Origin of the sequence: Mesorhizobium sp. M6A.T.Cr.TU.014.01.1.1 (assembly GCF_004022765.1) — a bacterium.
GTDB lineage: Bacteria > Pseudomonadota > Alphaproteobacteria > Rhizobiales > Rhizobiaceae > Mesorhizobium > Mesorhizobium mediterraneum.
Map to the genome: position 1 here is coordinate 112,979 of NZ_RZPG01000012.1, position 55,617 is coordinate 168,595.

The following is a 55,617-nucleotide window of genomic DNA, read 5'->3' on the forward strand; positions in this document are numbered from 1 at the left end:
GGCTCGCCGCCGTTAGATGGTGAAAGCCTGACGCTTGCTACCCGACGTGTAGGGCAGCTCAGGGTGGTTTTCTGCCTTCCGTGTCGCCGATCGGAACGCGCAGGCAGCGCCATGAGCGGACATTTCGGGGCGCTCGGTCAAACTCTGGCTTCCAATGCTACAACGGACATTTGGCCGTGTGGTTAGCTGGGCAGTTGCCGCATCTTGGCTGTCTGCCCCTTCGCTAGTCTGCACCGTCCGTTCTTGCCCTTTCGATGAATTTGCCCGCGACGGCTTTACCGAGCGCGACGCCTGCCGTGTTGTCCATTTCGTAGTGGATGCCAGCCCAGATGCGGGAATCGCCCGCCTCCTTGCCGACCGCACGAATAAATTCCGCATGGCCGGGGAACAGGTACGCAAGGACCTCGCATCGGGCAGTCGAGAGCGTGGAGTGGTTCGACGGATAACTGGGATGGCCCGGCACCGCAAACAGGGGAGTGATGCTCCGGTCAAGCATGTTGGGCCGCAGGTACCAATACGCGTACTTCCCGTCGTTGCTTGCAATGAAGGCGTCGTAGTGGACCGTTGCAAGCAACGCGTAAGCCCGTGCGGCGCGCGGGGGGTTCGAATCCGTCTTGTCCTCGGACATCCATTTGCTGGCATAGTCATACCAGTCGGTGAACAGGCCGGATGGACTTTGCCAGTAGAACGCTTTGTAGTTGGTTGGAAATTTCCGCTCGAACTGTAGAACTGAATCAACCTCGGCCTTCACCGTCTCCGACGCACAGTCGGGTGGAGCCGGTGGCCTGAATTCATTGGCTGCCTTCAGCAATATCGGCTTCCAGTTCGGCATGGTTGCATTACCCGGTTTGTCTCCGACCCACATGCACGGCCCGGTCGGCACCGTACCGGTCCAAACGGCGTCGGAGCCATCGGCCTTTGCCCGTGCAATCACCTGCTCTGCCACGCGTCGCCCCAATTCCAGGCCGGCGGAAGAGTCGCTTGGGAATTGGACACCGGCAAGGACACGAGACTGCGCCGCTTCTTCCGCCATTGACTGGAACGACGACGCCTCGTCGGGAAAGAAATGGGAAAGAACCGCCGCGGCGGCTCCGGCAGCTGCCGCATGTTCAGAGGGATAGGATGGACTGCGAGGCGTCGGCAGCGCAGTCGGCAGCGTCGTGTCCGCCTCGCTCGGGCGTGGGCGATTGTGGAAATACTTCGACTCCCACGCCGCGATCGTGGCGTCGTGGATCGCCATGGTCATATAGGTGTAGACGCGGTGTGCATTGGGAATCTGCTGGTTTTCGAGAAGGCGGTTATTGACCAGTTCGATCCATCGATAGCCGGGCGATCCGGCATCCCAGAACGTGATCCCGGCGGCAGTCTGCGCATCGTTCTTTGCGACAAGATCGCGGAGCTGCTTCAGTTCAGTTGCGGAATCGTCCGGTGGCGGCGGTACGCGGAGATCCTTTCCTGACGTGATCACCCACGTCTTCCAAGTTCCAGCCTCCGGCTCTATCGAATCCGATTGGCCGAAAGCGCAGTTTCCTGACAAAAGGATTACCGCGCACGCCTTGCCTAGGGCTCTGAGCATGTTGGGTCTCCGGTTCCTGACCCCAGCCCAAGTACCTATCAGTTTTGCCGGCTCTCGTCGCGTTGTTATTTTAGCGGTATCTAATTATACACAAAGGCGCCCCCAACCAAAGCGAATACAGGCGCGTTTTTGAACGTCGCGACCGAAGGTTGATCGTCATCTTTTCCGCCCGCTGCGGACCTTTACGCCCGCGACGGAAAGGTCAGGCTCGGGTCACGGAGCGACACTTGGATGATAGCGCCGCTCCGCATGGCTTTACAGTTCGATCTGTTCAGAGATCGCCAAAGCGTCATCTACTTCTGTGCCGAGGTAGCGCACGGTGCTCTCCAGCTTGGTATGACCGAGCAGCAGCTGAACCGCACGAATGTTGCCGGTCTTCTTGTAGATCAGTGAAGCCTTCGTGCGTCTCATTGAATGCGTTCCGTGTCGCTTTGGTTCGAGCCCAATGCTGGATACCCACTTCTCGACGACCCGCCCGTACTGCCTTGTCGACATATGCGGCTTAACTCGCACGCGACTGGGAAACAGGAACTCGCTTTCGGTGAGGTGGCGACGGGCTATCCATGCACCGACTGCGGCTCTGGTCTGCTCCGTGATCTCGAATTGCACAGGTCGCCCGGTCTTCCTCTGAACAATCACCGCCCGATCGCGGACGCTGCCGGAAAGGGCTATGTCTCCGACAGTGACGGCCACCAGCTCGCAACCTCGAAGCTTGCTGTCGATGGCGAGATTGAAGAGCGCTAGATCCCGTTCAGCGCCCGACACCTGAAGTCGTGTCCGGATACTCCAGACCTCACGCGGCTTCAGAGGAGGCTTTTGGCCAACGATGTGGCCCCGGTAGCAACTGGGCATGGTCCTTCTCCCTTGCCGCCCTCCGCACCGCAGCGCCCGACGCGAGCCGCGAATTGTAGCGGCTAAAGGGCGTTGTCTTCGAGGATTCGATCGCACAAGGTTGCCGGATGTCAGCCCGGTCGACGCAGGGCTCGATGGGTAGAGTCGCGCCACTTTCCGACCTCAGCACCTCTAAGCGCGAACGTCTGGTGTGATGCCTGATGCGCGCGCTCGTAGGGCATCTCGCTGTTACATCGCGGTGACAAAAGCACCGCCACGGTGGCGTCAACCGGTTACCAAGGGCAGCAAATATCTCCGGCCTTCTGGGAGTGGCGTGTCAGCGTCCCCAGAGGCTGCGTGGGCGTGTCGCCGGTTGGCTGTTAGCGCGGTGACTGGATCGCTCCACGCCTCGCAAGCGGGATAGCGAAATCTCGTGAAGGCAAGGTCAAGCTGCGTTCCCCGTTCTGAATCGGCGATGGGCAGCGGCTGGGAGAGATGGATACCATGCACGTTGGACGTCTGGAAGTTGGCGGGGCATGGGCGCAAGGCAGCCCGCGTGCACGCGCCTGGCCGGGCGGTGCAATGACCGCGCAGCGCCGCCTCGCAGCGATCCTGGCTTGCGACGTGGTCGGCTATTCGCGCCTGATGGAGCGCGACGAGCGCGGCACACTCGAGCGGCTCAAGACATACCGCAAGGACCTCCTCGAACCGCTGGTCTCCGAGCATCAGGGCCGGATCGTCAAGCTCACTGGCGACGGCATTCTGTGTGAGTTCGCGAGTGTCGTCAACGCGGTGACCTCGGCGATAGCGATCCAGCAGGCTTTGGCAGAACACGAGGCGGAGACGCCCGAGGAAGAGCGGATACGCTTCCGCATCGGCGTCAATCTCGGCGACGTGGTCTGCGAGGAGGACGGCGACCTCTACGGCGACGGTGTCAACATCGCCGCCCGCCTCGAAAGCATCGCCGATCCCGGCGCCGTGGTCGTCTCGGGCACCGCCTACGACCACCTTCAAGGCAAGCTCGACGGCGGCTTCACGCTGCTCGGCGACCTGCGCCTCAAGAACATCGAGCGGCCTGTGCGCGCCTATCGCGTCGAGACCGACGCCAGCGCCTCGGTGGCTGCACCGCCTCCCCTGCCCACGAAACCCTCGATCGCAGTTCTGCCTTTCACCAACATGAGCGGCGACCCCGACCAGGAATACTTCGCCGACGGGCTGGTGGAGGACATCATCACGGGATTGAGCCGGGTGAACTCGTTCTTCGTGATCGCCCGCAACTCGTCCTTCACCTACAAGGGCCGAGCGGTGGACCTGCGCCAGGTCGGGCGTGAGCTGGGCGTCCGCTACGTGCTCGAAGGTAGCATCCGCAGAGCAGGATCGCGGGTGCGCATCAGCGGGCAGCTGGTGGACGCGATCAGCGGACACCATGTCTGGGCCGACCGCTTCGAGGGCGACGTGAGCGACATCTTCGACCTGCAGGACAAGGTGACCGAGAGCGTCGTCGGCGCAGTCGAGCCGAGCATCCGGCTGGAGGAGATAAAGCAGGCGCGCATGAAGCCGACCGACTACATCAGCGCCTACGACCTCTACCTTCGCGCGCTGCCGCGCTTCTACAGCATGACGCGCGAAGGCTTTGCCGACGTGCGCCGGCTCACCAACGAGGCGCTCAGCATCGACCCAGGCTTCACCCTGGCGAAGGCACTCGGTGCCTATATCCGCAGCCTGTCCGTGAGTCAGTGCTGGCACGAGCCCGACGATTTCCGCGTCGCCGTGCGCATGGCCCGCGAGGTGCTGGCCGACGCGCGAGACGACCCGACAAGCTTGCGTTTCGCCGCGCAGGTGATCGCCTACAGCGCCAAGGATTACGAGACGGCGCTGGACACGATCGAACGGTCCCTGCTCCTCAACCCCAATTCGGCGCAGGGCTATACGGGCAGCGGCTGGGTGAACGCCCATTCCGGCCGCCCCCTCGTCGCGATCGAGCACTTCCACAGGGCAATGCGGCTGAGCCCGGTCGACCCCGAGAAGGGCATCGCGCTCTCCGGCATCGGGATGAGCTACCTGATGCTCGAACGCTACGAGGAAGCGCTGGCTTGGGGAGAACGAGCGCTGCGCGAGATGCCGAATTACGGCTCCTCGCACCGGGTGGTGATCATGGCGCTGGTCAAACTCAATCGGCTGGACGAGGCGCAGGCGGCGGCGCGGCGGCTGATGGAGGCGTTCCCGACCTACACGCTCGGCCTGCAGAGGCAGATCAACCCGTGGCGAGACAAGGTGTTCGCCGAGCGCTACGTCGAGGCGCTGGGTATTGCCGGCGTGCCGGAGTGATCGTCACGTTTGCAAAGATGCCCTCTCCTGCGCGACACGTCCGGCCAGGCGACGTCCCTTGATCCCGCGTCGCTTCTGGAAGGATAGTTCTCTGGCCGGCTTGTCCTAGGACTGAGCGCGTAGAGCAGCCGTGAACAGCCGGCGAGCTCTCTGTTGGGTTCGCGTCGAACTTCCGGTTTCCAGCCTGACGAGACCTAACGACGGTCCAGACAAATGTCGCCTTCAGGTCACGACGTTCCCTTGACCTGCCATCAGGGATGGCCCGCAAGGGGTCGGTTCTTGCCGTCCACCGGTACCAAGTGTCAGACTTTCACCATTAGATGGTGACGAGCATCTTGCCGGCATTGGCCAGCGGCGTCGTCACGCCCGACAGCATCGTGCGGATATGGGGAACGCTCTGATAGCGACCGTTGACCGAAATGCGCGGCAGCGCTTGCAGGAAGCCGGCATGTTCGGCGCGCAGCACGCCGTGGCGGGTCGTCACCGCCGAGGCATAGCCGGCGTCGCGGGCAAAGCCGACTTCGCGGCCGCCGACGGCGCTGGCATAGCCATAGGGATAAGCGAAATGGCGCGGCGCCTCGCCGAGTTCGGCCTGTAATATGCGCCTGACATCGTCAACCTCATGGCGCGCGTCGGCTTCGGAAAGCCGCTTCAGATTGCGATGATTGACCGTATGCGCGCCGATCATCACCAGCGGATGCCCCGCCATGGCACGGATCTCGTCCCAGTTCATCAACATGCCCTGGCGTGCGTCCAACTCGATACCGTTCGACCGCGCCAATTCGCGCAGCACCGCGCGCTGGTCCTCCTCGCGGACCTCCAGCGTCAGATAGTCGTGCAGGCGGGCAAAGGCCTGGAGTTTCTTGCCTGGGGTCGAGCAGTCGATCGTCACCGGACCGTTCGGCGTTGTCAGGAGCAACCGGTCCCGCGCGCTGACGATGTCCTCGACCACTTCCCACCATAGATCGGCGGCGCCGTTTATCAGCCCCGGAGCGACGTAGATGGCGACCGGCGCACCGTGCTTTTCCAGCACCGGCAGCGCCTCGGTCATGTTGTCGCGATAGGCGTCGTCGGCGGTGATCGCCGCGAACTGGCCGCCCTTGCCGCCGGCCTTGATGCGCTCGACCGCCTCGTCCAGCGTGACGAATGTATAGCCGTTCGCCTTCATGTCGGCGATCACGGCATCGAGGAACTCAGGCGCAATGTTGAGATGCCGGTTGACGCTGCCAGGCTTTTCCGGCGTGGCGGTGACCCGGTGCAGCATCAGGATGGCGCCGATGCCGCCGACAAACGGCTTGGCCAGCGGGGCAAGACCGGTATAGCGGACGACGTTGAGCGCCAGTTTCCGGATTGCCTCGCCCCCGTCGATCATTCGTTCACCTTTTGCGCCTAGGCTCATCCCAGCAGGGAATGCGCCTACGCGAGCCCCCAATCGCGGTGAATACGCCTTAAAGGATTGAGGTATGGTTGACGCCACCGCGTCATTTGATGGCAATCGGCTCGAAGCAGTGGAGGCGGCGCCGCGCGCGTTGCCGGTGGATCATGCCGGCCTGTCGGTCTCGGTCGCCGACAGCGTAGCATTTGCAGCTTATGCCGAGTTCTGCCGTTCGGCGCTGTTCGCGCCGGCGCAGAGCCCGGCCTGGATCTTGAACTGGGCCAAACATGCCGAGGCGGACAGCGTTTTGGCGACGCTGAGCGCTGAAGGCCGGCCGGTTTTTTCGTTGGCGCTGGAAGTCACCAGCAGCGGTCCATTCCGCGTCGCCCGTTTCATGGGCGGCCGCCATGCCAACGGCAATTTCGCCGCCGCCGACCCGTCTTGGCTGACCAAGACAGACGGCGCGGCAATCCGCTCTATGCTGGCGGCGGTCGCCAAGGTGCGGCCGGACATCGACCTCGTCGCACTGGAGCGGCTGCTGCCAGATCTCGAAGGCATTGCCAATCCGCTTGCCTCGCTGCCCAGTTTTCCGAGCCCGAACCTGTCGCTGGCCGTCGACTTGGCGGGAGGTTTCGATGCACTGCTCTCCCGCGCGAGCGGCAAGCGCAAGCGCAAGAAGCACCGCTCGCAGACGCGCAAGTTCGAGGCCGTCGGCAGCCACCGCCGCATCGAGGCCCGGACAGCGGACGAGGTGAACAGACTGCTCGATGCGTTTTTCGAGATGAAGGAGTTCCGCTTCCGCAAGATGGGCATCGCTAACGTCTTCGGTGAGCCGGAGGTTCGTGCTTTCTTCCGTGCGCTGTTCGTCGAAGCGCTTTGCGACGACAAGCCGTCCTTCGTGCTGCATGGGCTCGAGGTCGCCGGCAAGCTTCGCGCAGTTACCGGATCGAGCCGCACGGGAAAACGCCTGATCTGCGAATTCGGAGCGATCGCCGACGACGACCTCGCCCACACCAGCCCCGGAGACTTCCTGTTCTTCGACAACATCCAGGAGGCCTGCGAGAGGAAGCTCGATGTCTATGATTTTTCGGTCGGCGACGAACCCTACAAACGGCTGTGGTGCGATATCGAGACCCAGCATTTCGAGGTCCTGGTTCCGCTGACGTTGAAGGGCCGCGCGCTGGCGCTTATCCTGCAGCAAGGCGCGCGCCTGAAAGCCTTCATCAAGAACAGCCCGACGATCTGGAAGCTGACCAAGGTGCTTCGCCGCAAGACGGCCGGGCACGCAGCACCTGCCGCTGGCGAAGACGACAGCTGATCGCTGCCGGGATTTCGGGGACCTTCGAATTCCCGAACCGCCTTAGGCGGCGGAGCGGCGTCCGGGCACCGGCGTCCCTGGCGTCTCATGGCCGACCGGCGTCACCAGCGTCAGGTCGGGGTAGCCGCTCTCGATCAGCTCGACCGCGGCATGCGTAACCTCGTCGTCCGGCTCCAGCATCGACAGGAAGACCTCGGTGCCCTCGCCGACAAGGCGGCCGATGCCTTGCGCGTCGGTGGGTCCGCATTCGACCACGACCAGATCGTAGGCGGTGGTCAGCGACTGCATGATGATCGGCAGCCGGTCGGCGGCGCGCATTGCGCGGACCGGATCGGCGGTGCCGACGGGAATGACGTGGCAGTCCGAATAGAGATCGGGATGGATCACGTCGCTGAACTGCGCTTCCGAGGCGAGTAGATTGGTGATGCCCAGGAAAAGCCCGCTGTCCAGCATCGGCCGCGAGGCGGCGCCCGAGGCGGTGAGATCGAGCAGGAGCACACGCAGGCCGGCGTCGGAAACCTCTCGCGCCACCAGCACCGCAGAGGCGGCCGCCTCGTCGCCTTCCGGCGACACGAATATGGCGCGTGCGGCACCGCTTGAGATCAGTTTCTCCACCGCCTTGTCGATATCGACCTCGCCAAGGGTGGGGCGCGCCGGCTCGACGTCCTCGCCCGTTGCTGGGGCAGTTGCTTGCACCGCGGCAACCGCTTCCGGCTCTGCCTCCGCTTCCGCCGCCCGGTCCTCGACCTCTTCGATATCGCTTTCTTCGATGTCGGCTGGCTCCTGCCTGGCAACGGGCATCGCGACCTGCTCGATCCGCTCGAAGCGGGCGCCGGCGGCCGGCCGCATGGCGCGACCCGAAAACAGCTCTTGCAGAAGCGTCACGATCGCCATGAGCAGCAACGAGCCGACGAAGGCTGCACCGGCGATCGGCAGGATTTTTGGGAAATAGGGCTCGGACGGCGCCACCGCGCGGGAAAAGACACGCGCATCGACCGGAAGATAGTTGCTGTCCTTGCGCGAGGATGCCTCGCGGTAGCGGGTCAGGTAGGATTCGAGCAACTGGCGCTGGGCGGTCGCTTCGCGCTGCAGCGCGTCCAGTTCGACCTGCTGGTCGCCGGCGCGCGCCGATGCAGCCTTCAGCGTGTTGACGTCGGCGACAAGCTGATTTTCGCGGGCCTGGGCGGTCTGCGCCTGCGTCATCAGCCCTCTCATGATCTTTTCCGCCTCGTTGCGGATCTGGCGATCGAGATCGGCAAGCTGCGACCTCAGCGCCCGGATGCGTGGATGATTGTCGAGCAAGGAGGTGGAAAGGTCGGCGATATTGGTCTTGAGCTCGACCTGCCGCTCGCGCAGACGTTGGATGAGTTCGGAAGACAGCACCTCCGGCACCGCATCCAGCGAACCGCCATTCTGCAGCGCCCTGCGCACGCCGTCGGCAGTCGCTTCCGCCGAGGCGCGATTGGCGCGCACCCGCGACAGTTCGCTGGACAGTTCGGAAAGCTGTTGCGTGGCGAGCACCGAATTGTTGCCGCCCATCAAAAGATCGGACTGGGCGCGGTAGCTTGCTACCTTGCCCTCGGCATCCTTCACCCGCTTTGACAGGTCGGCGATCTCAGGCGCCAGCCAGTCGGTTGCAGCGGAATTCGATTCGGTCTTGGCATTGCCCTGGACGGAGATGTAGGCGTCGGCGATGGCGTTCGGAATTTCGGCGGCAAGCCTGGGGTTTTCCGAGGAGAATTCGATGACGATAACGCGCGATTTTTCAACACGATAGACGTTGAGCTTCTCGCGCATGGTCTTCAGCACGCGTTCTTCCGGCGGAATCTCGTTGGGGTCGCTTTTCAGGCCGGCGATGACGAGCAGACGACTCAACACCGGCATGTCAGCCGCCTCGTCGAACTCGGGAAGCCGCGATAAATTGAGCTTCTGCGCCACCTGCTTGAGGATGTCGGTCGAGGAAATGACCTCGACCTGACTGGTCACGCCTTCCTCATCGAGAATCGGCCTGTCGTCGTTGTTGGTGCCGTCGGGGCGCGTGTAGACGGATTCGCGCGTTTCGATCAAAAGCCGTGTTTCGGCCATGTAATGCGGCGTGGCGAGCCAGGCGAGCGCGAGCGCCAGGCCGGTTACTACAAGCGCCACGACAAGAATGCGCAGCCAGTTCCTCGCCAGGCTTGCGAAGAGCTGCCTGAGATCGACGTCGACATCTGCGGCCGCGGATTGAACGGACATGCATCCTGCTCCGGTACTTAAAGCGCGTCGCGTTTGAACAGGTTCAGGTGACGCGCTTTAAGCTCTTGTTTTCATGCATGTCGTTGTCCCAAAACCGCTGCGCACTTTTGGGCGACATGCATTGGTCAGGATGCACGGTAAACAACTATGGTAACTCAGCCGTTAATATCGCGGTAAGCATCTGTTAGGTTTTACTCGCAAGCGGCAATAAAAGCATCGAAACCGGTCGTCTTTTGTCGGATGCCGCCGCTTCCGCTGCACGCCTTTACCGGCCATTAACCCTAACGGGATGATAACGGACCTCGACTCCCAAAGTTTGCCGCGGTGTAACAGCGGCCCTTCGAAGGTACGTGTCCGGTCATGAAAAGCACTGCTTCCCTCTTCCGCGCGCTGCTCGCCGTGTCGTTGCTCGCCGGCTGCTCCAGCTACCGGCCGGCGCCGGCCGCCTTTCATAAAATGCTCGATCAGCCCTATCGCCTCGGTGCCGGCGACCGGGTCCGCGTCACCGTGTTCGAGCAGGAAGGGTTGACCAACGTCTACAGCGTCGACCAATCCGGCTACCTGTCCATCCCGCTCGTCGGCGCCGTGCCGGCGCGCGGCCACACCGCACAGCAGCTCGAAGGCGAGATCGCCGACAAATTGCGCCAGGGTTACCTGCGCGATCCCGACGTTTCGGTCGAGATAGACCGCTACCGGCCGATCTTCATCATGGGCGAAGTCGGTGCCGCGGGCCAATACTCCTATGTTCCCGGCCTGACCGTGCAAAAGGCGATCGCTATCGCCGGTGGTTTCAGCCCGCGCGCCAACCAGGAAAGCGTCGACATCACCCGCGACATCAACGGCAAGGTCATGACCGGTCGCGTGGCCACCTCCGACCCGCTTCTGCCCGGTGACACGGTCTATGTTCGCGAACGCCTGTTCTAGACCACGTGGCGGACACACTCAGGATCGTCCACTGCTTTCGCTCACCTGTCGGAGGGATTTTTCGTCATGTGCGCGACCTGACCGAGGCGCAGGTCGCCGCCGGGCATTTGGTCGGCATCGTCTGCGATTCGACGACGGGCGGCGATTTCGAGGAACACCTGTTCGAACAAATGAAAGGTAGAATGGCGCTCGGCATCCATCGCACGCCGATGCAGCGGCATGTCGGGCCGGGCGACCTCGCCTCGGCCTGGCGCACCTTTGGGATTATCAAGGAATTGCGGCCGGACGTGCTCCACGGGCACGGCGCCAAGGGTGGCGCCTATGCCCGCCTGTTCGGCTCATTGTTGCGGGTATCAAGGTCTCGCGTAGCCCGCGTTTATTCGCCCCACGGCGGCTCTCTTCACTATGACGAGACGACTGTCGCGGGGAAGCTGTTCTTCGCGCTCGAACGGTTCATGGCGCGCTTCACCGACTATCTTCTGTTTGTCTCCGACTATGAAAGACAGACTTATCGCAGGAAGGTCGGCGAGCCGCCCACACCGAACAACCTTGTCCACAACGGCTTGCGCGCCGCCGAGTTCGAGCCGGTGCGGACCGAGCCGAATGCGGCCGATGTCCTCTATATCGGCATGATGCGCGACCTCAAGGGACCGGACATCTTCATCGATGCGCTGGTTCTTGCCGGAACGCGGCTTGGCCGCCCGTTGAAAGCGGTGATGGTCGGCGACGGCGACGACCTGCCGCGCTACCATGCGCAAGTGAAGCGGCTCGGGCTCGAAGGCCATGTGCGCTTCCTGCCGCCGATGCCGGCGCGCAAAGCCTTCGCGCTGGCCGAACTGGTTGTCGTTCCCTCGCGCGCGGAAGCCATGCCCTATATCGTGCTGGAGACGCTCGCCGCCGGCAAATCGATGATCGCCACCGCCGTCGGCGGCATCCCGGAAATCCTTGGCGCCGGTTCCCCTGCCCTGATCCGGCCCGACCCGCGCGAGCTCGGCGACAAGATGAGCGCGGCGCTGGCCGACCCCAAAGCCTATGGCGCTTTGATGCCCGACACCGCCGACCTCAAGGCGCGATTCGGCGCCGACGTGATGGCCGCCGCGATCGAGACGGCCTATTTCGCCGCGCTCAAGCGTTAGCTCCAAAAAGGCGCTAGCCCTAAAGCTTCTCCAAAGCCACCTGTTGTTTCAAGGGTTTCTTAGCTCTCTTTTGCTATTCACCTGAGGGAAGCTTTGCGGATGCACCCATGAACGAGATCGATCCCGCTCGCCGCTTTTCGATAGACGCGGTGCGCAAATTCGACGGCCCGGCGAATGGCGATAGCCTTGGCGGGATGAACGACGTCGCCCGTCAGGTCGCGTCGCAATACAGGCGCGATACCATGTCGCCGATCATGGTCAGCGGCGTCTTGCGACTGGTCGAATTCGCGCTGCTGTTCCTGTCGGGTCTCTGCGTCTATTTCTACTATGTCGGCTTCTTCAGCCATCTCGCCTGGCAATATCCGCTGACGATCGCCGCCGCCTCGTTCCTTGCCGTGGTGCTGCTCGACGTCACCGACTGCTACCAGATCGTCTCGCTGATGCGCCCGATCGCCAATTTCGGCCGTCTCCTGCTGGTCTGGGCGGGGACATTCGCCTTGATGGCGCTCACGGCATTCGTCATGAAAACGTCGGAAGACTATTCGCGCCTGTTTTTCGGCACCTGGTTCGTCGTCGGCTTCTTGCTGATCTTCGGGCTCAGGCTGCTGATGTCGAAGCTTATCCGGCGCTGGGCGCGGGACGGGCGCATGGAGCGCCGCGCCGTCATCGTCGGCGGCGGCACGGCGGCGGAAGTCCTGATCCGCTCCGTCGAAAGGCAGCCCTACAACGACATCCGCATCTGCGGCATCTTCGACGACCGCGGCGACAAGCGCTCGCCACCCATCGTCGCCGGCTACCCAAAGCTCGGCACCGTTTCCGAGCTCATCGAGTTCGCCCGCATCGCCCGCATCGACATGCTGATCGTGTCGCTGCCGCTGACCGCCGAATCGCGCGTCCTGCAGCTTTTGAAGAAGCTGTGGGTGCTGCCGGTCGATATCCGGCTCTCGGCGCATTCGAACGCGCTGCAGTTCCGGCCGCGCGCCTATTCCTACATCGGCTCCGTGCCGATGCTCGATATCTTCGACAAGCCGATCAACGACTGGGATTCGGTCGCCAAGCGCGCCTTCGACATCGTCTTCTCGCTCATCGGCATCATCGTGTTCTCGCCGGTCATGCTGGTGACCGCGATCGCCATTAAGCTCGACAGCAAGGGGCCGGTGCTGTTCCACCAGAAGCGGCATGGCTTCAACAACGAGATCGTCGAGGTCTACAAGTTCCGTTCGATGTACACGGACAAGGCGGACCCGACGGCCAAACAGACGGTGACCAAGAACGACCCGCGCGTCACCCGCGTCGGCCGTTTCATCCGCAAGACCTCGATCGACGAGCTGCCGCAGTTCTTCAATTCGCTTTTCGGTTCGCTGTCACTGGTCGGGCCGCGCCCGCACGCCATTGCCGCCCAGTCGCACAACCTTCTCTACAATGAGGTGGTCGACGGCTATTTCGCACGCCACAAGGTCAAGCCCGGCGTCACCGGCTGGGCGCAGATCAATGGCTGGCGCGGCGAGATGGACACCAATGAGAAGATCCGCATGCGGACGGAGTACGACCTCTATTATATCGAGAACTGGTCGCTGCTGTTCGACCTGAGGATCCTGTTCCTGACACCGATCCGGCTGCTCAACACGGAAAATGCTTATTGAGCACCGTCACGAATGAACTGCGGCCGGCCTCAGTTAATGCCAAGCTGATCGCGCTGATTGCATCGGGCGCGGTTTTCCTAGGCGTCTTCCTGTCCGGGTTCGTCATTGCCGAGCCTGCCCCATACGACCTCTATATGGCCGGGCTGATCGTGGTGTGGGCCTTGTTCGGCCTGCGCATATCGCGCGCGGCAGCGCCGCTGCTGGTGCTGCTGGTGATCATGAACATTGGCGGCATGATCTCGATGACCCAGATGTCGGATATTACCGGCGTGCCGCTCTATCTCTCAGTGTCGCTGTTCCTCGCCTTCACGGCAGTGTTCGTCGCCTCGGTGACATCGGTCCAGTCCAGTCTCTACCGGTCGATCTTCCTGGCCTATGTGATATCGGCGGTGCTGACCTCGCTGCTCGGCATAGCAGGCTATTTCCATGCCTTCCCAGGGGCGGAGATATTCACCAAATACGACCGCGCCACCGGCGCCTTCCAGGATCCGAACGTGTTCGGGCCGTTCCTGGTGCTTCCCGGCATCTATCTGCTCTATCTCATGCTGACGGGTCCCGTCTCACGCATGCCCTTGCTGGCAGTGCCGCTGCTGATTATCACGGCCGGCATTTTCTTCTCCTTCTCGCGTGGCGCCTGGGGCATGTTCGGCGTTTCGGCGATCCTGCTCACCGGCGCTCTGTTCCTGCAGAGCGCCAGCGGCAAGTTCCGGCTGCGCGTCGTCGTCATGACCATCGCCGCCATCTCGCTGCTGGTGATGGCGATGCTCGTCATCCTGCAGCTGCCGGGCGTTTCGGAAATGTTTTCCAGCCGCGCCCAACTGGAGCAGAGCTACGACACCGCCCGCCTCGGCCGTTTCGCCCGCTACACGATCGGTTTCCAGATGGCGCTGGAGCATCCGCTCGGCATCGGCCCGCTCGTCTTCGGCACGATTTTCGGCGAGGACACGCACGACATCTGGCTGAAGATGCTGATGGACTATGGCTGGCTGGGCTTCGTATCGTTTCTGGCGCTGACCTGCTGGACGATAGCGGCCGGCTTCCGCATTCTCCTGCGCGACAGGCCGTGGCAGCCCTATCTTCTGTGTGCCTATGTCGCCTTCATCGGCAATATCGGGCTGGGCACCTTCATCGACATCGACCACTGGCGCCATGTCTATCTGCTGCTCGGCCTGATCTGGGGTGCCATCGCGCTCGAATACCGCCACCAGCGGCAGTTGCGGCCGGTGGAGCTGCCTGTGCCAGCGGCTGGGGCATGATCGATTTCTGGGGACAAGTCTAAATTTTGAAATGGTCGGAGTGGCCGGATTCGAACCGACGACCCGAACCTCCAAATCGAGGTCGGGAACCTGACCTTCAGCGCAAGAGCATTCGGGAGTGCGCTCGCGTAAGGTAATTCACCACATTTGGCGGCACCCGCAGATGCTTTTTCGTGTTATGATGGGCTTACAACGCGCGTAATCTCGACCTCGGCAATATGGCAGAGGTCGAAAGCTATTGCCTTGGCACAGGAAGCTTTCGCCCCAGCACTTGATCGCCTCCGAAACGCTGGGTGTGCTGCTTTCCCTGACTGACCCCGGGGCGAGGAGGTTGTCCATGTCCACGAGTAGTGTTGACCGCCCGCTGCAGCCGGGCGACCGGGCACCGAATGTTGTGCTCAATGCGATCTCACGCGAAGGCAAGATCGCGCTCGATGATTTTCGAGGCCGTAGCCCGTTGTTGATCGGTTTGTTCCGAGGCCTGCACTGTCCGTTCTGCCGGCGCCATGTCGCGGCGATGGCGCAACTCAAGCCGGCCCTGCGTGAGAAAGGCGTCGAATGCCTGGCTGTGGTCAATACGCCGGTCGAGCGGGCGCGGCTCTATTTCCGTTACCACCCGGCACCCGATCTTCTCGCCGCATCCGACCCGGAGCGAGCCTCGCACCGTGCTTTCGGCTTGCGCGAGGTCGGGATGGACACGGTTATGGCGATACCGTTCCATCTCCCGGGCGAGTTGCCCGAGCCTATGAACGTCATGGCAATGAATGAATTTCTTAACAAGAAGGAAGGATATGAGATTACGGAAGTCGATCAGCAGGCGATGGCTTCCAGCCAGGCGCAGCTTGTCGGTCAGTTCCTAATCGACCGGGCGGGCATCGTACGCTGGAACTTCACTGAAGTTCTGGAGGATGGCCTCAACACCTTCAGAGCGCTGAATCCCGAGGAATTGATGTCGGCAGCTTCCCAAGTTGCACATTAATAGGCTCGGCTGCTGAAAACTCGCTCGACGGCCACCGTCCTGTGGTGATTCTTTGGATTTAACAATCATCGAAATGCTCAGCGCAGGAGGCTAAGGTCTGCCCGTGGGCTTCGTAGCGATTTCGATTCAACGGTCTGCGGACCGCCCCGACGCTAGAGTGAGCAAGCCGCATAGGCGGGGCGACGTCCGCTCCTTGCCGCAATCACGTCGTTCCGACAGGCGCGCATACGGCAAGTTTCCACCCTAAGCGGTAGTTTAGCATCAGGGGGGCGGTCGAAAGTTGCCAAGCCCGCCGCCCGGCGGGCCCGCGCGGGCCCCATGCGGAGAATTTTTTCTTGCCGGCGAAAAATCGGTCGAGGAGTTTTTCCCTACTGCCCATGGAAAAATCGAAGCGCATAGGCGGCCGGCGCAGACCGGACGCACGAACAACGCGGCGACCGTGGCCGAGGGCGCAACGAAGCCGGAAAGCGCGCTGGCATTCGTCCTGCGAACCTTGCCGACGCAAGTCATTGCGCATTGGATTCCGGCGTCGCGGCAGGTGCTCGATGATGTGCCGCAGCTTCGCGACATAATCGACGGCTTCGCTATGGCCTAGCGCTCGCTGAAGAAGCGCAGTTGCTCAACGGCGACGGCACCGGCAGCAACCTCAACGGCCTTGTCACGAACGCCACGGCCTTCGCGGCGCCGTTCACCATCGCCGATCCGACGATGCTCGACACGATCGGCCTCGCGATCCTGCAGAACGCGCTGGCCGACTTCCCGGCGGACGGCATCGTCATGCATCCGTCGGACTGGATGCGACTCCGGCTTTTGAAGGATGGTGATGGCCGGTACATCTTGGGCGATCCACAAGCTGTTGTGCAGCCCGCTCTGTTCGGCTTGCCTGTCGTGCCGACGCAAGCGATGGCCGTCGATAAGTTCTTGGTCGGCAGCTACCAGCAGGCAGGCACCTTGTACGATCGCTGGGCCGCGCGCGTTGAGGTCAGCACCGAGCATGCTGATTTCTTTGTGCGCAACCTAGTCGCCATCTTGGCCGAGGAGCGGATCGGTCTTGCCGTCAAGCAGCCGACAGCGCTGACCTATGGCGACTTCGGCAACGTGGCCTGACGACGATATCGGCGCGCGCAATCTGTAGATGATCCCGTCAGCTATCATCGAGCCGTAGGTATCTAATGCTTGATGCCTCAGTCGACTGGTGCGAGTGATAGCGAGCGATGGTCCCAAAACCAAGTCGAATGCGATTAACGCCCGAGCTGGTCGCGAGAGTCCTCAGTGTGGACGAATCTCTGCCGCCGCCCTTTACTGCGCCGTCCGACGCAGACCATGATGACACTGTCCGGGCTATACTTGCCGCCGCACCGTCGGCTGATGAGGTCTGGATCTTTGCCTATGGATCACTGATGTGGAACCCGGCCTGTGATTTCGTGGAGCAGCGGGTAGGCTTTGTGCCCGGGTGGCACCGCTCCTTCTGCCTCGGTTGGGACCGGTGGTTTCGAGGATCAGACAGGCGACCCGCACTCATGTTGTCGCTCGACCGTGGCGGGCGGTGCAAGGGCGCGGTCTATCGCCTGCCACCGAATGCTATCGAGGCCAATCTCGGCAGGCTCTTTCGTCGTGAGATACGAGCCAAGCCGTCCGCTCATTCGCCGCGTTGGGTGAATGTTCGCACCGATAAAGGAGCGCTCCACGCGATCACCTTTGTGATTAACCGGAGCAGCGAGCGCTATGTCCGCGGGCTGTCGCTGGAACAGATCGCCGATGCGCTCGCGGTCGCGTGCGGTCCGTGGGGTTCCATGGCCGACTATCTCCACAGCACTGTAAGTCACCTTGAAGATTTGGGGATTCATGACAAGCAGCTGTGGCGTTTGCAGGAGTTGGTAGCCAAACGCATTGAAGCGACAGCCGCCGCGAATCCTCCGCGTCCTCAGTGAACAGGAGTCAGACCGTGACCCACCCCAGGCGGTAGTTTCGCCTCCCCGCTGGTTCAGGGGGCGGGGTGCAAACTTCCCAAGGCCGCGCGGCGCCGGGCCGGTGCGGGCGGCATGCGGAGAATTTTTTTTCTGTCCTATAAAAAACGAGGCTGGGCTTCCGGGCATTTTAGGGACTCCATAGATGGAAAAATGAGCGCACAGCCGATCAAACGCGGGCGCCCGCCGCATGAGCCGACTCGAGCAAGGCGGTTGGCAGTCGAGGTGCTCGCCGGTTCCGCCGTCCCGATCGCACAGATCTGCAATGCGCTCGATATCCCGCGATCGACGCTCTATCGGCACTATCGGCCTGAACTTCGCCGAGGCGCCGCGCGCGTCGAGGCCGAACTGATCCGCAATCTGCTGCGCATTGCCGGCGGCAATGACGGCGCAGCGTTGAAAGCGATCATGTTCAGCCTGCAAAGCCGATTTGGCTGGTCGCAATATGCGCCGCCGCCGAGCGCGCCGGATGCCGCCGGCAAATGACGAAAGGACAGCGCGCCCATGGTCGCCGCCATGGCCGATCCCGAATGCAATTGCTCCCTAAACAAGAGCAAGACGTGAATGGGAAGTTCACCGTTTCGCTCACGAACGAAACGGCAATCGAGAGCGCCAGCCGCCGAGCGCTACAGCCAAAAAGGGGAAGTCGGCAGCCCATCTTTCAATGGGCATTGCCTGAACCCGCCGACCCTGCGGGATTGCCAATGGCCCCCGCGATTCGGAGCTTTGCCCAAGGAGGCCGTCCCGTCTAGCAACGGGCGCGTGTATCCGCGCCGCCCAGGCGGCCATTACCGCCGCCGCAGCGCGCGGCCGGCTATTTCCAGAACTCGCGCACCTGTTCGGCGGTGATGCTGGCGAGCAAGTTCCTTCCGCCGACGACCACGGCATGGCTGAAACGAAACTGATCGCGGATCGGCTCGTGGTCCGGATTGAGCGCATCCATGGTGTCGACAAAATCCAGCGTCGCCCTCGTCACATGCGCCCACAGATCGCCTATGAAAAGGCGGAAGCGATCCGGGTGCGGAACCGGCCCGATGAGCTTCTGGCCAACGTCCGTCATTTGCCACGCAAGGCCGCCGGTGCTGGGATGGCTCCCTGCATTCGAATAGAACCCGAAACTCTGCTTGAGGTCGAACTTCGCTGGTCCGCGCAGCTTCTCAAGCTCCCGACCGACTAAGCCGAAGTTGAATTTGTCGTGGCGCTCCTTGCCCACGCAATCGAGCCACGGTTGCGCGCGAGAAGGCTGATAGCGGAAATATTCGATCAGCTGGTGGCATTCCACTAGATCGCGAACCTGATGGCCCGCCGCCGACCAGAAGCCGGCCAAGGCCAATTGGCCAGCGGCACCGCAGTCGTTGATCATGCGAACGGCAAGTTCGATGACGACGAAAGTGGCGCGCTCGTCATTCCAGCTTCCTCCGCGAACAACATCCTCGATCAACCTGACGCATCCGAATGTGCCGGCACGGTAGGCGTCGCCAAGATTGCCATTCTGGATCAATGGCCGGTGCTGCGCCTCGACCCCGCTTACATTGAAAAGCATGTGCCCTTGCCCTTGCCGGCAGCGAATCGCTGCCGGGCACATTGTACGCCGCCGATCGTCGGCCCGTTCACGGCGCGACTCAGGCCGCGCAATTCGGGCCGGCAATTGTCGCGGGGAACGGAATCTGCGGCCGGCATGGCCCCAGACTGGCACGGCCCCCAGAAAAGGAAAAGGCCCCAGAAAGGCCCCAATTTTACTTTTCGCGCCGTCGCTAGTTTCCCCGGATTTCAAATAAGCCTTAGTCTTCAAAGGCTTATTTGGTCGGAGTGGCCGGATTCGAACCGACGACCCCTTGACCCCCAGTCAAGTGCGCTACCGGGCTGCGCTACACTCCGGACCGGTCGCGATGTATCGTGATAACCCGGTTCGGGTCAACCGAATTCGGCGGCCGTCACGCCGATGCCCGGCGCGATGGATTTGAAGTTCCTGCTCTGTTGCATGTCGTCAGCACTCAGGAACTTCAAATCCAGAATCACGCTCGTTTGCTCGTATGGTTTGATGCTCTGGCGTCGCTGCTATGAGGCGGGTCGACTTTCCGCGGATTGTGTCAGCCCGGCTGTATTGATCAGCGCGTTTTCCGGAAGCCTAAGCGCAGAGGCTATTCGTCGAAGCTTCGATGGATCGGCATTCTTGCCGTTCTCGATGTCCGCGATCTCATCGACCGCCAGGCCGCACGTCAGAGACAGCTCTTCCATGCTGTATCCCCTGGTTTCCCGGATGGTTCTGAGGGCGCTGTGATCAGGCGTAGCTTCGATTGCCGCCAGTTCGGAGAAGGGTTCTTTTTTTGCTATTTGGGACATTGGCAACTCCGTGGTCTGAAAGAGTTTGATCAAATAATGATGTTGCCTGGGACGGCCGCGACAATGCCCGGTCATTAACGATTTGCCAAGCACCAAAGGAACCGTCACGGCATCGTGATGCCGGACCGGCGCGGCCCTGGCATCAGTCTCAGCGGCGCCGGCGCGGGGCGCCATCCCGATCAGGTTCTTCGACTGGCCGATCGTCGAATTCTTCGACTAAGCCGCTCGCTCGTTAGGTGACTGTCGCCGGCACGTCAGTCGTTTTGGAAGGATCGAAACAGCGGCGGGAGCTTGACCCAAGCGCAGAACGCGTCAGCAGCTGCCATTTTTTTGAACTGACGCGTGAACCTTTCCTCTCCGAGCCGCACCAAGACGGTATGGACGCCAAGAAAGGCGGTCCCCAACCGGAAGGACGCCAGGACGGCGATCCTCGATCCAAGAGAAGGAAATGCTCAAATGACCAATATCTCGAACTTCAAGCGCCTGTCGCTCGCCGCTGCCATCGTCGTCTCGGCCTTCAGCTCGATTTCCGTTCCGAGCTCGGCCTTCGCCGACGGCACGCATCCGAGCGGCGGCGGCGCGGTTTGTAAGGGCGCGGGTCATTGCCTGGTGCTGCAGCTCGACTGCAAGGGCACATACACGGATGCCACCGATTCCAACGGCACTGTCTACGGCAAATGCAGCCAGACCGCCCAGGTCAGCCCGAACAACAGGCTCAAGCTCGCCCGCTGATCCACCTCGACGAAAGTGGCGGGTGTCCGCGGGATGGCCGCCACTTTCTTTTGCCTCAACGTGCCGATCTCGACGTCGCTCGCGACGTTTTCTGCTGTCGGCTGAGGAGCAGGCTGGCAACGAGGCCGACCACAACCAGCCCGACAGCGGCCGCTGTCGCCGGGTGCTCGCGGGCTGTCTTTTCTATCACCCTGCTTTGCCTCCTGATCACAGGCAGCGCCTCGCTGAAGCGCTCGGCAAGATCCGAATAATAGTCCGACGCTGTGTCACGCCCGTCCTCGTAGTAGGCGCCGCCCCGCCTGGACACGGCTTTCCTCAGCGCCGCCAGTTCCCTGGAGAGGGCCGCGACCTGCTTTTCAAGGTCGATGTCGGAGAGGGTCGAAAATGATACCATGATATGCTTCCTTCCTTTCCGGGAGGAACGCATGATTCCGGAAGCAGTTCCGGTTCTGCCGGCGATCGATCGGCTCTTAGCGCACCTGATCGAGCAGGCGCTTGCACTCCAGAAGGTCGAACAGTGCTTCCTGCAGCAAAGCGCGATTGTCGCGCGAGAGTTTCGACGTGCCCGGCTGCACCGGACCTTCGTCGTCGGTTTTGCCCAGGCCGAAAAAGCGCCGGCTGGGTTTCACCTTGGGCTCGCCGACCAGCATCTCATCATCGGCGCCGCGCGGCTGGGCCGCCGGCGTCAGCGGCACCGCATCGGCCTGCCGGCGTTGCGAGATCGCCTCGACGGCCGCCATGTCGCCATTGCCGATAGCGACCAGGAAGTGGTTTCCGTTCTCGCGCAGCAGCTTCTGCACGCCCTTGATCGTATAGCCCTGGTCGTAGAGCATATGGCGGATGCCCTTGATCAGTTCGACATCCTGCGGCCGGTAGTAGCGGCGGCCGCCGCCGCGTTTCATCGGCTTGATCTGGTTGAAACGCGTTTCCCAGAAACGCAGCACGTGCTGCGGCAGGTCGAGATCTTCTGCGACCTCACTGATGGTGCGGAAAGCATCGGGGCTCTTGTCCATGGGCGAAATCCTCACGCTGGAGCATGATCCCGAAAGGTGGGAATCGGTTTTCGGGCAAGATCATGCTCAACAAAGAACCATTCCAATCCGGCTTGTTCTGCCGAATCGGGCCTTATTTCAGCGGTTTATGAAACAATATTCAAGCCCGGCGTAAAAGCGGGCGATCGTTTTCAACCGGGCTTTGAAGCGCAGGCGCTATTTGCTGCCCTTGGCCTTGCTGTTCTGATGGGCGCGCAGGATGCGGTTCTTCAGCACATTCGATGATTTGAAGGTCATCACGCGGCGCGGCAGGATTGGCACTTCCTCGCCGGTTTTGGGATTGCGCCCGATGCGCTCGTTCTTGGAGCGGACATGGAACGTCGCGAACGACGACAATTTCACCGTCTCACCGCGAACGATCGCTTCGCAAATCTCATCCAGAACCGCTTCGACGAGCTCGGCCGATTCAGTACGCGACAAGCCGACCTTGCGATAAACGGCTTCAGCAAGATCGGCGCGCGTAAGTGTCTTTCCCCCCATGCGAACCGTCCCATCAGCTCAAAAATATAAATCGATACAAGCAAAGATAGAGCCTAAGTAATTGATCCGGCAAGGTCAAGGACCGAACCTGTCAGTTCGGCAAACTTACCAGCGAACCAAAACCGCGCCCCAGGTGAAGCCTCCGCCCATCGCCTCGATCAGCACCAGGTCACCCTTCTTGATGCGGCCGTCGGCGACGGCCACCGACAGAGCCAGCGGCACGGAAGCAGCCGAGGTGTTGCCGTGCAGATCGACCGTGACCACCACCTTTTGCTCTGCTATCCCGAGCTTTTTGGCGGAAGCGTCGATAATTCGTTTGTTGGCCTGATGCGGCACGAACCAGTCGAGATCCTCAGCGGTGATGCCGGCCTGTGCGAACGTCGCCTCGATGACGTCGGTGATCATGCCGACCGCGTGCTTGAACACCTCGCGGCCCTCCATCCTGAGATGGCCCACCGTTCCGGTGGTCGATGGTCCACCGTCGACGAACAGCTTGTCCTTGTGGGCCCCGTCGGAGCGCAGGCTGGCCGCCAGCACGCCGTGGTCAGCAATGCTGCCCGCCCCCTCTCCTGCTTCCAGCACCATCGCGCCGGCGCCGTCGCCGAACAGGACGCAGGTCGAGCGGTCGCTCCAGTCGAGGATGCGCGAGAAGGTTTCCGAGCCGATCACCAGCACGCGTTTTGCCAGGCCGCCACGGATATAGAGGTCGGCGGTCGTCACCGCGTAGACGAAGCCCGAGCATACCGCCTGCATGTCGAAGGCGAAGCCGTGATGCATGCCGAGCCGGTTCTGGATCTCGACAGCGGTCGCCGGAAAGGTGTTGTTGGGCGTCGACGTCGCCAGCACGATCAAGTCGATATCGGCTGGCGTCAGGCCGGCATTGGCCAGCGCCGCGCGCGCCGCCGCCTCGCCCAGTGAAGCCGTCGTCTCGTCGTCGGCCGCGATATGGCGCTGGCGGATGCCGGTGCGCTGGGCGATCCATTCGTCAGACGTCTCGACCATGCCTTCGAAATCGGCATTCTTCATAATGCGGCGGGGCAGCGCGGCGCCTGTGCCGCGCACGACTGATCTGATCAAGGCTCTTTCCTATTCCTCTGCGTCGGCAACGACGTCGGATTTCCTAGATGTCTGGGCATGCGGATTGCGCGCATGGAACAGGTCGAGGTCGGCTTCGATGCGATCGAGCAGATTGTTGCGCACCATGTCGTAGCCAAGCTCGATCGCCGCCGCAAAGCCGTCCGAATCGGCCCCGCCATGGCTTTTCACCACGATGCCGTTCAGCCCCAGGAAAACACCGCCATTGGAGCGGCCGACATCCATCTTCTCGCGCAGGCGATCGAAGGCGCCCTTGGCGAACATATAGCCAATCCTAGCCATCAGCGTCCGGTTCATCGCCGCGCGCAGGTAACCGGCGATCTGTCGTACCGTTCCTTCCGCCGTCTTCAGCGCGATATTGCCGGCAAATCCTTCGGTGACGACCACGTCGACCGTGCCCTTGCCGATGTCGTCGCCCTCGACGAAGCCATGGTAGTTCATCGAGGCCATGTTGGCTTCGCGCAACATGCGGCCCGCCTCCTTGACCTCTTCCTGGCCCTTGATCTCCTCGACGCCGACATTGAGCAGGCCGACGCTCGGCCGTTCGATGCCGAAAACCGAGCGCGCCATGCCGGTGCCCAGAATGGCAAAATCAACCAGTTGATGCGCATCCGCGCCGATGGTGGCGCCGACATCCAGCACCACGCTTTCGCCGCGCAATGTCGGCCAGAGCGCCGCGATCGCCGGGCGGTCGATGGTCGCCATGGTGCGAAGGCAGAACCTCGACATCGCCATCAACGCGCCGGTGTTGCCGGCCGAGATGCAGGCGTCGGCGGTGCCTGCCTTGACCGCCTCGACGGCTTTCCACATCGACGACTTCCAGCGGCCATGGCGCAGCGCCTGGCTCGGCTTGTCGTCCATCCTGACTGCTATCTCGCAATGGATGAACTCGCTCACTTCCGCCAGCTTGGGGAATTTTGCGAGCTCGGGGCGCACCGCCTCCTCGCGACCATAGATGACGAAACGGATGTCGGGACGCCGGGTCGCGACCGTCATGAGCGCCGGGATGACCACGCTTGGTCCGTGATCGCCGCCCATGGCATCGATGGAAATCCTGATCACGCGGTATTCATCTCACAGTTTGCTTGAGCGAGCGCCTGGCGCTGGCAACGGTTTGGGGCTCGCGAAGGTTCGGCGAAAATAGCGTTTTTGGGCTGCCGCACAACCGGCTTTCTCCGATTGGGTCGGCTTTTCAGGATTTTCCCAGCAGGGAACGCAGCTTTTGCTGGAATTCGCTTTCCTCAGTCCCGGCATCGTCGGCAGCCTCCATCGAAACGCCTTGCTTGCGCGGATAGGGATCGATCGCCAGTCCAAAGAACTGCTCGGCAAGCGCCCCGACATCAATCGTATTGCCGGAAAACGTCTCCGGGCTGTCCGGCCCTTCGGCATCGAGCAGTATCTCGCCGCCGCCCTCGAAACCCTGCCGCCCGAGCTTGGACTGCTCCGGCAGAAACAACCCGTCGACCGCCTCGTCGATATGCGCCGCGACCGGGTCGAGGGTGACGATGCAGGCCTGGGTGATGTCGGCCTCGACGCGGCCGCTAACCTTGACGCCGTTGCGCTTCCATGGCGTCACTAGGAGTTCGGCGCGGTAGTTCTCGACCGAGAGCAGCTCGTGCTCGCCCGCCAGCGCGGCGCGTTGCGCGGCGTCGGCCTCGATCACCACCGGCAGCCCCTTTTGCGGCAGCCGGGCGACATTGGCCAGGAAGGACACAGGGCTCTGGGAATCGGCGTGTTTCATCTTTTCCTTAGATAGTCTTGGGGACGGGGAATGCCACCGTGCCGGAAACAATCGATTCGGTCGGCTGTTCCGCGAGTCGCCTGGAGACATCGGCGACGTAGCCGGCCAGATCCGTTGCTTGCGGCCAGGCGCCGGCATCGGGCCTGACATTGCGGGCAAGGGCAATAGAAAGTGCGTCGTGGTCATTTCGCTCCAGCGCATCGTCATAAGCGGCGGTGCGGCCGTAGAACATCTTCGCCAGTTTCTTCATGCGCTTCGGCACACCGACGTCGCCGACGCCCAGTTCCCGCAGCGAATGCTCGACATCCATGAAGAACTCGTCGATCAGCACCTGCGCGACCTCCCCGGCAACGCCGCCCTCGCCGCGCAGCCGGTGCTGAAACAGGAACATGTGCAGCGACAGCATCTCGAAGCGGCCAAGCGGCGTGTCCGGTACATTCCAGTCGGAATAAAACACGGTTTGCCGCGCCGCTGCCACGATTTGTGCGTAAAGCGCCTCGGTGATAGCGCGGTTGGCGTGACGTTCGCGACCAAAAAGGCGCTGGAACATTGAGGGTGGTCTCCCGGGGACCGTTTGTTGAATTGGCCTTGTTGCATCGGCGAGCAAGCTGGTTTACCGGTTTTGCGGCCCAGCGCAAGTTGCGGCCAGCTAATGGAGTTGTAGTTGCGCGCGCTGAAATTCAAGTCGACTTTTCTGCCCAGGCCCGCTTTGTCCAGGTCCGCCGGCGCAATCTCGCTGCTGGTGCTCGCTTCGGCGCTTTCCGCCTGCAACTCGTCGAAGATGATCGGTGATCTCAATCCGAGCGAGACGCTGACGCAGGGCTACGTCATCGACCAGCAGGCGATCGACCTGGTGCCGGTCGGCTCAAGCCGCGAACAGGTGCTTCTGGCGCTCGGCACGCCATCGACGAAGGCGACTTTCGACAACGAGGCCTTCTACTACATCTCACAGACGCGCAAGCGTTACGTCGCCTTCGACAAGCCGAGGCTGGTCGACCAGAAGGTGCTGGCCGTCTATTTCGGCGAGGACGGGCGCGTTACCCAGATCGCCAATTACGGCTTGAAGGACGGCAAGGTGTTCGACTTCATCTCGCGGACCACGCCGACCGGCGGCAAGGATCAGAACTTCCTCAGCCAGATCATCAACGGCGCCAGCAAGCTGGCGCCCGGCCTACCCGGCGGTAGCGGCGGCATGCCCGGCGGCTGATTCCTTTCGGCCTTTCTTCCTCTCTTTTGCTTCCTTGGAAGCAGCAACATCTCAGGCGACAGAAAACCCGCGGGAGCGATCCTGCGGGTTTTCGTTTTGAGGCAGCAGCCATTGTCGCAGGCCACGCGAAACATTCAAAAATGAAAAACCCGCGGGATCGCTCCCGCGGGTTCGGTCTGGATTTCGGCCCTGGGGCTAGAGCGGTTCATCGTTTCACGGAAACGCCGAACCGCTCTATCTCTTTGTTTTTGCGCAATTCCGGACGGAAAACCGCTTCACACTTTTCCTGGAATTGCTCTGAGCGGCCTCAGCCGTGCGCGAGCACCGCCAGCAGCAGCAGGGCGACGATGTTGGTGATCTTGATCGCCGGGTTGACCGCCGGGCCGGCGGTGTCCTTGTAAGGATCGCCGACCGTATCGCCGGTCACCGAGGCCTTGTGCGCCTCGGAGCCCTTGAGATGCTTGACGCCGTTCTTGTCGGTGAAGCCGTCCTCGAACGATTTTTTCGCATTGTCCCAGGCGCCGCCGCCAGAGGTCATCGAGATGGCGACGAACAGCCCGTTGACGATGACGCCGAGCAGCGAGGCGCCGAGCGCTGCAAAGGCGGACGCCTTCGAGCCCGAGATCAGCAGCACGCCGAAATAGACGACCAGCGGCGCGAGCACCGGCAGCAGCGACGGAATGATCATTTCCCGGATCGCCGCCTTGGTCAGAAGGTCGACCGCACGCGCATAGTTCGGCTTCGACGTGCCGGCCATGATGCCCGGATCCTCGCGGAACTGCTTGCGCACCTCCTCGACGATGGCGCCTGCCGCGCGGCCGACCGCCGTCATGGCGATGCCGCCGAACAGATAGGGGATTAGGCCGCCGAAGATCAGGCCGGCGACGACGTAAGGGTTGGAGAGGTCGAAGGAGACTTCACCCATGCCCTGGAAGTAAGGATATTTGTCGCCATTGGCGGCAAAGAACTTCAGGTCATTAGAGTAGGCCGCGAACAGCACCAGCGCGCCGAGACCGGCCGAACCGATGGCGTACCCCTTGGTCACCGCCTTGGTGGTGTTGCCGACAGCGTCGAGCGCATCGGTGGATTGGCGCACTTCCTTGGGCAAGCCGGCCATCTCGGCAATGCCGCCGGCATTGTCGGTGACCGGGCCGAAGGCGTCGAGCGCGACGATCATGCCGGCGAGGCCGAGCATCGTGGTGACCGCGATCGCCGTGCCGTAGAGGCCGGCGAGCTGGTAGGTCGATATGATGCCGCCGACGATGACGATCGCCGGAAGCGCCGTCGATTCCAGCGAGACCGCAAGGCCCTGGATGACGTTGGTGCCGTGACCGGTGACCGAAGCCTGGGCAATGGAGTTCACCGGGCGCTTGTCGGTGCCGGTGTAGTATTCGGTGATCACCACGATGAGGCCGGTCACCAGAAGGCCGATCAGGCCGCAGATGAACAGGTTCCTGCCGGTGATGGCCATGCCGGCGACCGTGCCGATCTCGCCCCAGCCCAGTGTTACCGAGGTGGCGACGCCGAGGCCGATAATGGACAGCAGGCCGGTGACGATCAGGCCCTTGTAGAGCGCGCCCATGATCGAGCCGTTGGAGCCGAGCTTGACGAAGAAAGTGCCGACGATGGAAGTCAGGATGCAGGCGCCGCAGATGGCCAGCGGATAGAGCATCGTGGCGCCGAGTACGGCGGTGCCGCCGAAGAAGATTGCGGCGAGTACCATGGTGGCGACCACCGTCACCGCATAGGTCTCGAACAGGTCGGCGGCCATGCCGGCGCAGTCGCCGACATTATCGCCGACGTTGTCGGCGATGGTGGCCGGATTGCGCGGATCGTCTTCGGGAATGCCGGCTTCGACTTTGCCGACGAGATCGCCGCCGACGTCGGCGCCCTTGGTGAAGATGCCGCCGCCGAGACGGGCGAAGATCGAGATCAGCGAGGCGCCGAAGCCGAGCGAAACCAGCGAGTCGATGACGACACGGTCGTTGGGCTGAAGGCCCATGAAGTGGGTGAGGATCAGGTAGTAGATCGAGACGCCGAGCAGCGCTAGGCCCGCGACCAGCATGCCGGTGATGGCGCCCGACTTGAAGGCGATCTCGAGGCCGGCAGCGAGGCTGTTGGAAGCCGCCTGCGCGGTGCGCACATTGGCGCGCACCGAGACGTGCATGCCGATGAAGCCAGCGGCGCCCGACAAAACGGCGCCGATCAGGAAGCCGATGGCGGCGGTGATCGAAAGCAGCCACCAGGCGAGCAGCAGGACCACGACACCGACGATGGCGATGGTGGTGTACTGGCGCGCCAGATAGGCCTGGGCGCCTTCGCGGATGGCCGCGGAAATTTCCTGCATGCGTGCATTGCCCTGATCGGCCGCGAGGACCGAACGTGTCGCCCAGATGGCGTAAAGGACTGAAAGCAGACCGCAGGCGATGACAGCTGAAATTATGGTCATTGCCGGATTTTCCTCGATTGATGACCCAAAAGAACCCCTCCCTGGGCCGTTGAGACAGGGAGCGGATTCCGCGCGCGGAATCCGCTCCCTTCGCACCGGCTTATGCGAAACAGGGCAGTGAACGTCAAGATATTGTTCGTTTTTTGCCCGGCTTTCGCCCAAAAGCTATGGGCGGCGACACGCCCGTCGGCGCCGCCGCCCGATTAGATCGATTGAAATCGGCTGGCGGGCGTCAGTCTTTGCGCAGGTCGCCGTCCGGCTGGACGCGAAGATCAGCACCGCCAGCATGGTCATGTAGAACATGAAAGCCTTTTGCTGGCCGTTCCAGACGCTGGACAGTATGATTTCGCCATCGTCCGCCGCCGCTGGATTGCGGGCGAGACGGGCACCACGCTCGAAGTGACGCTCGATCACCCGGCGCGTTCGGGCGGACACTGAAGCGAACGACCCTCGCCCGAGGTGCTACGCTGTCTCTCGCCCCATGCGGCGCGCGGTGTAGCGCTCGATCGCCGACAGCCCGTCATAGATCAGCACAGCAAGGGCTGCGACGATCAGGCCGCCCTGCAGGATAAAGGCGAGGTTGTTCGACAACAGACCGGCGATGATCACCTCGCCCAGTGTCCTGGCCGCCACGGTCGAGCCGATCGTCGCGGTGGCGAGGCTGATGACCACCGACAGCCGGATACCGCCGAGAATGATCGGCGCGCTGAGCGGCAGCTCGACCTTGACCAGCCTTTGCCAGCCGGTCATGCCGGCGCCGCGCGCCGCCTCGACCACGTTGACAGGCAGCGTCGTCAGCCCGGTCAGCGCGTTCTCGAAGATCGGCAGCAGGCCGTAGAGAAACAGCGCGATCAGCGTCGGCTTCTCGCCGAAGCCGACGGCCGGCACGGCAAGCGCCAGCACCGCCACCGGCGGAAAGGTCTGGCCGATATTGACCAGGCTGCGCGACAGCGGCAGGAACTCGACGCCGGCTGGCCTGGTGACCAGGATGGCGAGCGCCACAGCAACGATGGTCGCGGCCACGGTGGCGATCAGCACGGTCCTCAGATGCAGCAGCGTCAGCGACAGCAGGCTTCCCTGGTTGTAAATCACTGGCGCGTTGTTCTCGGTAAGCGGCTTCAGCAGCGGTTCGAACCAATCGGGATTGGTCACGAAGGCAATGAGCAACACCACCAGGACAAGCCTGAGCAGCGACGGAAGCCAAGCTTTTAAGCCAGCCTCTTTCATGCCGGCCTCGCCGCGCGCTTCACCAGCCCGTCCACCGTCACGCGGCCGAGCGGCTTGCCGTCGGCGCCTTTCACCGGCAGCGCCGGGCGGCCCGACCAGAGGAGCTCAGCCAGCGCATCGCGCTGGCTGGCGTCGCCGGGGATCGCATCGCCCTCTGCGCTGCCCTTCTCGACGGCGTCGCGCACGCGGCCGAGCGACAGCAGCCTGAACGGTTTTTCGCTGGCGCCGACCAGGCTCTCGACGAAAGCGCTGGCCGGCTTCGCCAGGATCTCGGCGGGCTTGGCATATTGCACCAGCTTGCCGGCATCCATCACCGCGATCTTGTCGCCCATATGAACCGCCTCTTCCATGTCATGGGTGACGAGGATGATGGTGGTGCCGAAGCGCTTCTGGATCGCCAGAAGATCCTCCTGCGCCTTGTTGCGGATGATAGGGTCGAGCGCGCCGAACGGCTCGTCCATCAACAGCACGTTCGGCTCCGCGGCAAGCGCGCGGGCGACGCCGACGCGCTGCTGCTGGCCGCCGGAGAGTTCGTGCGGATAACGTGGCCCGAACGCCTGGGGATCGAGCTGGTAGAGCGTCATCAACTCGTCGACACGGGCCTTGATGCGGGCCTTGTCCCAGCCGAGCAGCACCGGCACGGTGGCGATGTTCTGCGCCACCGTGCGATGCGGAAACAGCCCGTGGCCCTGGATGGCGTAGCCGATGCTGCGGCGCAGCTCATAGCCGGGCAGCGAGCGGTTGTCGGCGCCGTCGAGCTTGATCACGCCCGCGGTCGGCTCGACCAGCCGGTTGATCATGCGAAGCAGCGTCGTCTTGCCGGAACCGGAAGTGCCGACGATGACGGCGATGGTGCGCGGCTCGATCACCATCGACACGTCGTCGACCACCGTTGTCGCATCATAGCGCTTGGTAATGCCTTCGATCTCGATCATGCCGGTTGTGCCTCGCGTCTCTTGGTGGAGGTCATCTCGATCACCGCGTCGAGGATGATGGCGGCGGCAAAGGCGAGCGCCACCGTCGGTATGGCGCCGAGCAGCACCAGGTCCATCGCCGTCTGGCCAACGCCCTGGAACACGAACACGCCAAAGCCGCCGCCGCCGATCAGCGCGGCAATGGTGGCAAGGCCGATGTTCTGGACCAGCACGATGCGGATGCCGGTGAGGATCACCGGGAAAGCCAGCGGAAATTCGACGCCGAACAGGCGCTGGCGCTCGGTCATGCCCATGCCGCGCGCGGCGTCGTTGGCGGCGCGCGGCACGCCGGCAAGACCGACCACGGTGTTGGCCACCACCGGCAGCAGCGAATAGAGGAACAGGGCGACGAAGGCGGGCGCGGTGCCGATGCCGCGAATGCCGAGGGAGGCAGCGCCGGGCACATGCGTCGCGACCCAGCCGAGCGGCGCGATCAGCAGGCCGAACAGCGCGATCGAGGGAATGGTCTGGATGATGTTCAGCACGTTGAGCACGCCGGCCCGCAATTGCTCGACGCGGTGGCAGAGAATGCCGAGCGGCAGGCCTGCGATCACCGCCGCCGCCAGCGACCCCAGCGCCAGCGTCACATGCTTGGAGCCTTCCGCCCAGAAACTGTCGGCACGGTTGGCATATTCCTTGAGGATCGACAGGCTGTTCCAGCTTCCCGAGACCAGCAGCAGGCCGATCGCCGCTGTCGCGACGACGAGCACGCCGATCCGCGCCCCTGGCGACAGGTTCAGCCTTGTCAGCACATCGGCGAGCAAAAGCGTAAAGGCGAAGATGAGCAGCCAGAAACCCGAGGCCGGCGAGATGCGGGCAAAGGTGTTGCCCTCAAGCGTCAGGAAGCTGCCGGCGACCCCGATCAGCAGCGCCAGTGCTGCAAGCGCGGCCACACTTGCGGCAAGGCGCAGGATCAGCGGTGTCTTCAACAGCGCGATGAGCGCCGCGATAAGCACGATTGCCAGCAGCAGCGGGCCTGTCACCGCAGGCAGAGCGTCGAGGATCGAGCGTGCCTCGCCTGGCACGATGCGGTTGGCGCGGAAGGTGGCGAAGGGCGCCGCGAAAGCAGCATAGGCAACGATCACGGCGATGACCACGCCGAGCTTGTCGAAGCGGATGGTCATGACGTACCTATGCGATGGCGGCGACTTGAGGACCTGACGTCAGGACCGTCGTGCTCCGTCGCGCCCCCCTCTGTCCTGCCGGACATCTCCCCCACTTGGGGGGAGATCGGCAGCTTCATTGCCGCCGATCCATCTTCCCCGTTGGCGATTGGCGAAAGCCGAGCGTGCATCCAATCTCCCCCCGTGTGGGGGAGATGGCCGGCAGGCCAGAGGGGGGCGCCTCGCACCGGCGTCATTTTCCAAACGGCTGACTACTTCAGAAACCCGTTCTTCTTCAAAAAATCTTCGGCGACGCCCTTGGCCGGCTCGCCGCCGACCTGCACGCGGCCGTTCAGTTCCTGCAGGGTGACGAGATCGAGCTTGGCGAAGACCGGCTTCAGCAGCGTCTCGATCTCAGGATGCTCCTTCAGCACCGCCTCGCGGATGATCGGCGCCGGCTGGTAGACCGGCTGCACGCCCTTATCGTCTTCGAGCACGACCAGGCCGGACGGCGCGATGCCGCCATCGGTGCCGTAGACCATGGCGGCGTTGGCGCCGTTGGTCTGGTTCGCCGCAGCGGCGATGGTCGCCGCCGTATCGCCGCCAGACAGCGTGATCAGCTGGTCCGGCTTCAGGGTGAAGCCATAAGTGGTCTGGAAGGCCGGCAGCGCGGCGGCCGAATTGACGAACTCGGCCGAGGCCGCCAGCACCACCTGGCCGCCGCCGGAGACATATTTGCCGAAGTCGGACAGCGTCGCCAGCTTGTTGGTCTCGGAGACATCCTTGCGCAATGCGATCGCCCAGGTGTTGTTGGCCGGCGACGGCGACAGCCAGACGATCTTGTTGGCATCGTAGTCGAGCTTCTTGGCCGTCTCATAGGCTTTCGCCGCATCCTTCCACACGGGATCGTCGGCCTTTTCGAAGAAGAAGGCGGCGTTGCCGGTGTATTCCGGATAGATGTCGATCTCGCCGGCGGTGATCGCCTTGCGCACCACAGGGGTGCCGCCGAGCTGGATGCGATCGGTGGTCTGGATGTTGTTGGCGTTCAGCACCAGCTGGATGATGTTGCCGAGCACGCCGCCTTCGGTGTCGATCTTCGACGACACGACCACTTGAGCGCTCGCCGAGGCCGCGGTGATGCCGAGCGCCAGTGCCGCGCCGGCCAGAACCTTGACTGAAAACATTTCACAAATCCCTTGCTGAGAACCGGATTACGGCTGCCGCATATGAGCATGGCTTCAATGCCTCGTCGGGGTACACGGTTTCATAAGAGGGGGGATGGGCGCAATAATTTTGTTCGGATGCGGGTGAATCCGCTGCTGCCTCGTCCCGACAGCGTCATGTCACTACAGCGCCGCGCGTCCGTTTGGACGCGCAAGGACGCTGTAGCACTTTTGATTTTGCGCATGATCCTTTCCGAACCTTCGGTTCGGGGTCATGCGCTGGTCTGCCGCGCGCTCGTCATCTTCAATGCGCCCAGAGCCACGAAGCACAGCACGACGACAGGGAAGATGATCCAGTTGAGCATTTCCCAGCCCCAGGCATTGTAGACCGCACCCGACATCAGCGAAGCAAAGGCGACGGAGCCGAACAGGACGAAGTCGTGAAAACCCTGGACCTTGCCTTTCTCGGACGGCCGATAGCTGTCGGCCACCATGGCGGTGGCGCCGATGAAGCCGAAATTCCAGCCGAGGCCGAGCAGGATCAGCGCCGTCCAGAACTGCCACAGCGCCAAGCCCGACAGCGCCACCACGGCGCAGCCGATTAGCAACACCAGTCCGGCCGCCACGATCCGCTCGGCGCCGAAGCGGTGGATCAGCGACCCGGTGAAGAAGCTCGGCGCAAACATCGCCATGACATGCCAGGAAATACCGAGCGTGGCATCGTCCGTCGACAGGCCGCAGCCGACCATGGCCAGCGGCGCGCCGGTCATGACGAAGCTCATCAGTGCGTAGCTGCCGACGGCACAAAACAGCGCCGCAACGAAACGCGGCCTGGTGACGATCTCGGAAAGCGGCCGCGCGTCGCTGTCGGCGATCTCCACTTTGCCAGTTGCCTTGGCCGGAATGCGCAGCAAAGAGAGAATGGCGGCGCCGACCGCGGCCAACACCAGGATGGATGCAAACGAGCCGGCAAACATCACCGGCGAGAACAGATCGCGGGTGAAGATGACGATCTGCGGCCCGAGTATGGCGGTGACGACGCCGCCGGCCAGCACGAAGGAGATAGCGCGCGCCTTGAACTCCGGCGTCGCATTGTCGGCGGCAGCGAAACGGAACTGCTGGACGAAGGCACCGCCCACCCCGATCACAGCCAGTCCGAAGGCGAACAGCCAGAAGTTGGGGTGGAACAGCGCCAGTGTGGCGACCAGTCCACCCAGCGCAGTGATAATCGTGCCGGCCATGAAACCGTCGCGCTGGCCGAGCCAGCGGATGATGGCTGCCGCCGGCAGGGAACCGAGCGCCACGCCGACATTGAAGCCCGTGACCGGCGCCGTCGCCAGCGACTTGTCCGCATCGAGCAGATGTTGTCCGGCCAGCGCACCCAGGGAAATGGCGATAGGCGCGGCCGAGCCGATGATGGCCTGCGAGGCCGCAAGGATGAACGCGGTTCGACGCGCTTCCCTACCAGCCTCGGCGATAGCAATGGCCGTCATGAAGCGTCCTTGCCACGCCCCTCGCCGCGCACCCGACGCGACACGCGATCGAGCACCGCGTTGACCAGCTTCGGCTCGTCTTCTTCGTAAAACGCCTTGGCGATATCGACATATTCCGAAACGATGACAGCCACCGGCACGTCCTCTCGCTTCATCAGCTCGTAGACGCCGGCGCGCAATATGGCGCGCAGCGTCGAATCGAGCCTGGACAATGGCCAGTCCTCGGTCAGCGCCTGGCGGATGATCGGATCGATGGTTTTCTGGTTCTCGACGACGCCGGCGAGGATGGCGCGAAACCATTGTGCGTCCGCCTCGCGATAGAGGGCGCCGTCGACTTCCTTGCCGAGCCTGAACGCCTCGTATTCGGCGGTGATCTCGAAGACGCCGCTGCCGGCCACATCCATCTGGTAGAGCGCCTGCACGGCGGCTAGACGGGCAGCACCGCGCTTGTTAGCGTGGCGTGCCGCGGGCTGGCCGGGTGATGCGGGTTCGCTCACGATCGCTCTCCCAACTGTTGCTTGAGGGCAATCATAGTCAGCGCCGCACGCGCGGCAAAGCCGCCCTTGTCGCCTTCCGAGCGTTTGGCCCGCGTCCAGGCCTGCTCGTCGTTTTCTGTGGTCAGGATGCCGTTGCCGATGCAGACCGCTTCCTGCACGGACAGGTCCATCAGGGCTCGGCTCGATTCATTGGCGACGATGTCGAAATGATAGGTATCACCACGCACGATGGTGCCGAGGGCGACAAAACCGTCATAGCTTGGCCCGCCTTCGGCGGCGCCGTCGAGCGCGAAAGAAATCACCGCGGGAATCTCGAGCGAGCCCGGAACGGTGACGACATCGTATGTCGCGCCCGCTTCATCGAGCGCGGTTGTCGCGCCTTCGAGCAGCGCGTCGGCAAGATCGTCATGGAAGCGCGCCTCGATGACAAGAAGGTGGGCCTTCTTCTTCGGGCGAATGAACGCTTTGCCGTGTTGGGATGTGCCAGCCATAGATGTCTCCGGGATCGCCGGTGACTTAGGCCGAAGCCGGTTTGATCGCAAGCGAAGATGTTGGAATGTTGCTAGGCGCTCGGCTATTCCTGCCGTGCCGGAGGCAAGTCTTTCGGCCCGACAAATTCAGAGCCCGCCTCCCGAGAGCAAGTAGCCCGCCGATATCTGCGCACCGTGTCGCGCAAACGATCGTTGACCGGCTGCGGCTTGAGAAGAGCATCCACGAAAACCTGGCGGTCCCGATCAGATAGCTGCAAAGGTCGGCATTCAAGCGAAGTCATAGCCGTTCCGTTCTCCTGACGACTGTCTACCGCTATCGCTCGGGGTTGCGAAGAAATTTCTAAAGCCCCTCTTTCGCCGCCTCCACTAGCCGCGCCGCATAGCGGGCCATGGTGTCGATCTCTAAGTTGACTCGGTCACCGACCTGGCGTTCGCCCCAGGTTGTCACCGTCAGCGAGTGATGGATCAGCAGCACGTCGAAGCGGGTGCCCTCGACCTTGTTGACGGTGAGCGAGGTGCCGTCGAGCGCGACGGAGCCCTTGGGCGCGATGAATTTGGCCAGGTCGCGCGGCGCGTCCAGCGTGAAGCGCACGGCGTCGCCTTCCTCCTTGCGCCCCACTATCTCGGCCATGCCGTCGACATGGCCTGATACAATGTGGCCACCGAGCTCGTCGCCGATTTTCAGCGCCCGCTCCAGATTGATCCTCGTGCCGGATTTCCAGTCCGCCATTGTCGTCAGCCTGAGCGCCTCTTCCCACGCCTCGGCCTCGAACCAGCGTGCATTGGCGCCGCTTTCCGGCAGCGCCGTCACAGTCAGGCAGACGCCGCCGCAAGAAATCGAAGCGCCGATAGCGATCGTCTCAGGGTCATAAGCGGTGTCTATACGCAAGCCGACCCCTTCCCTCAGTGGCTTGACGGCAGCGACGGTGCCGACATCGGTGACAATCCCGGTAAACATCAGAAATCCCTTATCCACTCGGCGTAACTGTCTTCGCCGAAACGCATGTCGCGCAATTTGCGAAATCCTGCCGGGATATGGCTGGCGTCGATGGGCGATGCAATGCCGCCCTTGCCAATCGGCTCCGGCCCCTGGAACAGCACGATGCGGTCGACCAGCCCTTCGGCGAGGAAGGCCCTGGCCACCTTGGCGCCGCCCTCGACCAGCACGCTCGCCATGCCGAGCGCGGCCAGGTCCTCGAGCAGCTCCGGCAGCGCAATATCGCCTTCATACGTCTCAGTGCCGATGAAGCGCACGCCGACGCGTTCGAGCGCGGCCCGCCGGTGCGGATCGGCTTCAGCACAGGCGGCGACATAGAGCGGAACCCGGTCGACGCCGGCTACCAGTTTCGACGTCTCCGGCAGCCTGATCTGGCGATCGAGCACGATGCGCGCCGGCGAACGGTTTTCCAGCCCCGGCAACCGCACCGTCAGCGCCGGATCGTCCTCCAGCGCCGTGCCGATGCCGATCAGTATGCCGTCGGCTTCGGCCCGCATCAGATAGACTTCGCGCCGAGCGATGTCGCCGGTGATCGAGACCTGCCCCTCGCCTTCCATGCCGATCTTGCCGTCGCTGGAAAGTGCAAGTTTCAGAATCACTTCCGGACGCTTCTTGAGAGATCGAGTGAGATAGCCGGCCATTTGCTCGGCGGCTTCTGCCACCAGCACCTTTTCGACCACTTCGACACCGGTGGCACGCAGGATCGCATAGCCATTGCCGGACACGCGTGGATCGGGGTCGCTCGCAGCCCCAACCACCCGCGTGACTCCGGCATTGAGCAGCGCATTGGCGCAAGGCGGCGTGCGGCCATGGTGGGCGCAGGGCTCCAGGGTGACATAGGCGGTGGCACCGCGGGCCAGCTCGCCGGCCTCGGCCAGAGCTTCCGTTTCGGCATGCGGCCGGCCACCGACAGCAGTGACACCGGTGCCGACGATCATCGGCCCGGTGCCGTCGTCGCGCACGATCAGCGTGCCGACCGAAGGGTTGGTCGAGGTCCGCCCGGCGTTTTTCCGCGACAGCCTGAGTGCCGCCGCCATGAAGCGGCGATCAAGAACCTCTTGTTCGGCTTGACTGCGCCCGGGCCTTGCCATGCTCAGCCGGCGTCCTCTTCCTTGAGCTCGTCACCCTTGAGCTCGTCACCCTTCAGTTCGCCCAGCACATCGTGGAAATCCTTGGCCTCGCGGAAATTGCGATAGACCGAGGCGAAACGCACATAGGCGACGTCGTCGAGCGACTTCAACGCTTCCATGACCAGGCGGCCGACCTCGCCCGAGGCGACTTCAGTCTCACCCGAGCTTTCGAGCTGGCGCACGATGCCGGTCACCGCGCGGTCGATGCGCTCGGGATCGACATTGCGCTTGCGCACCGCGATCTCGACCGAGCGCAGCAGCTTGTCGCGGTCGAACGGCACCTTACGTCCGGACTTCTTCACCACCACGAGGTCGCGCAACTGCACGCGCTCGAAGGTGGTGAAGCGACCGCCGCAATCGGGGCAGACGCGCCGCCTGCGGATCGCCGCGCCATCTTCGGCGGGGCGCGAATCCTTCACCTGCGTATCTTCGGACTGGCAGTAGGGACAGCGCATGGAGAGCCTTATGTTCGCGATTCTCGTGGAGCGAAAGGCTTAGAGGTTTTTGTCGGGATGGCAAAGCACCGGGGATGGCCTCTCGCGCCTCAGAGATAGCGAGGCGCGAGGAAAATTGCCAGCATCATGCCAGACGGCAACGCCGGCCGATTACGGCGCGACATCGCCGGTCGGGAATCCACAGGATACGCCGAGGCTGCGATAGGCCTTGGTGAAGCCGTCCATCGATACAGTCGCGACTGGCGTGTCGCCGAAGGTGACATCGAGTGAGCTGGCGCGGCGCATGGCCCGCAGCAGCGCCAGACTGACCTCGGTCTTGTTGTTCAACATCCACTTCCCGCCGGCAAGGGCATTGACGGTCGCCTTGACCTTGCCGTTGCTGTCGCCGAACACCGCCGGAATGTTCTCGCCAGTCGGCAAGTCCTTGTTTTTCATGGCGACGACAAGGGTCGGATAGCCATCGGGCGGCAGTGCATCACCGTTCGAGATGGCGAGTGTGAGGGTGCCGCTGGTACCGCTCGCGTCGAGAAAGGCGGTCGAGGCGACGCAGGTTTTGCGCAGATCCTCACTGGTATCGATCTCGTCCACGGTGGTGGACCATTTGCCGAAGGTTTCTGTCGTAGGTGCGGCCGGGGTGGGCGCGGACTGTGCCAAGGCGGCGGACAGCGGCAAGGTGGTCAATGTCGCCAACACGCCAAAACCAGCGACACGGAAAATCTGCATCATCGTCAGGGCTCCTGTCCGGACTCCGTCCCCGCTGGAACGGTGCTTCTCCTACGGCCGATAAGGGATGACAGTTTGTGTGGGCTCAGCCGAGATATGGATAGAGCGGAAAGCGGTCCGTCAACGCGGCCACCTTCGCCTTCACCGCGGCCTCGACGGCCGCATTGCCCTCGTCGGAATTTGCGGCCTTGAGCCCGTCCAGCACCTCGGCGATCAGCTTGCCGATCTCGCGGAACTCGGCCTGGCCGAAACCGCGCGTCGTGCCGGCCGGCGTGCCGAGCCGCACACCCGAGGTGACAAACGGCTTTTCGGGATCGAAAGGAATGCCGTTCTTGTTGCAGGTGATGTTGGCGCGGCCAAGCGCTGCCTCGGCACGCTTGCCGGTGGCGTTCTTGGGACGCAGGTCGACCAGCATCAGATGATTGTCGGTGCCGCCGGAAACGATGTCGAGACCGGTTTCCTGCAGGCTGGAGGCCAGCGCCTTGGCATTGGCGGCGACGCTCTCGGCATAGAGTTTGAAGCTTGGCTTCAGCGCTTCGCCGAAGGCCACCGCCTTGGCGGCGATGACATGCATCAGCGGGCCACCCTGCAGACCCGGAAACACGGCCGAATTCATCTTCTTGGCGATGTCCTCATCATTGCACAGGATCATGCCGCCGCGCGGGCCGCGCAACGACTTGTGCGTGGTGGTGGTCACCACATGGGCATATGGCAGCGGCGACGGATGCACGCCACCGGCGACCAGGCCGGCGATATGCGCCATGTCGACCATCAGGTAAGCGCCGATCGAGTCGGCGATCTCGCGAAAGCGCTTCCAGTCCCAGACCCGCGAATAGGCGGTGCCGCCGGCCAGGATCAGCTTCGGCTTGGTCTCCTGCGCGGTCTTCTCGATCGCATCCATGTCGAGCAGGTGATCGTCCCTGCGCACGCCGTAGGAAACGACCTTGAACCATTTGCCGCTCATGTTGACCGGCGATCCATGGGTCAGATGCCCGCCAGAGTTCAGATCGAGGCCCATGAAGGTGTCGCCGGGCTGCAGCAGCGCCAGGAACACCGCCTGGTTCATCTGGCTGCCGGAATTCGGCTGGACGTTGGCGAAGTTGCAGCCGAAGAGTTTTTTGGCGCGCTCGATGGCCAGTTCCTCGGCCACGTCGACGAACTGGCAGCCGCCATAGTAGCGCTTGCCCGGATAGCCCTCGGCGTATTTGTTGGTCATGATCGACCCTTGCGCTTCAAGCACGGCGCGGGAGACGATGTTTTCCGATGCGATCAGCTCGATCTCGTGGCGCTGGCGGCCAAGTTCATTGCGGATCGCGCCGAAAATCTCCGGATCGGCATCGGCAAGCGTGGTTTCGAAGAAGGATTCGAATTTGTTCGACACTGCCGCTGCTGTTGCCATGCTTGAGATCCTTGTCGTCCGGGGGGTCTGCCGCGCCATTAACACAGTTGCTTCCGCCCCGCCACGTTTGAGGCGCGAAATTTGCTGGCCGGATTGCGGCAGCAAGGCGAAGAGCCGGCTATTTCCTCGCCTGACGGCCCTTCAGCAAGGCTTCGGTAAGCGTGATCTCGGTCAACAGCGCCTGCATCGTATGGTCGTTGATCTCACGGCTGCGAAACATGGCGCGCACGGCCGCGCGCTCGGCCTCGATGCCGGCAAGCCTCATTTCGAGCTCGAGCCGTCCGGCTTCGCGGGCCTCGGTGCGGGCTTCATCGGCCTCGTCGGAGGCGGCGATGCGACGCCGATAACCGGCGACGATGCTGTCGGCAGCGGCAAGCCGGGCACCGGGCACCTCGCCTTCGTCCCCGTCTTGTGTCCCCGCGATGCTCTCGATGCGGGCAATCGCCGCCTTGGCCGCGCCGACACGCGCCAGGCGTTCCTCGGCAGCACCGGGATGCTCGCCCGGCTCGACCAGCCCGCGCGCTATCTTCGGCAAGGCAAGGCTGGCGATGACAAGCGAACAGATGATGACGCCCGCGGCGAGGAAGATCACCACATCGCGCGCCGGAAACGGCGAGCCGTCCGGCATGGCGAGCGGCAGCGACAGGATGCCGGCCAGCGTGATGGCGCCGCGCACGCCCGCCACCGAGCCGGCGAGCCGCACGCGCAGGCCGAACGTCTCGGCCTTGCGCTTGCCAAGTCGCGCGGCAAGGCGGGCCGCGATGTCACCAACCCAGATCCACAGGAAGCGCAGCGCGATCAGGCATAGGGTAAGGATCAGCACTGTCAGGATCGGCTCGATCAGCCAATGCCGGCTGCTCAGCTCAGGCGGCACATGGCGGATGATGTCGGGAAGCTGCAGGCCGAGCAGGATGAACAGCGCACCGTTGAAGACGAAGGACAGCGTCGTCCACAGCGATATGGTCTGCATGCGCGCCGATACCCCGAGATAGCGGAATATGCCGGACCCACTGGTGAGCACACCGGCGGTGACGGCGGCCAGGATTCCGGACGCACCGGCATGCTCGGCGCCGAGATAGGCAATGAAGGGGATCAGGATCATCACCAGCACCTGTGCCTCGGCCGGCACACCGCCGATGCGGTTAAGCAATTGCAGCGCCTTGGCGGCGGCGAACACCGCCACCACACCGGCCAGGATGCCGGCAGCAACGGCGTAGAGGAAACTCAGCGAAGCGGCGGCGAAGGAAAAGCTGCCGGTCAGCACTGCCGCCACGGCGAAGCGGAACATGACGAGGCCAGACGCGTCGTTGAGCAGCGACTCGCCTTCCAGAATGTGCATCAGCCGCGCCGGAACCACGTTCCGGTCGACGATCGAGGAGACGGCTACCGCGTCGGTCGGCGACAGCACCGCGGCGAGCGCGAAGGCGACGACCAGCGGGATGCTCGGCACCAGCCAATGCAAGGCATAGCCGAAGCCGACGATTGTGAAGAAGACGAGCCCGATGGCAAGGTCGAGGATCGGGCCGCGCAGCGCCAGCAACTCGCGCTTCGGTGCAGTGACGGCATCGCTGAACAGCAGCGGCGGGATGAACACCAGCAGGAACAGCTCGGGATCGATCTCGATATGGACGCCGCGCACCGGCCAGGCGAGTGCAGCACCCATGGCAATCTGCAGCACCGGCAACGGCACCTGCACCAGCCGGACCAGCGCGCCCGAAACCGCGACGAAGCCGAGCACGACCAGGATGAAGATGGCAACTTGCATGGCCCTGTACCGAACGGCGCTTTCCGGACCCAGCGCAAAGCGCGCCCTCCAGCCGGATACAAAAAGGCCGCCCTCAGCGGCGGCCTTTCAGTAAAAAGATCAGTCGCTTAGAGCGCAGAGGTGATCTGCAGCTCGTTGGCTCCATCGAGCCCGTAGATGTCGTCGCGGAACTGCACGACTCCAGGCCCCGTCGACCAGGCCGAGATGTAGAGGAAATAGACCGGCACCGGATTGTTGACCTGCACCGGGATGTTCTCGCCGCTCTTGATCGCCGCCTCGAAATGCTGACGGTTCCAGCCTGGCGTGTCGCGCAGGATCCAGGTGACGAGATCGCGCACGTTCTGGACGCGCACGCAGCCCGAGGAATCGAAGCGCATCATCTTGCCGAACAGGCTCTGCTGCGGCGTGTCGTGCATATAGACGCCATCCGGGCTCGGGAAATTGATCTTGACAGAGGCCATTGCATTGCCGGCGCCCGGATCCTGGCGGAAGCGGTATTTCTCGGCGTCGTCGGTCGACCAGTCCACGTTCAGCGGATCGACCTCGCTGCCATCCGGTGCGAACAGACGGATCTTGCTGTCCTTGAGATAGTTGGGGTCCTTCCGCATCAGCGGAATGATGTCCTTGCGCACGATCGAGACCGGCGCGTTCCAGTAGGGATTGACGATGATCTCGTTGATCTTGGAATCGACGATCGGCGTCTGGCGGTCGATCTTGCCGACAACGGCGGTGTGGCGCAGCACGACGCGGTCGTTCTCGACCGCCTCGATCTGGGCGCCCGGGATGTCGACCAATACATAACGGTTGCCCAGCGTGCCGGCGCGCTCGTGCAGCCGCTGCAGATTGGTCTGCAACTGGCCAAGCCGGACCTGCGCCGAAACATTCATCGCCGCATAGGTATATTGGCCCAGGGTCCCGTCGGAAGGCAGGCCATGGCGCGCCTGGAAGCGCTTGACCGCGGCATCGACATAGGAATCGAAGGCCTCTGACAGGCCGGCGCTCTGCGCCAGGTCGCCCGAAACCATCAAGCGCCTGCGCAACGGCACCACGTCGGGGTCGATGACGCCGAGCTGCAATTTCTTGGTGTCCGGGACCGGCTCCCAGCCGCCCTGCGCGACGATATTCTGATACTGCGCTATCGCCTGCTCGGTAAAGGAAACGGTCTGCGGGCTGACGATCGGCAGCGTCGAAGCCACCTTGCCGCCCTGGCTGGCGCGGGCGTCGAACTGGTCGTCCCAGTTGCCGCGGCCCGAGGATTTCAGGATATCCCCGATCACGTCCTGCGCGCTGGCGCCACTGGCAAGCATCGTCGCTGCCAACGCGGAAGCTCCGGAAAGGAAGAAACGGCGACTGGTTCTCATGTACGCTCCAGACAGTCTTGTAACAATTCTCTTCACCGGGCGATCCCGCCCGCACTCTAGAGTTGGCGTTCTTAACAATTAGCCAACCATGGCCCCTTCGGTTGTGAGAACGCGCCGGGGGCGACGCGCGTTCAGGGAGACGCTTGGCTTTCGCTGCTAACATCACCCGCATTCTCGCTTTCACCGGGAATATGGCGGCAACGTGGCCCTGACCGTGATTTGGATCGGCTGGCCCTCACGAAACGGAAAGACCGGTGCTTTTCGGCCACCGGTCTTTAGCTCCCTACCCGACCGCGCTTCTTCGGCGCGGCTTCCCCTGCATGCGGCGGATATGCCTTACATCCGATAAGCGATGGTATCGTTCCAGAAGCGATCCAGCCGCTGCAGGGCGCGGTTCATCTGCTTGAATTCTTCCGTGTTGATGCCACCGACCTGCTCGATCGAGCCGACATGGCGCTCGTAGAGGCCGCCGACGACTTCCGCCACCTCGTTGCCCTTCGGCGTCAGCGAGACCCGCACCGAACGGCGATCGATGCGCGAGCGCTGGTGGTTGATGAAGCCGAGATCGACCAGCTTCTTCAGATTGTAGGAGACGTTCGAGCCGAGATAGTAGCCGCGCGAGCGCAGCTCGCCGGCGGTCAGCTCCGAATTGCCGATGTTGAAGAGCAGCAGCGCCTGGATGGCGTTGATGTCGGAACGGCCGTTGCGGTCGAATTCGTCCTTGATCACGTCAAGCAGACGGCGGTGCAGGCGCTCCACCAGCTGCAGCGATTCCATGTACAGCGAACGGATCGCCTCGCGGCGGTCATCGGATACGTTGGCGGTCTTCGCCGCCGGACGGGAATTGATCATTGTCTTTGCCTCTCGTTTGTCGCCTGGTGATTTTTTGTTTTTCACCTTGATCGCGACACTATCGAATACTCATAAAATTCGACTTAAACGCTAGGGCTAACAAGAGCTTACCGGTAAGAGGTTTCGAAAGAGGCTTAACGAAGGGTCACCCGAACAAGGATGATTAACCTAAAGATTTAGCCAATGGTTCCGGGCGGAAATTTGGGCGTCCAATGGGACGCGCGGCGCTATTCTTGTTGAGCATCGGTCCGATGCTCTATTGCCGGGTCTGACGCTTCTGCATCCAGATCACCACGCGAAAGACGATGTAGAGCAGCGCCACCGCCGCATGCGAGGCGACGATCAGCAGGCGGTGGCCGAAGAGCTCGGGAAAGCCGGCATACATGACGGTCTCGGTCACCGCGCAGATCACCCAGATCACCGGCCCCCAGGAGGCCAGCATCCACAGGCCGGCGGCAGCGAAGGGAAAGAAGACGGCGAGCATCACCGCCGCCACCTGCCAATGCACCGGCATCAGGTCGAAGCGCCACAACGGGCCGGGGTAGAAGCCGATCAGCCGGATCCAGTACAAAATCCCGAACAACAGGCAGTAGCCGGATACGACGCGCTGGAACCAGGCGAAGATGATCTCGATCGTCGAGGGCTGGAGCACGACGCGTCTCGACGTGGCGTCGCTCACAGTTCGAGTTCCCGTTCGCCGAGCGGCGCGAAATAGGCGTCGACATCGGCAGCGCTGATCATATCGATGCCTGCCGGCCGCCAGAGCGGTGTCGAGCCCTTGTCGATGATAGCGGCGCGAATGCCTTCGTAGAAATCATGGCCGGCAAGCATGCGGTTGAGGATACGGAACTCCATACGCATGCACTCGTCCATCGACAGCGTCAGCCCGGCGCTGATCTCACGCCAGGCGACATGCAGGCTAGTCGGCGAGCGGGTGCGGATCGTCGCCAGCGTCTTGGCCGCGAACGCATCGGTTTGAGCAGCTCGTTCCAGGCTACCGATGACGTCACCCAGCGACGGTTGCGCGAAATGGCGGGCGATCGCTTCCAGCGTCGGCCTGTCCGTCTCGCGCCGCGCCGGGACGAAGAAACCGCGCAGCACCGATTCCGGATCGCCGCTCGCCGCCAGCCGATCGAGAAAGCCGGCCTGATCCTCCGCCTTGATCGTATGCGTCGCCAGGCCCGACCACAAAGCATCGCCATAGCGGATGCGGTTTCCGGTCAGGGCCAGATACATGCCGAAGCTGCGGCCAAGGTCCGGCAGGAGATGACTGGCGCCGACATCTGGGAAAAAGCCGATGCCGACTTCCGGCATGGCGAATTGAGCGTTCTCGGTCATCACGCGCTGCGAGCCGTGAAACGAGATGCCGACGCCGCCGCCCATGACGATGCCGTCGATCAGCGCGACATAGGGTTTCTTGAACCGCGCGATGCGGGCGTTCAGCCGGTATTCGTCGGCGAAGAAATCGACCGGCGGCTTTCCCGCCCGGCCGGCCTCGTAGACGTGGAGGATGTCGCCGCCGGCCGAAAACGCCCTGCCCTCGGCCTTGACGACGACGACATCGATTTCATGATCCCGCTCCCAGGCGCGCAGCGCCTTGTCGAGCGCCTTGACCATGCGATGGGTGACGGCATTGAGCGCCTGCGGCCGCGTCAGCGTGACGACGCCAGCCTTGCCCAATCGTTCGAAGCGGATCTCGTCGCCGCCGCCAAAATCCATCGCGATAGAATCCCTCCCCCGCGCCGCCGGGACTGAAGTGCTAAAGCGTGGCGCATGGGTGCGTCAATGCCAACGGTGCAATCCTGCCGCCTTGGTCGCCGCCGGCGCCCGATGCTAGAATTGACTATCTTGATGACGGGCTTTCCAACCGGACGTTGAACCATGCCTGGATTTTTGCGTCTTGCCCTTGCGGCGATCGGCCTGATGGTATGCGCGACTGCCCATCCTGCATCCGCCAATGACGACCTTTATAGCGCGCGGACCATCGTGACCGGCCAAGGCGAGCAGAACCGCCAGATCGGTTTTAAGGCTTGCCTGGATGCGGTTCTGGTCAGGGTCTCCGGCGATCAGCGGCTGCCGAAAAAGCCTGAGATGGCGGCACTGCGCGACAAGGCTGGCAGCTTCGTTGCCGAATTCCGCTACCGCGACCGGATGGAAGGCATTCCGATCCACGACGAACAGGGCACGCATGACCGGCCGCACGATCTTACTTGCCTCTACAAACCCGCCGTGATCGACCCGGTGCTGGCATCGCTCGGCAGCCGGCCGTGGCTTGCCGAGCGGCCGCAGCTGGCGATCTTTCTGGCAACGGAGCGAGGCGCCAGGCATTTCGCGCTGACCGCAGACGATGAGCGCGGCGCACCGATGCGCGAATCATTCGTGAATGCTGCCGACCCGCTGGCGATGCGGATCGCATTTCCCGAGGCGTCACACCTCTCCGAATCCGGGCTTGACGACAAGGCGCTGCACGAGACGGACATGGCGGCTCTGGATAAGGCCGCCAAACAGGTCGGCGCCGACCAGGCGCTTGCCGGTAGCATCGTCTGGAGCGACAAAGAATTGGGCTGGATCGCCGACTGGCGGCTTGCCACGGGCGGCAAGACCTATCACTGGCAAGTGCGCGGCGTCAGTTTCGACGAGGCGTTCCGCGTCGCCATGCGGGGTGCGGTGCAGGTCCTGTCCGGCAACGGTCAGCCGGATTAGGTATACCGATATCCAGGCGATGCCAGCCTGGCACAATCGTGTCGCATTGGTCAGCGGCGGAGGCTCGTGGTAAAAGCCGCCGATCCGGAGTTTTGGCGATGAACAAATTCACCCCAGCAAAGCCTGCCGGCGCGCGCAGCGTCGACGAGATCACCGGCAGCCGCCGTTTGCGCCGCATGCGCAAGGCCGACTGGTCGCGCCGCCTTGTGCAGGAGAACCGGCTCTCCGTCGACGACCTGATCTGGCCGATCTTCGTCGTCGATGGGAAAAATATCCGCGAACCGATCGCCGCCATGCCCGGCGTCTTCCGCCTGTCGCTCGACCTTGCCGTCAAGGAGGCCGAGCGCGCGGCAAAGCTCGGCATTCCGGCGATCGCAACCTTCCCCAATGTCGAGCTCGGCCTGCGCGACCAGACCGGCTCGCACATCCTCGATCCGGAAAACGTCATCAACCGCGCTACGCGCGCCATCAAGCACGCGGTGCCCGAAATCGGCATCATCACCGACGCGGCGCTCGATCCCTTCACCTCGCACGGCCATGACGGCATCTTGCGCGACGGCATCATCGTCAACGATGAGACGGTGGAACAGGTGACGGCGGCGGCCGTCATCCAGGCGGCGGCCGGCGCCGACATCATCGCGCCCTCCGACATGATGGATGGCCGCATCGGCGCCATCCGCGATGCGCTCGACGCCAATGGTTTTCAGGATGTGGCGATCATGTCCTACGCGACGAAATTCGCCTCCGCCTTCTACGGACCCTATCGCGAGGCGGTCGGCACCGCCGGCCTGCTCAAGGGCGACAAGAAGACCTATTATCTCGATCACGCCAATTCCGACGAGGCCGTGCGCGAGGCCGAGCAGGATCTCGCCGAGGGCGCCGACATGCTGATGGTCAAGCCCGGCCTGCCCTATCTCGACATCATTCGCAGGCTGAAGGACGAATTCCGGATGCCGACCTTCGCCTATCAGGTGTCGGGCGAATATTCGATGATCAAGGCGGCTGCCGCCAATGGCTGGATCGACGGCGACAAGGCGATGCTGGAATCGCTCCTCGCCTTCAAGCGCGCCGGCTGCGACGGGATCCTCACCTATTTCGCGCCCGAAGTGGCGGCGATGCTGAAGGGGTAGGTACTCGCAATCATCACCACACGCGACAGCCTTCATCCTATGTTGAAGGCCGAGATCAAACAGTCGGCCGTGCGCATAGCCAGAAGATGACGGTTGCGGCGATGCAGATCGCCTAACTGAATCTGATCTGCAGCCCTTGGAAATCCCTCCGATTCAAGACAATCATCCCACTCTAGCTTTTTGGGAGACTCTGATGGAAAGCCACGAGCCGTTTTTACGCGAGGCAATTGCGCTCTCGAAATCCGCAATGGAACGCGGCGACGAACCGTTTGGCTCGGTGCTGGTGAAGGACGGCGAAGTAATCCTGCGCGCCGAAAACAGCGTCTTCACCGGCCACGATATGACGAACCACGCCGAGATGAACCTGGTTAAACTAGCGGCGCAGCACTACGACGCTGCTTTTCTCGCTGACTGCACGCTCTACACCAGCACCGAGCCGTGCGCGATGTGCTCCGGGGCGATTTACTGGTCGGGCGTCGGGCGTATGGTGTTTGCGTGCTCCGAAGCGCGGCTGGGCGAGATCGCTGGGATCGGGTTGAACGTGCCGAGCCGGGCGGTGTTGCAGACCGGCGCGCGCATCGTCACTGTGGTTGGCCCGACGAACCTCGAAGACGAAGCCGCCGAAGTCCACCAGGAATTCTGGCCAAAGCATCTGGGCAAGGCTTAGAGCCTCGGCTCAGGACGCTCTGATTAGAGCGAGAAGATGACGGTTGCGGCGATGCAGATCGCCGAGAAGAAGGTATGCGCGCATCGGTCGTATCGGGTTGCAATGCGCCGCCGGTCTCTGAGCTTGGCGAAGAGGTTCTCGACCTTGTGGCGCTGGCGATAGAGTGCCCTGTCGTAGGGATATGGGACTTTCCGACTTCGGCTCGACGGGATGCTAAGGCTCGATGCCTTTGTTCCACAAAGCCTCGCGAAATGGCGCTGTCATAACCGCGATCCGCAATCAGGGCTTTGGCAGGGCGGCAGGGCATCGAGAACCATGCGTGCCCCTTTGTGGCCGCTCATCTACCCCCGTAGGCCTGCAGCGCATCCTTCCATTGCAGGCCATGCTTGATGACGTAAACGCATCCTCGAGGCATCGCGGCGCAAGCAACTGCTGCTGCAACCACCCGTCTTGGCTGCGGTCCTGACGCGGCTGGCCCAAACAAGCCGCTCATCGCTCGGCGGAGATTTCAAAATACCGCTTGCAAAATGCAATCAGTATAGCTAAAAGCAAGTGCTTGCATTTCACAACTGGTCTCGAGGGAGGTACTCATGTCCAAGCTTCGCGTCAACGCTTTCACCCTGTCAATCGACGGCTATGGCGCCGGTCCCGACCAGGACCTGAAAGAGCCGCTGGGCGTAGGTGGGGAAGCCCTGCACAACTGGATGTTCGGCACCCGGACCTTCCGCAACATGTCTGGCGACGATCGCGGTACCACAGACACGGACGACGGGTTCGTGGCGCGCAGCTTCGAAAATGTTGGGGCGTGGATAATGGGCCGCAACATGTTCGGGCCGATCCGCGGCGAGTGGCCGGATGAAAGCTGGAAAGGCTGGTGGGGAGACAATCCACCCTACCATGTGCCGGTCTTCGTGCTCACCCACCATCCGCGGAATCCCATCGTCATGGCGGGCGGCACGACCTTCTATTTTGTGACCGACGGTATCCACTCAGCGCTGGAAAGGGCGAAAGCAGCGGCTGATGGCAAGGATGTCCGGCTCGGCGGTGGTGTCGCCACGATCCGGCAATATCTCAGGGAAAAGCTCATCGACGACATGCATCTGGCGATATCGCCGATGCTGCTCGGCTCCGGCGAGAACCTTTTTGCCGGCATCGACATGCTCAAGCTCGGCTACCGGTGCAGCGAGCAGGTCGCGACGCCGAATGCCACGCACGTCATCATCAAGCGCGCGTAGTCTCACTGAGGCGCAGCCCTCTGCGCCGCGATCCTTCGCGCCCCCTCTGTCCTGCCGGACATCTCCCCCACACGGGGGGAGATCGGATGTCGCGCCGGCTTTCGCCAATCATCAGCGTTGCAAGATTGGCACCGTCGGCGACGCTGCCAATCTCCCCCCTCGTGGGGGAGATGTCCGGCAGGACAGAGGGGGGCGCGAAGGAATGCCGCCCGTCCGGGTCTTTAGCAGTCCCAGATGATCAATACTTCTCCGGCACGTACAGCTCGCGCGGCAGCACCTGGCGCTCGTATTCGGGATTGAAGACGCGGTCGGGCAGCGTGATCTCTTCGTGCGGCACCTCCTCATAAGGCATCTGCTTGAGGAGATGATCGATGCAGTTCAGCCGCGCCCGCTTCTTATCGTTACCCTCGACGATGAACCAAGGAGCTTCGGGAATGTTGGTGCGGGCGAACGTTTCTTCCTTGGCCTTGGTGTACTGCTCCCAGCGCACGCGCGACTGCAGGTCCATCGGCGAGAGCTTCCACTGCTTCATCGGATCATGGATGCGCATCTGGAAGCGCATCTGCTGCTCCTCGTCGGTGATGGAGAACCAGTATTTGACCAGCGTGACGCCGGAACGGACGAGCATGCGCTCGAACTCCGGCACGTCGCGGAAGAACTCCTCGACCTGATCCGGTTCGGCAAATCCCATCACCCTTTCGACGCCGGAGCGGTTGTACCATGAGCGGTCGAACAGCACGATCTCGCCGCCTGCCGGCAGATGCGGGACGTAGCGCTGGAAATACCATTGCGATTTCTCGCGCTCGGTCGGCGCCGGCAGTGCTACGACGCGGCAGATGCGCGGATTGAGCCGCTGGGTGATGCGCTTGATGACGCCACCCTTGCCGGCCGAGTCGCGGCCCTCGAAAACCACCACCAGCTTCTTCTTGTGGTAAGCCACCCAGGACTGCAGCTTGATCAATTCGGATTGCAGCGTGATCAGGTCGCGAAAATACTGCATGCGATCCATCGAGGGCGGATGCGCGTTCTTGTAGATCTTGGCGATTTCCAGCGACAGCGCGGGTTCCGACATTTCCAGCTCGTAGTCTTCGTCGAGCGTGTCGGCTAGCTCCGCTTCCAGCCAATCCCTGGCAGGAGAATTCTGTTTTGCTTCGGTCATTTATGCTGCTCCGCGTGCACGCCCGTGTCGGCGTCCGGCCTGCCGGCCGAGATCGAACACCTTGAGCCGACTTGCATACAGGCCGGCAATGACGGTTTTATTGCAGCCGGCTCGTGCGCCGGTCACCCAAAACGGTAAGATGTGATCGATCCGCCTTCCATGGCATGGGCGACAAGCTGCACGAATTGTCCTACAAATGCCAGGCTCCTTCGGGCAGCCTTCGAAGCACCGCCTTCTCAGCGCAATTGCGAGGATCTGACATGGAATACCGCACTCTCGGCCGTTCCGGGCTGAAGGTTTCGACGCTCACCATGGGCACCATGACTTTTGGCGGCGCCGGCGCATTTTCGGCGGTCGGCAAGACCGATCTCGACGAGGCGCGCCGGATGATCGACCTCTGCATCGATTCCGGCATCAATCTCATCGACACCGCCAATGTCTATTCGAACGGGCTTTCGGAGGAGATCATCGGCGAAGCGCTCGGCGGCAAACGCAAGGGCGATGTGCTGATCGCCTCCAAGGCGCGCATGCGGATCGGCGATGGCCCCAACGACGAAGGGCTGTCGCGCTACCATCTGATCCGCGAGTGCGAGAAAAGCCTGAAGCGCCTCAGGACCGATGTCATCGACATCTATTTCCTGCACGAATGGGACGGCACGACGCCGCTCGAGGAAACCATCGCCGCGCTCGACACGCTCGTCAGCCAGGGCAAGGTCCGCTATGTCGGCTGTTCCAACTATTCCGGCTGGCAAGTGATGAAGGCACTGGGGATCAGCGATCGCCAGCACCAGCCGCGCTTCGTCACCCAGCAGATCCACTACACGCTGGAAGCGCGCGAAGCCGAATATGAATTGTTGCCGATCTCGGTCGACCAGGGGCTTGGCGTGCTGGTGTGGAGCCCGCTTGCCGGTGGATTGCTGTCCGGCAAATATCACCGCGACCAGGCCACCTCCCGTCAGCTCAGCGGCTGGAAGGAACCGCCGATCCGCGACGAGGACCGGCTGTGGCGGATCGTCGACGTGCTTGCCTATATCGGCAAGAACCATGGCGTGTCGGCAGCGCAGGTGGCGCTTGCCTGGCTGCTCGGCCGGACGGCCATCAGCTCGCTGGTGATCGGCGGCCGGACCGAAGCGCAGTTCAAGGACAATATCGCCGCCGCCAGCCTGGCTCTGACCAGCGATCAGCGCGCACGCCTGGACGCTGTGAGCAGGCCTCCTGTTCTCTACCCCTATTGGCACCAGCAGTTCACCGCAAAAGACCGGTTCGGTCCGGCCGATCTGGTCCTCGACCGGGATGCTATCTGACAGGGTCCGGATCAGGTCGAAGATCGCCGCGGGCTAGCCCGAGATAAAACGCCAGACCTCGGGATCAGGCTCGATCTGGCCGCTGAGCACGAAATATTTGTAGAGCACGAGCAAGCAGATCGCCTGCTCGGCCCGCTCATCGGCGAACTTGCGGCAATAGGCGTTGGCCGCGGCAACGATGCGTTCGGCCTCAGGCGGATGCTTCTCGAGATACTGCACCCGCTCGGCGAGGTCCGAGAAATCCGGTTCGAGCGGCACATAGTGGACACCAGCCACGAGTTCGCTTTCGCCGAACCATGTCTCGTATGTCGGCGGCGGCATCAGGCACAGCGAATTCGAGCTCATGATCCATTTGAGATTGGTCGCCACATCGTTGCCCTCGAGCGAAATGATGTAGCGGTAGCGCCGCTGCTGATCGATGCTCAAATAGGGCTTGCGATATTCCGGCGCTGCCGTCGGCTTGGGCGTGCCGACATCGCAAAAGGGCAGATCGCGCGCGGCCTCCAGAAGCAAGGTCCGTATCGGATTGTTGAGCTCGCCGCGCCAGACGGCGACCGGAAGCTTGTCCGCGAAGGCAACATCGTCGGCGGGCATGTGGAAGTGGCGGAACTTGTTGAGCTTGAACAGGACCCCGTTCCTGTTGTCGCCGGCGATCGGCCGATCCTTGACGATCGACGGCATGGCAGGCACCTCGATGACGTCGCCGAATTCGAGGTCGATGCGCAAATCGGGATCGAAGTAGCGGGTGAATTCCTTCAGATCGTAGTAATACATGCTCCGGTCTGTCGGCAGCCGGCTGACCGGCACGGCATCGGCGCTCGGCGCGAAAGCGTCCTGCAGCCTGTTGTAATAGTTGAGACGCGCGCGGATCGACCCGTCCAAAAGCCTGGCCCGATCGAGCAGCCCGCCGAGCCTGCGGCGGAACAGCGCCTGCGGCGCGATATCGCGCATGGCATTGCGCGCATAGTAGAATAGCTTCTGTGCGTTTCTTTGAAGCGTGGCCATCGGTCACTTGGTAAAAACAGGTGAGCTTGTTATTTGTACCCCGGTCTCTCCTACACCATTGTGCCAGCCATCTTGCAAGCCCGGAACCGCGTGCAGCCGGCTTGCCGGCTATGTATGGAGCCGATCGGCCTTTGCGGTGTTGTGTTTGCAGCCCAATGCTCCTAGGCAGGGCTAACAACCTTCAGCATTGCGAAAGGAAGAGATATGGCGCGAGCACCGAATTACGGCCAAGAACGCAAGGAACGCGACCGGCAGAAGGCCGCCAAGAAGGCGGAAAAGCAGGCGGCCAAGGTCGCAGCCAAGGAACGTTCGAAGCCCGAGGACGAGACCACCTCCGAGACCGAAACGGAAACGGCGGAATAAACGGCGTCCGGCCCGCGAGGCGGATCGGATTTGGCCTAGGAATCCCGCTGCGTCTTCAGGCCGGCGCCTTGTCGCTGACGAAAACGTTCACTTCGCGCGCGGCGGCTATGAAGGCGCGCCTCGCGATCATGGCCGGTTTGTCGCCGGCCAATGCATCATGGCAGGCCTGCAGCGCTTCGCGATGCTTTGGACTGCGCTTGCCGGGCCAGTTGTTGAGGAGGTAATCGGAAGCCTCGCGGGCCGTACGCAAGAGCTGAGTGGTTCCCTCCGCGCCCGACTTGACGGTCACGGGTGTTTCAAATCGGTTGTTTTCCATCGCCGCTCTTACGCCATCGGCGCTCGCGAAGCGAGGGCGAAAGTGGTTGCCTCGGCAATCAGGCCGCGACTACGGCAAATCCCCTGGCGCGCAGGCCGCGCCGGTCATTGTGCAAAGATGTCACCAGCCGGTCGCGGCTGCCGACGATATGGGCCGAAAGCCGACGTGCTGCCTCATCGGCATCGCCAGTCCGAACCGCTGCCAGAATGGCATGGTGCTCGGCCCAGGCGCGGGCGAGTGCCGCCTCGTCGCGAACCTCCAGCCAGCGGGCGCGCGACAGGCGCGTCATGGCATCGCGGACCGCCCTGAACAGGAACTCGTTGCCGGACAGCCGTGCCAGCTCGATGTGAAAATCCATGCCGACGCGGTGCCATTCCTCGCGCGGGGTGCCGACGTCGCAGGAGTCCAGCATCGCCTCGATGACGTCGACGGCGGTCCTGTCCTCCAAGGCACAAGTCAGCCTGACGGCCGCGACCTCGACCGCCTCGCGGTAGACGGCGATCTGCTCGAGCTCGGCGAGGTTGATGGGCGACACGGTCCAGCCGCGCCCGTCGCGGCAGACCAGACCTTCCGTTTCGAGCCGCAGCAATGCTGCCCTGACCGGCGTGCGCGAGGCCCCGAAGCGGCTTTCGATCCAGCGTTCCGTCAGCCGCTCGCCCGGACCGACCTCGAGGCCGAGGATCATCTCGCGAAGCCCAATTTCGACATTCTGCATCTGCGACATTGCGGTTTCCGATTTCTGGCCGTTTTTGCTGGCGATCGGCTCGCCTACCATCGTTTGCCGGTCACGTTTGAGAGGGCCGCATTGACAGCGGCCGGGCTTGCGTCCATGACGGATACCAGTTTGGTATCCCAGATTGGTATCCGGAGCAAGTTTCATGGCTTGCCGGATAGGACATGACATGCCGCAAGATGCCACCCTCGCCGCGCAAGGCACCCACAACATCCACTGGCGCCGCAATCTCGCCGTGTGCTTTGCCGGCTCGTTCAGCACGCTTGTCGCCATGACGCTGCTGTTGCCTTTCTTGCCGCTCTATGTCGAGCAGCTGGGCGCCGAGGGGCATGCAGCTATCGTGCAGTGGTCCGGCGTGGCCTATGGCGCCACTTTCTTCGCCGCCGCGCTGGTGGCGCCGCTGTGGGGACGGCTGGGCGACCGCTACGGCCGCAAGCTGATGCTGGTCCGCGCCAGTTTCGGCATGGCCGTCTGCATGTCGCTGACCGGCATGGTGGAGACTGTCTGGCAGTTGGTGCTGCTGCGCCTGCTGATCGGCTTCGCCGGCGGCTATTCCTCGGGCTCGACCATCCTGGTGGCCATGCAGACGCCGAAGGACCGGTCCGGCTGGGCGCTCGGCGTGCTGTCGGCCGGCATCACCGCCGGCGCTCTCGTCGGTCCCCTGCTCGGTGGCGCGCTGCCGCCCATGATCGGCATCCGCGCCAC

55 protein-coding genes, 1 tRNA gene and 2 pseudogenes (1 of these 58 running past the window's edge) are annotated in these 55,617 nt (G+C 62.9%); 20 read left to right on the forward strand and 38 right to left on the reverse strand.

Annotated elements, in window-relative coordinates; all coding sequences use genetic code 11:
* Positions 1 to 223: 223 nt before the first annotated feature.
* Together EN885_RS15740 and EN885_RS15745 are read right to left on the reverse strand one after the other, a co-directional pair.
* Positions 224 to 1,576, reverse strand: a complete 1,353-nt coding sequence (locus EN885_RS15740; protein ID WP_245458050.1) for a phosphatase PAP2 family protein — start codon at positions 1,574 to 1,576, stop codon at positions 224 to 226.
* A gap of 255 nt (positions 1,577 to 1,831) precedes the next feature.
* Positions 1,832 to 2,428, reverse strand: coding sequence for a tyrosine-type recombinase/integrase (locus tag EN885_RS15745; protein ID WP_128242143.1), 597 nt, complete (start codon positions 2,426 to 2,428; stop codon positions 1,832 to 1,834).
* A 561-nt stretch (positions 2,429 to 2,989) separates the two neighbouring features.
* On the opposite strand from EN885_RS15745, the gene EN885_RS15750 reads away from it, so the two are divergent.
* Complete coding sequence (locus EN885_RS15750) at positions 2,990 to 4,735, forward strand: adenylate/guanylate cyclase domain-containing protein (RefSeq protein ID WP_095485844.1); 1,746 nt, start codon at positions 2,990 to 2,992, stop codon at positions 4,733 to 4,735.
* Between the two features lie 316 nt (positions 4,736 to 5,051).
* Here EN885_RS15750 and EN885_RS15755 read toward each other — a convergent pair whose 3' ends face one another.
* The gene (locus EN885_RS15755; protein ID WP_128242144.1) at positions 5,052 to 6,107 is read right to left on the reverse strand and encodes a polysaccharide deacetylase family protein; all 1,056 of its coding nucleotides are present in this window, start codon (positions 6,105 to 6,107) and stop codon (positions 5,052 to 5,054) included.
* A 91-nt stretch (positions 6,108 to 6,198) separates the two neighbouring features.
* Between EN885_RS15755 and EN885_RS15760 the strand changes: the two genes are divergently transcribed.
* Entirely contained in the window at positions 6,199 to 7,428 is a 1,230-nt protein-coding gene (locus EN885_RS15760; protein WP_128242145.1) for a GNAT family N-acetyltransferase, read from the forward strand.
* A gap of 42 nt (positions 7,429 to 7,470) precedes the next feature.
* Here EN885_RS15760 and EN885_RS15765 read toward each other — a convergent pair whose 3' ends face one another.
* Positions 7,471 to 9,663, reverse strand: coding sequence for an exopolysaccharide transport family protein (locus tag EN885_RS15765; RefSeq protein ID WP_128242146.1), 2,193 nt, complete (start codon positions 9,661 to 9,663; stop codon positions 7,471 to 7,473).
* A gap of 360 nt (positions 9,664 to 10,023) precedes the next feature.
* Between EN885_RS15765 and EN885_RS15770 the strand changes: the two genes are divergently transcribed.
* The 8 genes and pseudogenes from EN885_RS15770 to EN885_RS15805 all read left to right on the forward strand — a co-directional run bounded on the left by EN885_RS15770 (position 10,024) and on the right by EN885_RS15805 (position 18,054).
* A complete protein-coding gene (locus tag EN885_RS15770) occupies positions 10,024 to 10,587 on the forward strand; it encodes a polysaccharide biosynthesis/export family protein (RefSeq protein ID WP_029353441.1) in 564 nt (187 codons plus the stop codon).
* Positions 10,588 to 10,592: 5 nt separating this feature from the next.
* Positions 10,593 to 11,723: a glycosyltransferase family 4 protein gene (locus EN885_RS15775; RefSeq protein ID WP_128242147.1), complete on the forward strand. Its 1,131-nt coding sequence runs from the start codon at positions 10,593 to 10,595 to the stop codon at positions 11,721 to 11,723.
* Positions 11,724 to 11,830: 107 nt separating this feature from the next.
* On the forward strand, positions 11,831 to 13,366 hold the full coding sequence (locus tag EN885_RS15780; RefSeq protein ID WP_127206659.1) for an undecaprenyl-phosphate glucose phosphotransferase: 1,536 nt from the start codon (positions 11,831 to 11,833) through the stop codon (positions 13,364 to 13,366).
* The gene (locus EN885_RS15785) at positions 13,363 to 14,622 is read left to right on the forward strand and encodes an O-antigen ligase family protein (RefSeq protein WP_128242148.1); all 1,260 of its coding nucleotides are present in this window, start codon (positions 13,363 to 13,365) and stop codon (positions 14,620 to 14,622) included. The genes EN885_RS15780 and EN885_RS15785 overlap by 4 nt, the downstream gene beginning before the upstream one ends.
* A gap of 337 nt (positions 14,623 to 14,959) precedes the next feature.
* Positions 14,960 to 15,601, forward strand: coding sequence for a peroxiredoxin-like family protein (locus EN885_RS15790; protein WP_091590900.1), 642 nt, complete (start codon positions 14,960 to 14,962; stop codon positions 15,599 to 15,601).
* 439 nt (positions 15,602 to 16,040) lie between these two features.
* A pseudogene (locus EN885_RS15795) lies at positions 16,041 to 16,708 on the forward strand (phage major capsid protein).
* Between the two features lie 128 nt (positions 16,709 to 16,836).
* Positions 16,837 to 17,532, forward strand: a complete 696-nt coding sequence (locus tag EN885_RS15800; RefSeq protein ID WP_281032971.1) for a gamma-glutamylcyclotransferase — start codon at positions 16,837 to 16,839, stop codon at positions 17,530 to 17,532.
* A 189-nt stretch (positions 17,533 to 17,721) separates the two neighbouring features.
* Complete coding sequence (locus tag EN885_RS15805; protein ID WP_128242149.1) at positions 17,722 to 18,054, forward strand: RNA polymerase subunit sigma-70; 333 nt, start codon at positions 17,722 to 17,724, stop codon at positions 18,052 to 18,054.
* A gap of 328 nt (positions 18,055 to 18,382) precedes the next feature.
* On the opposite strand, the gene EN885_RS15810 is transcribed toward EN885_RS15805, so the two are convergent.
* The 3 genes from EN885_RS15810 to EN885_RS34255 all read right to left on the reverse strand — a co-directional run bounded on the left by EN885_RS15810 (position 18,383) and on the right by EN885_RS34255 (position 20,085).
* The gene (locus EN885_RS15810; RefSeq protein ID WP_128242150.1) at positions 18,383 to 19,111 is read right to left on the reverse strand and encodes a hypothetical protein; all 729 of its coding nucleotides are present in this window, start codon (positions 19,109 to 19,111) and stop codon (positions 18,383 to 18,385) included.
* A 258-nt stretch (positions 19,112 to 19,369) separates the two neighbouring features.
* Positions 19,370 to 19,446: transfer RNA gene (locus EN885_RS15815), tRNA-Pro, on the reverse strand.
* Positions 19,447 to 19,626: 180 nt separating this feature from the next.
* Entirely contained in the window at positions 19,627 to 20,085 is a 459-nt protein-coding gene (locus EN885_RS34255; RefSeq protein WP_245493085.1) for a helix-turn-helix transcriptional regulator, read from the reverse strand.
* Positions 20,086 to 20,367: 282 nt separating this feature from the next.
* Here EN885_RS34255 and EN885_RS15825 point away from each other — a divergent pair, with 282 nt between their 5' ends.
* Positions 20,368 to 20,643 carry a hypothetical protein gene (locus EN885_RS15825; protein WP_095485786.1) on the forward strand — a complete coding sequence of 92 codons (276 nt, stop codon included), beginning with the start codon at positions 20,368 to 20,370 and terminating at the stop codon, positions 20,641 to 20,643.
* 55 nt (positions 20,644 to 20,698) lie between these two features.
* Here the strand turns inward: EN885_RS15825 and EN885_RS15830 are convergent, their stop codons facing one another.
* The 7 genes from EN885_RS15830 to EN885_RS15860 all read right to left on the reverse strand — a co-directional run bounded on the left by EN885_RS15830 (position 20,699) and on the right by EN885_RS15860 (position 25,561).
* Positions 20,699 to 21,037 carry a hypothetical protein gene (locus tag EN885_RS15830; protein WP_095485785.1) on the reverse strand — a complete coding sequence of 113 codons (339 nt, stop codon included), beginning with the start codon at positions 21,035 to 21,037 and terminating at the stop codon, positions 20,699 to 20,701.
* A gap of 76 nt (positions 21,038 to 21,113) precedes the next feature.
* Positions 21,114 to 21,656: a MerR family transcriptional regulator gene (locus tag EN885_RS15835; protein WP_095485784.1), complete on the reverse strand. Its 543-nt coding sequence runs from the start codon at positions 21,654 to 21,656 to the stop codon at positions 21,114 to 21,116.
* 195 nt (positions 21,657 to 21,851) lie between these two features.
* Positions 21,852 to 22,175 carry an integration host factor subunit alpha gene (locus tag EN885_RS15840; RefSeq protein ID WP_095485783.1) on the reverse strand — a complete coding sequence of 108 codons (324 nt, stop codon included), beginning with the start codon at positions 22,173 to 22,175 and terminating at the stop codon, positions 21,852 to 21,854.
* Positions 22,176 to 22,280: 105 nt separating this feature from the next.
* The gene (locus EN885_RS15845; RefSeq protein ID WP_095485782.1) at positions 22,281 to 23,252 is read right to left on the reverse strand and encodes a beta-ketoacyl-ACP synthase III; all 972 of its coding nucleotides are present in this window, start codon (positions 23,250 to 23,252) and stop codon (positions 22,281 to 22,283) included.
* 9 nt (positions 23,253 to 23,261) lie between these two features.
* A complete protein-coding gene (gene plsX, locus EN885_RS15850; protein ID WP_095485781.1) occupies positions 23,262 to 24,332 on the reverse strand; it encodes a phosphate acyltransferase PlsX in 1,071 nt (356 codons plus the stop codon).
* A 130-nt stretch (positions 24,333 to 24,462) separates the two neighbouring features.
* Positions 24,463 to 25,011: a YceD family protein gene (locus tag EN885_RS15855; RefSeq protein WP_128242151.1), complete on the reverse strand. Its 549-nt coding sequence runs from the start codon at positions 25,009 to 25,011 to the stop codon at positions 24,463 to 24,465.
* 7 nt (positions 25,012 to 25,018) lie between these two features.
* The gene (locus tag EN885_RS15860; protein ID WP_095485779.1) at positions 25,019 to 25,561 is read right to left on the reverse strand and encodes a ubiquinol-cytochrome C chaperone family protein; all 543 of its coding nucleotides are present in this window, start codon (positions 25,559 to 25,561) and stop codon (positions 25,019 to 25,021) included.
* Between the two features lie 114 nt (positions 25,562 to 25,675).
* Here EN885_RS15860 and EN885_RS15865 point away from each other — a divergent pair, with 114 nt between their 5' ends.
* The gene (locus tag EN885_RS15865) at positions 25,676 to 26,218 is read left to right on the forward strand and encodes an outer membrane protein assembly factor BamE (RefSeq protein ID WP_126106893.1); all 543 of its coding nucleotides are present in this window, start codon (positions 25,676 to 25,678) and stop codon (positions 26,216 to 26,218) included.
* A gap of 307 nt (positions 26,219 to 26,525) precedes the next feature.
* Here EN885_RS15865 and EN885_RS15870 read toward each other — a convergent pair whose 3' ends face one another.
* The gene (locus EN885_RS15870) at positions 26,526 to 28,667 is read right to left on the reverse strand and encodes a sodium-translocating pyrophosphatase (RefSeq protein WP_095485777.1); all 2,142 of its coding nucleotides are present in this window, start codon (positions 28,665 to 28,667) and stop codon (positions 26,526 to 26,528) included.
* A 312-nt stretch (positions 28,668 to 28,979) separates the two neighbouring features.
* Here EN885_RS15870 and EN885_RS34685 point away from each other — a divergent pair, with 312 nt between their 5' ends.
* The gene (locus EN885_RS34685; protein WP_281035142.1) at positions 28,980 to 29,105 is read left to right on the forward strand and encodes a hypothetical protein; all 126 of its coding nucleotides are present in this window, start codon (positions 28,980 to 28,982) and stop codon (positions 29,103 to 29,105) included.
* 24 nt (positions 29,106 to 29,129) lie between these two features.
* Here EN885_RS34685 and EN885_RS15880 read toward each other — a convergent pair whose 3' ends face one another.
* The 18 genes from EN885_RS15880 to EN885_RS15970 form a co-directional block, all read right to left on the reverse strand.
* Complete coding sequence (locus EN885_RS15880) at positions 29,130 to 29,894, reverse strand: ABC transporter permease (RefSeq protein ID WP_127206464.1); 765 nt, start codon at positions 29,892 to 29,894, stop codon at positions 29,130 to 29,132.
* A complete protein-coding gene (locus tag EN885_RS15885; protein WP_128242152.1) occupies positions 29,891 to 30,829 on the reverse strand; it encodes an ABC transporter ATP-binding protein in 939 nt (312 codons plus the stop codon). The genes EN885_RS15880 and EN885_RS15885 overlap by 4 nt, the downstream gene beginning before the upstream one ends.
* Entirely contained in the window at positions 30,826 to 31,992 is a 1,167-nt protein-coding gene (locus EN885_RS15890; protein WP_128242153.1) for an ABC transporter permease, read from the reverse strand. Before EN885_RS15890 ends, EN885_RS15885 begins: the two co-directional genes overlap by 4 nt.
* Positions 31,993 to 32,243: 251 nt before the next feature.
* Complete coding sequence (locus EN885_RS15900) at positions 32,244 to 33,155, reverse strand: ABC transporter substrate-binding protein (RefSeq protein WP_095485771.1); 912 nt, start codon at positions 33,153 to 33,155, stop codon at positions 32,244 to 32,246.
* Between the two features lie 251 nt (positions 33,156 to 33,406).
* Positions 33,407 to 34,627 (reverse strand): MFS transporter, encoded by a 1,221-nt coding sequence (locus EN885_RS15905; protein ID WP_095485770.1) that lies wholly within the window; start codon positions 34,625 to 34,627, stop codon positions 33,407 to 33,409.
* Positions 34,624 to 35,124 (reverse strand): transcription antitermination factor NusB, encoded by a 501-nt coding sequence (nusB, locus tag EN885_RS15910; RefSeq protein ID WP_095485769.1) that lies wholly within the window; start codon positions 35,122 to 35,124, stop codon positions 34,624 to 34,626. The genes EN885_RS15905 and nusB overlap by 4 nt, the downstream gene beginning before the upstream one ends.
* Positions 35,121 to 35,615 (reverse strand): 6,7-dimethyl-8-ribityllumazine synthase, encoded by a 495-nt coding sequence (ribH, locus tag EN885_RS15915; protein WP_095485768.1) that lies wholly within the window; start codon positions 35,613 to 35,615, stop codon positions 35,121 to 35,123. The genes nusB and ribH overlap by 4 nt, the downstream gene beginning before the upstream one ends.
* Before the next feature lie 83 nt (positions 35,616 to 35,698).
* The gene (locus tag EN885_RS34845; protein ID WP_126106898.1) at positions 35,699 to 35,896 is read right to left on the reverse strand and encodes a DUF1778 domain-containing protein; all 198 of its coding nucleotides are present in this window, start codon (positions 35,894 to 35,896) and stop codon (positions 35,699 to 35,701) included.
* Between the two features lie 59 nt (positions 35,897 to 35,955).
* Positions 35,956 to 36,573: a riboflavin synthase gene (locus EN885_RS15925; protein ID WP_126106899.1), complete on the reverse strand. Its 618-nt coding sequence runs from the start codon at positions 36,571 to 36,573 to the stop codon at positions 35,956 to 35,958.
* Positions 36,573 to 37,703, reverse strand: coding sequence for a bifunctional diaminohydroxyphosphoribosylaminopyrimidine deaminase/5-amino-6-(5-phosphoribosylamino)uracil reductase RibD (ribD, locus tag EN885_RS15930; RefSeq protein WP_095485766.1), 1,131 nt, complete (start codon positions 37,701 to 37,703; stop codon positions 36,573 to 36,575). Before ribD ends, EN885_RS15925 begins: the two co-directional genes overlap by 1 nt.
* A gap of 2 nt (positions 37,704 to 37,705) precedes the next feature.
* Positions 37,706 to 38,197 (reverse strand): transcriptional regulator NrdR, encoded by a 492-nt coding sequence (gene nrdR / locus EN885_RS15935; protein WP_095485765.1) that lies wholly within the window; start codon positions 38,195 to 38,197, stop codon positions 37,706 to 37,708.
* Between the two features lie 150 nt (positions 38,198 to 38,347).
* The gene (locus EN885_RS15940; RefSeq protein ID WP_128242185.1) at positions 38,348 to 38,920 is read right to left on the reverse strand and encodes a hypothetical protein; all 573 of its coding nucleotides are present in this window, start codon (positions 38,918 to 38,920) and stop codon (positions 38,348 to 38,350) included.
* Between the two features lie 85 nt (positions 38,921 to 39,005).
* A complete protein-coding gene (glyA, locus tag EN885_RS15945) occupies positions 39,006 to 40,319 on the reverse strand; it encodes a serine hydroxymethyltransferase (RefSeq protein ID WP_128242155.1) in 1,314 nt (437 codons plus the stop codon).
* 118 nt (positions 40,320 to 40,437) lie between these two features.
* Positions 40,438 to 42,084 (reverse strand): Na+/H+ antiporter, encoded by a 1,647-nt coding sequence (locus EN885_RS15950; protein WP_128242156.1) that lies wholly within the window; start codon positions 42,082 to 42,084, stop codon positions 40,438 to 40,440.
* A 107-nt stretch (positions 42,085 to 42,191) separates the two neighbouring features.
* A complete protein-coding gene (locus tag EN885_RS15955) occupies positions 42,192 to 43,445 on the reverse strand; it encodes a L,D-transpeptidase family protein (RefSeq protein ID WP_126106903.1) in 1,254 nt (417 codons plus the stop codon).
* Between the two features lie 336 nt (positions 43,446 to 43,781).
* Positions 43,782 to 44,297, reverse strand: coding sequence for a winged helix DNA-binding protein (locus tag EN885_RS15960; protein WP_126106904.1), 516 nt, complete (start codon positions 44,295 to 44,297; stop codon positions 43,782 to 43,784).
* Between the two features lie 256 nt (positions 44,298 to 44,553).
* Positions 44,554 to 44,976 carry a DUF6163 family protein gene (locus EN885_RS15965; RefSeq protein WP_095485755.1) on the reverse strand — a complete coding sequence of 141 codons (423 nt, stop codon included), beginning with the start codon at positions 44,974 to 44,976 and terminating at the stop codon, positions 44,554 to 44,556.
* Entirely contained in the window at positions 44,973 to 46,016 is a 1,044-nt protein-coding gene (locus tag EN885_RS15970; RefSeq protein WP_128242157.1) for an enoyl-CoA hydratase/isomerase family protein, read from the reverse strand. The genes EN885_RS15965 and EN885_RS15970 overlap by 4 nt, the downstream gene beginning before the upstream one ends.
* A 162-nt stretch (positions 46,017 to 46,178) precedes the next feature.
* On the opposite strand from EN885_RS15970, the gene EN885_RS15975 reads away from it, so the two are divergent.
* The 3 genes from EN885_RS15975 to EN885_RS15985 all read left to right on the forward strand — a co-directional run bounded on the left by EN885_RS15975 (position 46,179) and on the right by EN885_RS15985 (position 48,797).
* Positions 46,179 to 47,000 (forward strand): DUF2066 domain-containing protein, encoded by an 822-nt coding sequence (locus EN885_RS15975; RefSeq protein ID WP_095485753.1) that lies wholly within the window; start codon positions 46,179 to 46,181, stop codon positions 46,998 to 47,000.
* Between the two features lie 98 nt (positions 47,001 to 47,098).
* Positions 47,099 to 48,130, forward strand: a complete 1,032-nt coding sequence (gene hemB / locus EN885_RS15980; protein WP_095485752.1) for a porphobilinogen synthase — start codon at positions 47,099 to 47,101, stop codon at positions 48,128 to 48,130.
* A gap of 193 nt (positions 48,131 to 48,323) precedes the next feature.
* The gene (locus EN885_RS15985; protein WP_095485751.1) at positions 48,324 to 48,797 is read left to right on the forward strand and encodes a nucleoside deaminase; all 474 of its coding nucleotides are present in this window, start codon (positions 48,324 to 48,326) and stop codon (positions 48,795 to 48,797) included.
* Between the two features lie 23 nt (positions 48,798 to 48,820).
* Here EN885_RS15985 and EN885_RS15990 read toward each other — a convergent pair.
* A pseudogene (locus tag EN885_RS15990) lies at positions 48,821 to 48,991 on the reverse strand (transposase); the annotation flags it as partial.
* A 396-nt stretch (positions 48,992 to 49,387) separates the two neighbouring features.
* Between EN885_RS15990 and EN885_RS15995 the strand changes: the two are divergent.
* Positions 49,388 to 50,032 (forward strand): dihydrofolate reductase family protein, encoded by a 645-nt coding sequence (locus tag EN885_RS15995; protein WP_128242158.1) that lies wholly within the window; start codon positions 49,388 to 49,390, stop codon positions 50,030 to 50,032.
* 238 nt (positions 50,033 to 50,270) lie between these two features.
* Here EN885_RS15995 and ppk2 read toward each other — a convergent pair whose 3' ends face one another.
* Positions 50,271 to 51,191, reverse strand: coding sequence for a polyphosphate kinase 2 (gene ppk2, locus EN885_RS16000; protein ID WP_095485749.1), 921 nt, complete (start codon positions 51,189 to 51,191; stop codon positions 50,271 to 50,273).
* A gap of 260 nt (positions 51,192 to 51,451) precedes the next feature.
* Here ppk2 and EN885_RS16005 point away from each other — a divergent pair, with 260 nt between their 5' ends.
* Positions 51,452 to 52,495, forward strand: a complete 1,044-nt coding sequence (locus EN885_RS16005; RefSeq protein ID WP_128242159.1) for an aldo/keto reductase — start codon at positions 51,452 to 51,454, stop codon at positions 52,493 to 52,495.
* Between the two features lie 33 nt (positions 52,496 to 52,528).
* On the opposite strand, the gene EN885_RS16010 is transcribed toward EN885_RS16005, so the two are convergent.
* Entirely contained in the window at positions 52,529 to 53,500 is a 972-nt protein-coding gene (locus tag EN885_RS16010) for a glycosyl transferase family 90 (RefSeq protein ID WP_128242160.1), read from the reverse strand.
* 204 nt (positions 53,501 to 53,704) lie between these two features.
* On the opposite strand from EN885_RS16010, the gene EN885_RS16015 reads away from it, so the two are divergent.
* Complete coding sequence (locus EN885_RS16015; protein ID WP_023798419.1) at positions 53,705 to 53,863, forward strand: hypothetical protein; 159 nt, start codon at positions 53,705 to 53,707, stop codon at positions 53,861 to 53,863.
* Positions 53,864 to 53,918: 55 nt separating this feature from the next.
* Here EN885_RS16015 and EN885_RS16020 read toward each other — a convergent pair whose 3' ends face one another.
* The gene (locus EN885_RS16020) at positions 53,919 to 54,179 is read right to left on the reverse strand and encodes a DUF982 domain-containing protein (protein WP_095485747.1); all 261 of its coding nucleotides are present in this window, start codon (positions 54,177 to 54,179) and stop codon (positions 53,919 to 53,921) included.
* A 58-nt stretch (positions 54,180 to 54,237) separates the two neighbouring features.
* Positions 54,238 to 54,903 (reverse strand): GntR family transcriptional regulator, encoded by a 666-nt coding sequence (locus EN885_RS16025; protein ID WP_128242161.1) that lies wholly within the window; start codon positions 54,901 to 54,903, stop codon positions 54,238 to 54,240.
* A 178-nt stretch (positions 54,904 to 55,081) separates the two neighbouring features.
* Between EN885_RS16025 and EN885_RS16030 the strand changes: the two genes are divergently transcribed.
* Positions 55,082 to 55,617, forward strand: the start of a protein-coding gene (locus EN885_RS16030; RefSeq protein WP_128242162.1) for a multidrug efflux MFS transporter. Its footprint extends 724 nt past the window's final position; 536 of the gene's 1,260 nt are visible here — the first part of the coding sequence; the start codon lies at positions 55,082 to 55,084; its stop codon lies beyond the right edge, outside the window.

Bases quoted from the DNA above. Each gene is read 5' to 3' on its own strand.
- EN885_RS15740 (WP_245458050.1), bottom strand. From the start codon at position 1,576: ATGCTCAGAGCCCTAGGCAAGGCGTGCGCGGTAATCCTTTTGTCAGGA.
- EN885_RS15745 (WP_128242143.1), bottom strand. From the start codon at position 2,428: ATGCCCAGTTGCTACCGGGGCCACATCGTTGGCCAAAAGCCTCCTCTG.
- EN885_RS15750 (WP_095485844.1), top strand. From the start codon at position 2,990: ATGACCGCGCAGCGCCGCCTCGCAGCGATCCTGGCTTGCGACGTGGTC.
- EN885_RS15755 (WP_128242144.1), bottom strand. From the start codon at position 6,107: ATGATCGACGGGGGCGAGGCAATCCGGAAACTGGCGCTCAACGTCGTC.
- EN885_RS15760 (WP_128242145.1), top strand. From the start codon at position 6,199: ATGGTTGACGCCACCGCGTCATTTGATGGCAATCGGCTCGAAGCAGTG.
- EN885_RS15765 (WP_128242146.1), bottom strand. From the start codon at position 9,663: ATGTCCGTTCAATCCGCGGCCGCAGATGTCGACGTCGATCTCAGGCAG.
- EN885_RS15770 (WP_029353441.1), top strand. From the start codon at position 10,024: ATGAAAAGCACTGCTTCCCTCTTCCGCGCGCTGCTCGCCGTGTCGTTG.
- EN885_RS15780 (WP_127206659.1), top strand. From the start codon at position 11,831: ATGAACGAGATCGATCCCGCTCGCCGCTTTTCGATAGACGCGGTGCGC.
- EN885_RS15790 (WP_091590900.1), top strand. From the start codon at position 14,960: ATGTCCACGAGTAGTGTTGACCGCCCGCTGCAGCCGGGCGACCGGGCA.
- EN885_RS15800 (WP_281032971.1), top strand. From the start codon at position 16,837: ATGCGATTAACGCCCGAGCTGGTCGCGAGAGTCCTCAGTGTGGACGAA.
- EN885_RS15805 (WP_128242149.1), top strand. From the start codon at position 17,722: ATGAGCGCACAGCCGATCAAACGCGGGCGCCCGCCGCATGAGCCGACT.
- EN885_RS15810 (WP_128242150.1), bottom strand. From the start codon at position 19,111: ATGCTTTTCAATGTAAGCGGGGTCGAGGCGCAGCACCGGCCATTGATC.
- EN885_RS34255 (WP_245493085.1), bottom strand. From the start codon at position 20,085: ATGGCGCCCCGCGCCGGCGCCGCTGAGACTGATGCCAGGGCCGCGCCG.
- EN885_RS15825 (WP_095485786.1), top strand. From the start codon at position 20,368: ATGACCAATATCTCGAACTTCAAGCGCCTGTCGCTCGCCGCTGCCATC.
- EN885_RS15830 (WP_095485785.1), bottom strand. From the start codon at position 21,037: ATGGTATCATTTTCGACCCTCTCCGACATCGACCTTGAAAAGCAGGTC.
- EN885_RS15835 (WP_095485784.1), bottom strand. From the start codon at position 21,656: ATGGACAAGAGCCCCGATGCTTTCCGCACCATCAGTGAGGTCGCAGAA.
- EN885_RS15840 (WP_095485783.1), bottom strand. From the start codon at position 22,175: ATGGGGGGAAAGACACTTACGCGCGCCGATCTTGCTGAAGCCGTTTAT.
- EN885_RS15855 (WP_128242151.1), bottom strand. From the start codon at position 25,011: ATGAAACACGCCGATTCCCAGAGCCCTGTGTCCTTCCTGGCCAATGTC.
- EN885_RS15860 (WP_095485779.1), bottom strand. From the start codon at position 25,561: ATGTTCCAGCGCCTTTTTGGTCGCGAACGTCACGCCAACCGCGCTATC.
- EN885_RS15870 (WP_095485777.1), bottom strand. From the start codon at position 28,667: ATGACCATAATTTCAGCTGTCATCGCCTGCGGTCTGCTTTCAGTCCTT.
- EN885_RS15880 (WP_127206464.1), bottom strand. From the start codon at position 29,894: ATGAAAGAGGCTGGCTTAAAAGCTTGGCTTCCGTCGCTGCTCAGGCTT.
- EN885_RS15885 (WP_128242152.1), bottom strand. From the start codon at position 30,829: ATGATCGAGATCGAAGGCATTACCAAGCGCTATGATGCGACAACGGTG.
- EN885_RS15890 (WP_128242153.1), bottom strand. From the start codon at position 31,992: ATGACCATCCGCTTCGACAAGCTCGGCGTGGTCATCGCCGTGATCGTT.
- EN885_RS15900 (WP_095485771.1), bottom strand. From the start codon at position 33,155: ATGTTTTCAGTCAAGGTTCTGGCCGGCGCGGCACTGGCGCTCGGCATC.
- EN885_RS15905 (WP_095485770.1), bottom strand. From the start codon at position 34,627: ATGACGGCCATTGCTATCGCCGAGGCTGGTAGGGAAGCGCGTCGAACC.
- ribH (WP_095485768.1), bottom strand. From the start codon at position 35,615: ATGGCTGGCACATCCCAACACGGCAAAGCGTTCATTCGCCCGAAGAAG.
- EN885_RS34845 (WP_126106898.1), bottom strand. From the start codon at position 35,896: ATGACTTCGCTTGAATGCCGACCTTTGCAGCTATCTGATCGGGACCGC.
- EN885_RS15925 (WP_126106899.1), bottom strand. From the start codon at position 36,573: ATGTTTACCGGGATTGTCACCGATGTCGGCACCGTCGCTGCCGTCAAG.
- ribD (WP_095485766.1), bottom strand. From the start codon at position 37,703: ATGGCAAGGCCCGGGCGCAGTCAAGCCGAACAAGAGGTTCTTGATCGC.
- nrdR (WP_095485765.1), bottom strand. From the start codon at position 38,197: ATGCGCTGTCCCTACTGCCAGTCCGAAGATACGCAGGTGAAGGATTCG.
- EN885_RS15940 (WP_128242185.1), bottom strand. From the start codon at position 38,920: ATGCAGATTTTCCGTGTCGCTGGTTTTGGCGTGTTGGCGACATTGACC.
- glyA (WP_128242155.1), bottom strand. From the start codon at position 40,319: ATGGCAACAGCAGCGGCAGTGTCGAACAAATTCGAATCCTTCTTCGAA.
- EN885_RS15950 (WP_128242156.1), bottom strand. From the start codon at position 42,084: ATGCAAGTTGCCATCTTCATCCTGGTCGTGCTCGGCTTCGTCGCGGTT.
- EN885_RS15955 (WP_126106903.1), bottom strand. From the start codon at position 43,445: ATGAGAACCAGTCGCCGTTTCTTCCTTTCCGGAGCTTCCGCGTTGGCA.
- EN885_RS15960 (WP_126106904.1), bottom strand. From the start codon at position 44,297: ATGATCAATTCCCGTCCGGCGGCGAAGACCGCCAACGTATCCGATGAC.
- EN885_RS15970 (WP_128242157.1), bottom strand. From the start codon at position 46,016: ATGGATTTTGGCGGCGGCGACGAGATCCGCTTCGAACGATTGGGCAAG.
- EN885_RS15975 (WP_095485753.1), top strand. From the start codon at position 46,179: ATGCCTGGATTTTTGCGTCTTGCCCTTGCGGCGATCGGCCTGATGGTA.
- hemB (WP_095485752.1), top strand. From the start codon at position 47,099: ATGAACAAATTCACCCCAGCAAAGCCTGCCGGCGCGCGCAGCGTCGAC.
- EN885_RS15985 (WP_095485751.1), top strand. From the start codon at position 48,324: ATGGAAAGCCACGAGCCGTTTTTACGCGAGGCAATTGCGCTCTCGAAA.
- EN885_RS15995 (WP_128242158.1), top strand. From the start codon at position 49,388: ATGTCCAAGCTTCGCGTCAACGCTTTCACCCTGTCAATCGACGGCTAT.
- ppk2 (WP_095485749.1), bottom strand. From the start codon at position 51,191: ATGACCGAAGCAAAACAGAATTCTCCTGCCAGGGATTGGCTGGAAGCG.
- EN885_RS16005 (WP_128242159.1), top strand. From the start codon at position 51,452: ATGGAATACCGCACTCTCGGCCGTTCCGGGCTGAAGGTTTCGACGCTC.
- EN885_RS16010 (WP_128242160.1), bottom strand. From the start codon at position 53,500: ATGGCCACGCTTCAAAGAAACGCACAGAAGCTATTCTACTATGCGCGC.
- EN885_RS16015 (WP_023798419.1), top strand. From the start codon at position 53,705: ATGGCGCGAGCACCGAATTACGGCCAAGAACGCAAGGAACGCGACCGG.
- EN885_RS16020 (WP_095485747.1), bottom strand. From the start codon at position 54,179: ATGGAAAACAACCGATTTGAAACACCCGTGACCGTCAAGTCGGGCGCG.
- EN885_RS16025 (WP_128242161.1), bottom strand. From the start codon at position 54,903: ATGTCGCAGATGCAGAATGTCGAAATTGGGCTTCGCGAGATGATCCTC.